The organism is Chryseobacterium sp. CS2K3, assembly GCF_059515185.1.
Genome location: NZ_JCAKRW010000001.1, coordinates 1 through 57,671 on the forward strand (window position 1 = coordinate 1; position 57,671 = coordinate 57,671).

At 34.7% G+C, this 57,671-nt stretch carries 51 protein-coding genes and 1 riboswitch (1 of these 52 running past the window's edge); of the genes, 14 read left to right on the plus strand and 37 right to left on the minus strand.

Features of this window, described 5'->3' with window-relative positions:
- Nucleotides 1–1,048: 1,048 nt before the first annotated feature.
- The 3 genes from cysS to folE form a co-directional block, all read right to left on the minus strand.
- Nucleotides 1,049–2,515: a cysteine--tRNA ligase gene (cysS, locus tag AC5YGG_RS00005; protein WP_496142407.1), complete on the minus strand. Its 1,467-nt coding sequence runs from the start codon at nucleotides 2,513–2,515 to the stop codon at nucleotides 1,049–1,051.
- Nucleotides 2,516–2,639: 124 nt separating this feature from the next.
- Entirely contained in the window at nucleotides 2,640–3,071 is a 432-nt protein-coding gene (locus tag AC5YGG_RS00010) for a DinB family protein (RefSeq protein WP_496142408.1), read from the minus strand.
- A 7-nt stretch (nucleotides 3,072–3,078) separates the two neighbouring features.
- Entirely contained in the window at nucleotides 3,079–3,744 is a 666-nt protein-coding gene (gene folE / locus AC5YGG_RS00015) for a GTP cyclohydrolase I FolE (RefSeq protein WP_065395967.1), read from the minus strand.
- A 100-nt stretch (nucleotides 3,745–3,844) separates the two neighbouring features.
- On the opposite strand from folE, the gene AC5YGG_RS00020 reads away from it, so the two are divergent.
- Both AC5YGG_RS00020 and AC5YGG_RS00025 read left to right on the plus strand, forming a co-directional pair.
- The gene (locus AC5YGG_RS00020) at nucleotides 3,845–4,996 is read left to right on the plus strand and encodes a hypothetical protein (protein ID WP_496142409.1); all 1,152 of its coding nucleotides are present in this window, start codon (nucleotides 3,845–3,847) and stop codon (nucleotides 4,994–4,996) included.
- A gap of 80 nt (nucleotides 4,997–5,076) precedes the next feature.
- Entirely contained in the window at nucleotides 5,077–5,784 is a 708-nt protein-coding gene (locus AC5YGG_RS00025) for a hypothetical protein (protein ID WP_496142410.1), read from the plus strand.
- Nucleotides 5,785–5,834: 50 nt separating this feature from the next.
- Here the strand turns inward: AC5YGG_RS00025 and metF are convergent, their stop codons facing one another.
- From metF to AC5YGG_RS00065, 8 genes are all read right to left on the minus strand, one after another.
- Complete coding sequence (metF, locus tag AC5YGG_RS00030) at nucleotides 5,835–6,794, minus strand: methylenetetrahydrofolate reductase [NAD(P)H] (protein ID WP_496142411.1); 960 nt, start codon at nucleotides 6,792–6,794, stop codon at nucleotides 5,835–5,837.
- Between the two features lie 44 nt (nucleotides 6,795–6,838).
- Nucleotides 6,839–8,005, minus strand: a complete 1,167-nt coding sequence (locus tag AC5YGG_RS00035; RefSeq protein WP_496142412.1) for a hypothetical protein — start codon at nucleotides 8,003–8,005, stop codon at nucleotides 6,839–6,841.
- Nucleotides 8,006–8,013: 8 nt separating this feature from the next.
- The gene (metH, locus tag AC5YGG_RS00040; protein WP_496142413.1) at nucleotides 8,014–10,674 is read right to left on the minus strand and encodes a methionine synthase; all 2,661 of its coding nucleotides are present in this window, start codon (nucleotides 10,672–10,674) and stop codon (nucleotides 8,014–8,016) included.
- 5 nt (nucleotides 10,675–10,679) lie between these two features.
- Nucleotides 10,680–11,771: a fatty acid desaturase family protein gene (locus AC5YGG_RS00045; RefSeq protein WP_496142414.1), complete on the minus strand. Its 1,092-nt coding sequence runs from the start codon at nucleotides 11,769–11,771 to the stop codon at nucleotides 10,680–10,682.
- Nucleotides 11,772–11,854: 83 nt separating this feature from the next.
- Nucleotides 11,855–12,865, minus strand: coding sequence for a homocysteine S-methyltransferase family protein (locus AC5YGG_RS00050; protein ID WP_065395960.1), 1,011 nt, complete (start codon nucleotides 12,863–12,865; stop codon nucleotides 11,855–11,857).
- A gap of 86 nt (nucleotides 12,866–12,951) precedes the next feature.
- A complete protein-coding gene (locus AC5YGG_RS00055; RefSeq protein WP_496142415.1) occupies nucleotides 12,952–14,112 on the minus strand; it encodes an O-succinylhomoserine sulfhydrylase in 1,161 nt (386 codons plus the stop codon).
- 125 nt (nucleotides 14,113–14,237) lie between these two features.
- Nucleotides 14,238–15,776: an ACT domain-containing protein gene (locus AC5YGG_RS00060; protein WP_496142416.1), complete on the minus strand. Its 1,539-nt coding sequence runs from the start codon at nucleotides 15,774–15,776 to the stop codon at nucleotides 14,238–14,240.
- A gap of 4 nt (nucleotides 15,777–15,780) precedes the next feature.
- Entirely contained in the window at nucleotides 15,781–16,719 is a 939-nt protein-coding gene (locus AC5YGG_RS00065; RefSeq protein ID WP_496142417.1) for an alpha/beta fold hydrolase, read from the minus strand.
- A 60-nt stretch (nucleotides 16,720–16,779) separates the two neighbouring features.
- Nucleotides 16,780–16,888: riboswitch (SAM riboswitch) on the minus strand.
- A gap of 188 nt (nucleotides 16,889–17,076) precedes the next feature.
- Between AC5YGG_RS00065 and AC5YGG_RS00070 the strand changes: the two genes are divergently transcribed.
- A complete protein-coding gene (locus tag AC5YGG_RS00070; protein WP_496142418.1) occupies nucleotides 17,077–19,692 on the plus strand; it encodes an MGH1-like glycoside hydrolase domain-containing protein in 2,616 nt (871 codons plus the stop codon).
- A 262-nt stretch (nucleotides 19,693–19,954) separates the two neighbouring features.
- On the opposite strand, the gene AC5YGG_RS00075 is transcribed toward AC5YGG_RS00070, so the two are convergent.
- From AC5YGG_RS00075 to AC5YGG_RS00105, 7 genes are all read right to left on the minus strand, one after another.
- Nucleotides 19,955–20,374 carry an OsmC family protein gene (locus AC5YGG_RS00075; RefSeq protein ID WP_496142419.1) on the minus strand — a complete coding sequence of 140 codons (420 nt, stop codon included), beginning with the start codon at nucleotides 20,372–20,374 and terminating at the stop codon, nucleotides 19,955–19,957.
- A 24-nt stretch (nucleotides 20,375–20,398) separates the two neighbouring features.
- Nucleotides 20,399–21,721, minus strand: coding sequence for a DUF58 domain-containing protein (locus AC5YGG_RS00080; RefSeq protein ID WP_496142420.1), 1,323 nt, complete (start codon nucleotides 21,719–21,721; stop codon nucleotides 20,399–20,401).
- Nucleotides 21,722–21,904: 183 nt separating this feature from the next.
- A complete protein-coding gene (locus AC5YGG_RS00085) occupies nucleotides 21,905–22,936 on the minus strand; it encodes an AAA family ATPase (protein ID WP_496142421.1) in 1,032 nt (343 codons plus the stop codon).
- Nucleotides 22,937–23,043: 107 nt separating this feature from the next.
- Nucleotides 23,044–24,201 (minus strand): DUF4350 family protein, encoded by a 1,158-nt coding sequence (locus AC5YGG_RS00090; protein WP_496142422.1) that lies wholly within the window; start codon nucleotides 24,199–24,201, stop codon nucleotides 23,044–23,046.
- A gap of 11 nt (nucleotides 24,202–24,212) precedes the next feature.
- Entirely contained in the window at nucleotides 24,213–25,001 is a 789-nt protein-coding gene (locus AC5YGG_RS00095; protein WP_496142423.1) for a DUF4129 domain-containing protein, read from the minus strand.
- Complete coding sequence (locus tag AC5YGG_RS00100; protein WP_496142424.1) at nucleotides 24,994–25,956, minus strand: DUF4013 domain-containing protein; 963 nt, start codon at nucleotides 25,954–25,956, stop codon at nucleotides 24,994–24,996. Before AC5YGG_RS00100 ends, AC5YGG_RS00095 begins: the two co-directional genes overlap by 8 nt.
- Nucleotides 25,940–26,923: a stage II sporulation protein M gene (locus tag AC5YGG_RS00105; RefSeq protein ID WP_496142425.1), complete on the minus strand. Its 984-nt coding sequence runs from the start codon at nucleotides 26,921–26,923 to the stop codon at nucleotides 25,940–25,942. Before AC5YGG_RS00105 ends, AC5YGG_RS00100 begins: the two co-directional genes overlap by 17 nt.
- A gap of 28 nt (nucleotides 26,924–26,951) precedes the next feature.
- Between AC5YGG_RS00105 and AC5YGG_RS00110 the strand changes: the two genes are divergently transcribed.
- Nucleotides 26,952–27,701, plus strand: a complete 750-nt coding sequence (locus tag AC5YGG_RS00110; protein ID WP_496142426.1) for an RDD family protein — start codon at nucleotides 26,952–26,954, stop codon at nucleotides 27,699–27,701.
- A gap of 57 nt (nucleotides 27,702–27,758) precedes the next feature.
- Nucleotides 27,759–28,049 (plus strand): GNAT family N-acetyltransferase, encoded by a 291-nt coding sequence (locus AC5YGG_RS00115; RefSeq protein WP_185288855.1) that lies wholly within the window; start codon nucleotides 27,759–27,761, stop codon nucleotides 28,047–28,049.
- Here AC5YGG_RS00115 and AC5YGG_RS00120 read toward each other — a convergent pair.
- The 5 genes from AC5YGG_RS00120 to smpB all read right to left on the minus strand — a co-directional run bounded on the left by AC5YGG_RS00120 (nucleotide 28,038) and on the right by smpB (nucleotide 32,872).
- Complete coding sequence (locus AC5YGG_RS00120; RefSeq protein WP_496142427.1) at nucleotides 28,038–29,009, minus strand: glycosyltransferase family protein; 972 nt, start codon at nucleotides 29,007–29,009, stop codon at nucleotides 28,038–28,040. The genes AC5YGG_RS00115 and AC5YGG_RS00120 overlap by 12 nt on opposite strands.
- Complete coding sequence (locus tag AC5YGG_RS00125) at nucleotides 29,009–29,833, minus strand: UDP-2,3-diacylglucosamine diphosphatase (protein ID WP_496142428.1); 825 nt, start codon at nucleotides 29,831–29,833, stop codon at nucleotides 29,009–29,011. The genes AC5YGG_RS00120 and AC5YGG_RS00125 overlap by 1 nt, the downstream gene beginning before the upstream one ends.
- 156 nt (nucleotides 29,834–29,989) lie before the next feature.
- The gene (locus AC5YGG_RS00130; protein ID WP_496142429.1) at nucleotides 29,990–30,730 is read right to left on the minus strand and encodes a YebC/PmpR family DNA-binding transcriptional regulator; all 741 of its coding nucleotides are present in this window, start codon (nucleotides 30,728–30,730) and stop codon (nucleotides 29,990–29,992) included.
- A 94-nt stretch (nucleotides 30,731–30,824) separates the two neighbouring features.
- Nucleotides 30,825–32,336, minus strand: coding sequence for an OmpA family protein (locus AC5YGG_RS00135; RefSeq protein ID WP_496142430.1), 1,512 nt, complete (start codon nucleotides 32,334–32,336; stop codon nucleotides 30,825–30,827).
- A gap of 77 nt (nucleotides 32,337–32,413) precedes the next feature.
- Nucleotides 32,414–32,872 (minus strand): SsrA-binding protein SmpB, encoded by a 459-nt coding sequence (gene smpB, locus AC5YGG_RS00140; RefSeq protein WP_047427948.1) that lies wholly within the window; start codon nucleotides 32,870–32,872, stop codon nucleotides 32,414–32,416.
- A 121-nt stretch (nucleotides 32,873–32,993) separates the two neighbouring features.
- On the opposite strand from smpB, the gene AC5YGG_RS00145 reads away from it, so the two are divergent.
- Nucleotides 32,994–34,616 carry an ABC-F family ATP-binding cassette domain-containing protein gene (locus tag AC5YGG_RS00145; RefSeq protein ID WP_496142431.1) on the plus strand — a complete coding sequence of 541 codons (1,623 nt, stop codon included), beginning with the start codon at nucleotides 32,994–32,996 and terminating at the stop codon, nucleotides 34,614–34,616.
- A 76-nt stretch (nucleotides 34,617–34,692) separates the two neighbouring features.
- On the opposite strand, the gene AC5YGG_RS00150 is transcribed toward AC5YGG_RS00145, so the two are convergent.
- Nucleotides 34,693–35,505 (minus strand): M48 family metallopeptidase, encoded by an 813-nt coding sequence (locus AC5YGG_RS00150; protein ID WP_496142432.1) that lies wholly within the window; start codon nucleotides 35,503–35,505, stop codon nucleotides 34,693–34,695.
- Nucleotides 35,506–35,614: 109 nt separating this feature from the next.
- Here AC5YGG_RS00150 and recJ point away from each other — a divergent pair, with 109 nt between their 5' ends.
- The 6 genes from recJ (at nucleotide 35,615) to AC5YGG_RS00180 (ending at nucleotide 44,187) form a co-directional block, all read left to right on the plus strand.
- Nucleotides 35,615–37,327 carry a single-stranded-DNA-specific exonuclease RecJ gene (recJ, locus tag AC5YGG_RS00155; RefSeq protein ID WP_496142433.1) on the plus strand — a complete coding sequence of 571 codons (1,713 nt, stop codon included), beginning with the start codon at nucleotides 35,615–35,617 and terminating at the stop codon, nucleotides 37,325–37,327.
- A 95-nt stretch (nucleotides 37,328–37,422) separates the two neighbouring features.
- Nucleotides 37,423–38,007 (plus strand): nicotinate (nicotinamide) nucleotide adenylyltransferase, encoded by a 585-nt coding sequence (gene nadD, locus AC5YGG_RS00160; protein WP_496142434.1) that lies wholly within the window; start codon nucleotides 37,423–37,425, stop codon nucleotides 38,005–38,007.
- Between the two features lie 84 nt (nucleotides 38,008–38,091).
- Nucleotides 38,092–38,430 (plus strand): DUF3817 domain-containing protein, encoded by a 339-nt coding sequence (locus tag AC5YGG_RS00165; RefSeq protein ID WP_496142435.1) that lies wholly within the window; start codon nucleotides 38,092–38,094, stop codon nucleotides 38,428–38,430.
- A gap of 242 nt (nucleotides 38,431–38,672) precedes the next feature.
- Nucleotides 38,673–40,952 carry a TonB-dependent receptor domain-containing protein gene (locus tag AC5YGG_RS00170; protein WP_496142436.1) on the plus strand — a complete coding sequence of 760 codons (2,280 nt, stop codon included), beginning with the start codon at nucleotides 38,673–38,675 and terminating at the stop codon, nucleotides 40,950–40,952.
- Nucleotides 40,953–40,995: 43 nt separating this feature from the next.
- Nucleotides 40,996–43,254 (plus strand): TonB-dependent receptor domain-containing protein, encoded by a 2,259-nt coding sequence (locus AC5YGG_RS00175; RefSeq protein ID WP_496142437.1) that lies wholly within the window; start codon nucleotides 40,996–40,998, stop codon nucleotides 43,252–43,254.
- Between the two features lie 111 nt (nucleotides 43,255–43,365).
- A complete protein-coding gene (locus tag AC5YGG_RS00180; protein ID WP_496142438.1) occupies nucleotides 43,366–44,187 on the plus strand; it encodes an alpha/beta hydrolase fold domain-containing protein in 822 nt (273 codons plus the stop codon).
- Nucleotides 44,188–44,196: 9 nt separating this feature from the next.
- On the opposite strand, the gene AC5YGG_RS00185 is transcribed toward AC5YGG_RS00180, so the two are convergent.
- From AC5YGG_RS00185 to AC5YGG_RS00225, 9 genes are read right to left on the minus strand one after another with little or no spacing between them, the layout of a single operon-like run.
- Complete coding sequence (locus tag AC5YGG_RS00185; RefSeq protein ID WP_496142439.1) at nucleotides 44,197–45,213, minus strand: hypothetical protein; 1,017 nt, start codon at nucleotides 45,211–45,213, stop codon at nucleotides 44,197–44,199.
- A gap of 7 nt (nucleotides 45,214–45,220) precedes the next feature.
- Entirely contained in the window at nucleotides 45,221–46,810 is a 1,590-nt protein-coding gene (locus AC5YGG_RS00190) for an NAD(P)/FAD-dependent oxidoreductase (protein ID WP_496142440.1), read from the minus strand.
- Entirely contained in the window at nucleotides 46,785–48,299 is a 1,515-nt protein-coding gene (locus tag AC5YGG_RS00195; RefSeq protein WP_496142441.1) for a polyamine aminopropyltransferase, read from the minus strand. Before AC5YGG_RS00195 ends, AC5YGG_RS00190 begins: the two co-directional genes overlap by 26 nt.
- Nucleotides 48,292–48,507: a DUF350 domain-containing protein gene (locus AC5YGG_RS00200; RefSeq protein ID WP_065396003.1), complete on the minus strand. Its 216-nt coding sequence runs from the start codon at nucleotides 48,505–48,507 to the stop codon at nucleotides 48,292–48,294. Before AC5YGG_RS00200 ends, AC5YGG_RS00195 begins: the two co-directional genes overlap by 8 nt.
- Before the next feature lie 13 nt (nucleotides 48,508–48,520).
- Complete coding sequence (locus AC5YGG_RS00205; RefSeq protein ID WP_083190140.1) at nucleotides 48,521–48,712, minus strand: hypothetical protein; 192 nt, start codon at nucleotides 48,710–48,712, stop codon at nucleotides 48,521–48,523.
- Between the two features lie 4 nt (nucleotides 48,713–48,716).
- Nucleotides 48,717–50,141 carry a DUF4178 domain-containing protein gene (locus AC5YGG_RS00210; protein WP_496142442.1) on the minus strand — a complete coding sequence of 475 codons (1,425 nt, stop codon included), beginning with the start codon at nucleotides 50,139–50,141 and terminating at the stop codon, nucleotides 48,717–48,719.
- Between the two features lie 43 nt (nucleotides 50,142–50,184).
- The gene (locus AC5YGG_RS00215) at nucleotides 50,185–50,544 is read right to left on the minus strand and encodes an S-adenosylmethionine decarboxylase family protein (protein WP_496142443.1); all 360 of its coding nucleotides are present in this window, start codon (nucleotides 50,542–50,544) and stop codon (nucleotides 50,185–50,187) included.
- A gap of 20 nt (nucleotides 50,545–50,564) precedes the next feature.
- Entirely contained in the window at nucleotides 50,565–51,488 is a 924-nt protein-coding gene (gene ctlX, locus AC5YGG_RS00220; protein ID WP_496142444.1) for a citrulline utilization hydrolase CtlX, read from the minus strand.
- Nucleotides 51,489–51,547: 59 nt separating this feature from the next.
- Nucleotides 51,548–52,462, minus strand: coding sequence for a dimethylarginine dimethylaminohydrolase family protein (locus AC5YGG_RS00225; protein WP_496142445.1), 915 nt, complete (start codon nucleotides 52,460–52,462; stop codon nucleotides 51,548–51,550).
- Nucleotides 52,463–52,751: 289 nt separating this feature from the next.
- Here AC5YGG_RS00225 and AC5YGG_RS00230 point away from each other — a divergent pair, with 289 nt between their 5' ends.
- Complete coding sequence (locus AC5YGG_RS00230) at nucleotides 52,752–52,916, plus strand: hypothetical protein (RefSeq protein ID WP_496142446.1); 165 nt, start codon at nucleotides 52,752–52,754, stop codon at nucleotides 52,914–52,916.
- 100 nt (nucleotides 52,917–53,016) lie between these two features.
- Here AC5YGG_RS00230 and AC5YGG_RS00235 read toward each other — a convergent pair whose 3' ends face one another.
- The gene (locus AC5YGG_RS00235; RefSeq protein ID WP_034694713.1) at nucleotides 53,017–54,303 is read right to left on the minus strand and encodes a citrate synthase; all 1,287 of its coding nucleotides are present in this window, start codon (nucleotides 54,301–54,303) and stop codon (nucleotides 53,017–53,019) included.
- A gap of 81 nt (nucleotides 54,304–54,384) precedes the next feature.
- Nucleotides 54,385–55,677, minus strand: coding sequence for a phosphopyruvate hydratase (gene eno / locus AC5YGG_RS00240; RefSeq protein ID WP_160139492.1), 1,293 nt, complete (start codon nucleotides 55,675–55,677; stop codon nucleotides 54,385–54,387).
- Nucleotides 55,678–55,957: 280 nt separating this feature from the next.
- On the opposite strand from eno, the gene AC5YGG_RS00245 reads away from it, so the two are divergent.
- Complete coding sequence (locus tag AC5YGG_RS00245) at nucleotides 55,958–56,392, plus strand: hypothetical protein (protein WP_496142447.1); 435 nt, start codon at nucleotides 55,958–55,960, stop codon at nucleotides 56,390–56,392.
- A 176-nt stretch (nucleotides 56,393–56,568) separates the two neighbouring features.
- On the opposite strand, the gene rplQ is transcribed toward AC5YGG_RS00245, so the two are convergent.
- Both rplQ and AC5YGG_RS00255 read right to left on the minus strand, forming a co-directional pair.
- The gene (rplQ, locus tag AC5YGG_RS00250; protein WP_496142448.1) at nucleotides 56,569–57,090 is read right to left on the minus strand and encodes a 50S ribosomal protein L17; all 522 of its coding nucleotides are present in this window, start codon (nucleotides 57,088–57,090) and stop codon (nucleotides 56,569–56,571) included.
- A 6-nt stretch (nucleotides 57,091–57,096) separates the two neighbouring features.
- A protein-coding gene (locus tag AC5YGG_RS00255) for a DNA-directed RNA polymerase subunit alpha (protein ID WP_027371705.1) crosses the window boundary here: on the minus strand, nucleotides 57,097–57,671 show its 3' portion. It continues 421 nt past the right edge of the window; the window shows 575 of its 996 coding nt (coding positions 422–996); the start codon falls outside the window, past its right edge — the gene reads right to left on this strand; its stop codon occupies nucleotides 57,097–57,099.

Here is a 57,671-nt window from a genome sequence, read left to right on the forward strand (position 1 = left end):
TTTGATAAAAAATTTAAAGTTTTTTTCGCTTATCTCTTTTTGAAGTAATAATGTCTCTGCTTATCTAAAAGCTCTTCTGCGCTACTGATCTACTCTCGTTTTCAGTGGGGCAAAGATAACAACTTTTAACAAAGCAAAACAAACTTATTTAACATAAATTTCATCTTGAATTCATATTCAGCCTTAAACAACTGGTTTGTAGTGGGAAAAATTTTAAACATTTGTTTGAGGGATGGGAGCTGGAGAGCGTGGAAGAGTTTTATAGGGAAAATAGATATGATAGAGCAATGTTGGGATCTTGTTGCTTAGTTGCTGGTTCTTGGTTGCGGGGTATTAAGTTGCAGGTTGCTCGTTCTTAAGTCTTATTCTCAAAAAACGTCAATAGTAAGGTTAGGCTAAAGCCGGGGGAAGGGAGAATATTTGTTTGAGCGGGCTAAAGCCCACTCCTATTAATATGTTTGTGAATGGTAGATAGAATATGGAAATTTAGAAAGTAGAAGAACTTGGATTATATTATAAACTTGGATTATATTATAAAATAGAATAGCTATCCTTTTATATGTAGCTATCCTTATATAATATATAAAGATAACAAGTGGAAAGCTTTGTTGAGATCCCTACGGGATGACAAAGATTGTATAATGAAGACAAGTTCAAAAAGTGGCGCACACTATTACCTATTACCTATTACCTATTACCTATTACCTATTACCTATTACCTATAGTAACCTCTTCCCTAGCCCCGATAGAAACGGTTACCCCACAGCAGGAGATGGGAAGTTCGAGGGGTGAGCGTTGGAAGGTAAAGGTGCGAGGAGTATGAGTGGATAGCGGGATTAGCTTCTAGATACTTTTAAGAGAATAAAGGAAATTAAAGGGGCAAAAAATAATGACTTGGGGGTAAAATGTAAATATAGGGAACTGAAAAAGTGAAAATTGTGATTCCTCCATATTATAAATAAAGTATTTTTGAATTTGGATAAAAAAATCCGTAAGGTCCTGAAATATGGAAACCTTACGGAATATTTGTAAAACTGATGTTTATATTTTAGCTCAGAACGTATGATGTTCCATCTCGTCCATCCTTTAATTCTATGCCTTCTGCTAACAGTTTATCTCTGATTTGATCTGAAAGGTCAAAGTTTTTAGATTTTCTTGCCTGATTTCTAAGCTCAATTAAAACTTTTAAGGTCTGATCAAGCTTTTCATTATTATTTTCCTCTACTGTTTGTAATCCTAAGACGTCAAATATGAAAGCATTCAATGTAGATTTTAAATCTTCAAGATCCTGTGTTGAGATCGTTTCTTTACCATCATTTAAAGCGAAAATATATTTTACAGCTTCAAATAAATGAGCGATCAAAATTGGGGAGTTGAAATCATCCGTTAAGGCATCATAAGATTTAGTCTTCCATTCTTCAAGATTGAAACCTGACTGTTTTTCATCGTTAGGAGTAATAGAATTAAGCACTTTTACGGCTTCCATTAATCTGATAAACCCTTTTTCACTTGCAATCATTGCGTCATTAGAAATATCTAATACACTTCTGTAGTGTGCCTGCAAGAAACAGAAACGTACAATTGATGGGTGGAATGGCTTTTCAAAGAAATCATTCTCTCCTGTTACCAATTGCATTGGAAGAATATAGTTCCCTGTAGATTTACTCATACGTTGAGAATTCATCGTCAGCATATTAGCATGCATCCAGTAATGTACCGGAGCTGCTCCATTGCACGCTTTTCCTTGAGCAATTTCACATTCGTGATGTGGGAATTTCAAGTCCATTCCTCCGCCGTGAATGTCAAAAGTTTCACCTAAATATTTAGTACTCATAGCAGTACATTCAAGGTGCCATCCTGGGAAACCTTCTCCCCAAGGCGAATTCCATCTCATGATGTGCGCTGGAGATGCTTTTTTCCAAAGAGCAAAATCCTGTGGATTCTTCTTTTCTCCTTGTCCATCAAGATCACGGGTATTGGCAAAAAGTTCTTCTATATTGCGTTTTGAAAGTTCACCATAGTTCAATCCTCTTTTATTGTATTCCAATACATCGAAGTATACTGAACCGTTACTTTCGTAAGCGAAACCTGTATCTATTAATTTTTGAGTCAGCTCAATCTGTTCTACGATATGTCCAGTAGCTGTAGGTTCAATATTGGGAGGAAGCAAATTGAACATATCTAATACTTTATGAAAATCTACAGTGTATTTTTGTACGATTTCCATAGGTTCCAGCTTTTCCAGTCTGGTTTGCTTTACGAATCTGTCATTGTCTACATTTCCGTCATCGGTAAGGTGTCCTGCGTCTGTAATATTTCTTACATATCTTACTTTATACCCTAAATGCGTTAAGGTACGGTAAATAAAATCAAAGGAAAGAAAAGTTCTGACGTTTCCTAAATGTACATTGCTATACACGGTAGGTCCGCAGACATACATTCCGACATTTCCTTCTAAAATAGGTTTGAATATTTCTTTCTCCGCTGTAAGGGAGTTATATATTTTTAATTGCATTTATTTTTTGGTTAAAAGATTCAATAGTTTTAAGATTCAAAAATTAGTTAAAATAAAATTCTGTCACAACAGATAATTGTTGTGATGAAAATTTTATTGGCAACTTTTTTAAATTTTATCATAATTAAATCGCTTTTAAATGATGCTGTAAATGATCAATGTAATCCTTAATGATGAATTCAAGAGTAAATCTTTGAAGTTCTGTCTTGGTAGTATCACAAGTCCTTTGCAATAGTTCATCGGGAATATTTTCTACAACATGAACAATCTGATAATTCAATGCTTTCCAAAGATTAATCAATTCGGAAACCGAAACATTTTGATAGTTCTGAGCCTTTACCCAAAGGTTTTGATCATATACGATATTCTCGTTCTCTTTATATTGAGTAATAACAAATCTACGGATATTTGTAAAAGCGCTATCACAAAGATGTCCTATAATTTCTTTTTTTGACCATTTCTGTGGATTAACTTTATGTTCCCACTCTTCTTCAGATATCGATTGAAATCTTTGAAGCTCATTATCAATAATATTTTTAAGGATTTGGTAGTTCATTTTAATATTAATCTAATTTCGCATGGCTTCCCACATAATGTAAGAATTCCTGCCTTGTGATAGGGTTTGTTCTGAAAATACCACTTAACTCTGCTGTAATGGTAGAACTTGCCGTATCTTTAATTCCTCTACAATTGACGCAAAGGTGTTTTGCATCGATAATACAGGCAACATCTTTTGTTCCCAAAGCTTCTTTCAAGGCATCTACAATCTGCATTGTCAATCTTTCCTGAACTTGTGGTCTTTTAGCATAATAGTCTACAATTCTGTTAATTTTTGAAAGACCAATCACTTCTCCGTTCGAAATATAAGCAACGTGTGCTCTTCCTATAATCGGTAAAAAGTGGTGTTCACAGAAAGAATATACTGTGATATCTTTTTCCACCAGCATCTGGCGGTATTTATATTTATTAGAAAATGTAGAGATTCCTGGTTTATTTTCCGGCAGAAGTCCCCCGAAAATTTCGTTCACATACATTTTGGCAACACGCTTTGGAGAATCTTTCAGGGAATCATCTGTCATATCCAATCCTAGTGTTTCCATTATTTCTCCAAAAAGCTCAGTAATTTTTTCAATTTTTTCCTGTGGCGATTTATCAAAAGCATCTTCCCTTATAGGCGTATGTTCTTTTCCAGTGAAAATATCATCGTCGTTATCAGTAAAATCAACCATTTTTATTTAATTTGCAGCAAAAATACGGATAATATCGTTTCATCTATATTCAATTTAAATGAAAAACATTATCTTTTATAACCTACTCTGATTAAAAAATATGATTATTGTTGAAGAAGTACAAAACAAAGAACATAGAAAGGAATTTCTGGAATTCCCTGCACAACTTTATCAACACGACAAAAATTATATCCGTCCATTAGATAAACATATTGAGGAAATTTTTGATCCTGAAAAAAATAAGTTCTTTAAGAATGGTGAATGCCAAAGGTTTTTATTTAAAAAGGATAATAAAATAGTAGGGAAAGTAGCGGTTTTTATTAATACTTGCTATGAGCAAAAGCAACCTACGGGAGGTTTGGGCTTTTTTGACTGTATCAATGACCAGGAAACTGCTAATTTTATTTTTGACCATTGTAAAAACTGGCTTCAGCAAAGAGGGATGGAAGCTATGGATGGTCCTATAAACTTCGGTGAACGAGATAAGTTCTGGGGACTGTTGATGGAAGGTTTTATAGAACCATTATATGGAATGAATTATAATTTCCCTTATTATAAAGACCTTTTTGAAAATTATGGTTTTCAGGTGTACTTTGAACAGCTATGTTTTACAAGACCTGTTTTTGCAGAAGTTTCCCGTATTTTCAAAATTGCTCACGAGAAAAACAGAAGAAATCCTGCTATTTCTGCCCAACCGATGAAAAAGAACAACCTGGCAAAGTTTGCGAAGGATTTTACAGAGGTATATAATAAAGCATGGGCAGCCCACGGAGAAGGAAAACAGCTAGAGGAAGCTAAGGTATTAAAGATGTTCAACACAATGAAGCCTATCATTAACGAACATATTTCGTGGTTTGTCTATGAAAATGAAAAGCCTATTGCTATGTGGATCAATCTTCCGGACCTCAACCAGTGGTTCAAATACTTCAACGGAAAGTTCGGTATTATTGAAAAGCTTAAATTTTTATTTTTAAAACGATTTAAAAAGAATGAGAAAATGGTTGGACTGGTTTTCGGAGTTGTTCCTGAGTGGCAAAGAAAAGGTATAGACGGCTATATGATCTGGGAAGGAACGCTACACTTGAGAAAACATACGGATTTTAAACTTACTGAACTTCAGTGGATTGGCGATTTCAACCCCAAAATGATCAAAATTGCAGAAACACTTGACACTACAGTCACCAGAAAACTAGCGACTTACAGATATTTATTTGATCGGAATAAAGAGTTTGAAAGACATCCTTTTTTGTAAATTTGACGCCTTTTTATCGCAATTATCCCTATTGAAATAATAATTTGTATTATTGCACAAAACTAAAATAAACCATATAAATGAGAAAAGTAATTATAATTATCTTTGTGATATCTTTCAGTATGTTTTATACACAAAATTACACACCTGATAAATTTCAAGCAAATTACTCAAGTACTCTATCTGTAAATAATCTTGGAGGAGATCATCCGGTATTTGGAGTTAAATCAGAAAATGCAGGAAGAGCACTGAAATATGAGGATATTATTGGATCACCTTATCACACTACAGAATTTCACCTTGCCAAAGTAGCAGATAATTATGATAAAGTAACTGTAAGATATAATAGCTATACCGATGAAGTAGAATATCAAAAGGACGGAAAGCCGCTTGTTTTACCAAAAGAAGAGCAATTTTCGAGAATTGAAGTTGCTTCTCCTAAAACTACAATGGTCTTATTAGAGACAAAGGATGAATTAAGTGGATATTTCTTCGAGCTTGTTAATGGAAATAATAAGCTTTATAAGAAAGTAAAAACTAAATTTAATGATGCTGTTCCTGCCGCTAATTCTTATGCTTCTGATAAAGCAGCCTTTTTCAAAACATTAGATCCTGTTTATTATATTAAAACACCAAACGGTTTTATCAGAAAGCCTAAAAAGGATAAAGATATCTTTGCCTTTTTCCCTGATAAAAAGGAATCAATCCAACAGTTTTTAAAATCTAATTCTATTAAACTGAATAAAGAAGAAGACCTGGTTAAGCTGGTCAACTTTTTAAATCAATAAAATAAAAGCCCTGCCGTTTAGGCAGGGTTTCTTCATTTTTGGTACTTTTATTAGAATAGCTCTCCAGCTACTTTTTTAATGTTATCACTTTTACCCATTGAGTAAAAATGTAGAACAGGAACTCCAAAATCCAAAAGTTCTCTGCATTGGGCAATAGCCCATTCTATTCCGATCTGTTTTACCGCTTCATTATTTTTTGCATTCTCTACTTCATTGATCAGCTCTTCCGGAAGATCTATTTTAAAGACCTGTGGTAATATTTTTAAATGTTTCTTGGTAGCAATCGGTTTGATTCCCGGAATAATCGGAACTGTTATTCCCATTTCCCTTGCTTTCTTAACGAATTCGATGTACTTTTTATTGTCAAAGAACATTTGAGTTACAATATAATCTGCTCCGGCATCTACTTTTTGCTTCAGCCACTTCAGATCATAATTCATAGAAGGCGCTTCCATGTGCTTTTCAGGATAGCCCGCTACTCCAATGCAGAATTTATTGAGTTCATCACAAACCTGTTCTTCATTATGTAAATACTTTCCTCTTCCCAGATCATTAATTTGATTCACAAGATCCATTGCACTGGCATGTCCTCCCTGGGTAGGTTCGAAATACTGATGTCCTTTCATGGCATCTCCTCGCAATGCCATTACATTATCGATACCCAGATACATACAGTCTACCAAAAGATATTCTGTTTCTTCTTTGGTAAATCCTCCACATAATAAGTGAGGAACGGTATCTACGTTATACTTATGCTGAATTGCAGCACAAATTCCCAAGGTTCCCGGGCGCATTCTCGTAATACGACGTTCCATCAATCCATTTCCTTTATCAAGATAGATGTATTCTTCTCTTGAGGTGGTAACATCAATGAATGGCGGTTTGAATTCCATTAGGGGATCTATATTCGTATAAAGATCTTCAATTCCAATTCCTTTTTGTGGCGGAACAACTTCTAAAGAGAATAATGTTTTTCCGTTTGCGTTTTTTATGTGATCTGTAATTTTCATTTATTAAATTTTTAAATTTTAATTTTCTATGCTTCCATTAAATATTAAAGCCAGTCAACAATGATCCTAATTGGGTTTGGATAGAAATATCTATAGATATTAAAACCTAAATAAGGCATTCCTCCCAACACAAAAAGGATACAAAGCGTTGGAAATGACAGCATTTCATAGGTTTTTATAATAAAACGGTCCTTCCCCAAGGAGAAATTCACTGAAGGTACTTTTCCTTGAAGTAAGAACATAGAAAATAACAAAATAGAGTTAGACAAAAAGAACCATCTTCCAAAATCAGAAGCTATAGCACAAAGGATAACAACCGGAATGATCTGAAGTAATGTCATACCCAGCAATACAAGAAAATTCTGACGGGAATACAGATAGGTTCCTGCTGTGATGAATAAAAAATTGATCCCAATAAGCAACCCTAGACCAATCATATTGTAGGATTCTTTAATTATTTCTGAGATTAGTCTTGGCTTACCGTCAAATAAACCTGAATTAAAATGTACATCTTGTAAATAGATACTGTAAGGCTTCCATGAATCATAAATAATCTGGATATTATTTGATAAGCCGTTAAATTTCAGAAATATCAGTAAAAATAAGATGATGGAAGGTGCTAAGGATAGACTAAAATTTAAAAGCTTCTGTACCACACTCCCCTTACCCACATAAAATAACTGAATGAATAAAAGCGGAAAAAATAAGAAAATAAATATTGATTCATGTGCCAGTATACCTAAAGATAAAACAATATTCAAAAGCCATTTAGACTTACCATTTATAAAAAGATATAACACTATATAGGCTATTAGAAGTACCTCAGTATCTTTTGAAATATGATATAGCTGGAAGTAAACAAAAGGGAATAAGAACAAAAATGGAGAAAAAATATAAAATAAAGATATTTTAGATCTATACACAATATTAATAACAATGCCCGACAGTGATACAAAAAATATAAAGTAAAGGACACGTAGAATATTGATAGGAGAAAACCCGGTACATGCTGTAATAGCATAAATAAGTTGCCCATCCAGTCCTCTTTTTATAAATCCGGAAGTATAGTTGATAAAATAATCTGAATTAAAAACAAATTTATCAAAAGAAGGGCTCAATAGAAAAGCCGCATTCTGAAAAAGCAATACAAACAGGATACAAATACTGAGAATATTGAGAATTATCGGCAATAGTTTAGTTATTATCTTCATGTCTATTTTTAATCTGCTAAATTTGGTGACAACCATTTTCTAGCTTCCTGGATGCTACAACTTCTCCTATCAGCATAATCTTTAAGTTGGTCTTCTGTAATTTTCCCTAATCCGAAATACTTGGCATGCGGGCTTCCGAAATAATATCCTGAAACGGATGCTGTAGGAAACATCGCTAAGCTTTCTGTAAGGAAAACGCCTGTATTCTCTTCTACTTTTAAAAGATCCCAGATGGTTTTCTTTTCCAGGTGATCAGGGCATGCGGGATAACCAGGAGCGGGACGTATTCCTTTATATTTTTCAGCAATCAGTTCTTCATTACTTAATTCTTCCTGAACGGCATATCCCCAATATTCGGTTCTTACTTTTTTGTGTAAAAATTCTGCATAAGCTTCTGCAAAACGGTCTGCAAGGGCTTTTACCATGATAGAATTGTAATCATCGTTAGCTTTTTCATATTCGCTTGACAGTTCGTCTGTTCCGAAACCTGTAGTTACACAAAAAGCGCCCATATAATCTGTTTTTCCAGTGCTTTTTGGAGCGATGAAATCACTTAGAGCGAAATAATCTTTTCCTTTTGACCTTTGAGCCTGCTGTCTTAGGGTTAAGAATTTAGCCTGTTCATTATTATTTTCATCAAAAATCAGAATATCATCCGTTTCATTGGAATTAGCTTTGAATATCCCAAATATTGCTTTTGCTGTTAATAATTTTTCATCCAGAATTCTATTGAGAATAACCTGAGCATCTTTGAACAGTTCTTTAGCCTGTACACCTACGACTTCATCTTCCAGAATATTCGGGTATTTTCCGTGAAGATCCCAGCTTCTGAAGAATGGTGACCAGTCGATGAAAGGTAATAATTCTCTTAAATCCTGATTTTCAATTACGGTAATTCCCAAATTATTCGGGGTAAAAATTTCTTCGTTCTCCCAATCTATTTTGAACTTATTTTCTCTTGCTTCTTCAATAGAAACATAGTCTTTATCGACTTGTCTGTTCAGGAATTTCTCTCTGAAATCTGAATAATCGTTCTTCAGTTCAGAAACATATTCTTTATTTCTGTCTCCCAACAGGGAACTTACTACATTTACAGCTCTTGAAGCATCATTTACGTGGACAACGGCATTTTTGTATTTTAAATCAATTTTCACTGCGGTATGTGCTTTTGAAGTCGTTGCACCACCGATCAGTAAAGGAAAATCTAAATTTTGTCTTTCTAATTCTGAAGCGATATACACCATCTCATCCAAACTCGGAGTGATTAATCCGCTTAGTCCGATTACGTCTACTTTTTCTTCAATAGCAGTCTGAATAATTTTTTCTGCAGGCACCATTACCCCAAGATCTACAATTTCGTAATTATTACAGCCTAATACTACACTTACGATGTTTTTACCAATATCATGAACGTCACCTTTTACCGTAGCCATCAGGATTTTTCCGTTAGCAGGTTTTGTACCGTCTTTTTCGGCTTCAATATAAGGTTGTAAATAGGCTACGGCTTTTTTCATTACCCTTGCAGATTTTACGACTTGTGGTAAGAACATTTTTCCGCTTCCGAATAAGTCTCCTACCACTCCCATTCCTGTCATTAGATTAATTTCAATGACATGAAGTGGTCTTGCTGCTGATTGTCTCGCTTCTTCTACATCTTCCTCGATAAAACGGTCAATTCCTTTTACCAATGCATAGGTAATTCTTTCCTGTAATGGATTATTTCTCCATTCAAGGTCTTCAGTCTTTTCTTTTTTGACTGATTTATGTTTTTCGGAATAATCAAGAAGTCTTTCTGTAGCATCTTCTCTCCTGTCAAGGATTACATCTTCTACAAGTTCCAGCAATTCCTTATTGATTTCATCATAAACTTCCAGCATTGCCGGATTTACAATTCCGATATTCATTCCTGCCTGAATTGCATGATAAAGGAATACCGAATGCATTGCTTCTCTTACCGTATCATTTCCACGGAAAGAGAATGAAACATTACTTACTCCTCCACTTACGGATGCATAAGGGAGATTTTGTCTTACCCAGCGTGTTGCTTCAATAAAATCGATGGCATTTCTTCTGTGCTCATCCATTCCTGTAGCAACCGGGAAAATATTTAAGTCGAAAATGATATCTTCTGCCGGAAAACCAACCTGATTTACCAAGATATTATATGATCGTGTTGAAATTTCTATTCTTCGTTCAAGATTGTCTGCCTGCCCTACCTCATCAAACGCCATTACGATTACTGCAGCTCCATATCTTTTGATAGCTTTAGCATGTTTGATAAATTCTTCTTCGCCTTCTTTTAAACTGATGGAGTTTACTACACATTTTCCCTGCGCCACTTGAAGACCTGCTTCCAGAATTTCCCATTTGGAAGAGTCTACCATGATTGGAATTCTTGCAATATCCGGTTCTGATGCAATTAAGTTCAGAAATTTGATCATGGATGCTTTACCGTCAATTAATCCGTCATCAAAATTGACATCCAGAATCTGTGCACCTCCTTCTACCTGATGGCGGGCAATGTCTAATGCTTCAGAGAATTTTTCCTCTTTGATTAGCCTTAAAAATTTTTTGGACCCGGCAACATTCGTTCTTTCACCAACATTGATGAAATTACTTTCCGGCGTTATGATAAGAGGTTCTAAACCTGATAATCTTAAATACTTCATCTATTTTATTCTTCTAAAATATAATAGGCATTATTTGCATTCTGCCTCAATAAATCCCTATGTTTCCCTAAAGCAGTTAACAATGGAAATCGTTTGTATGCCAAGTTATGTTCTTTAGCAAATTCTTCTATTTCTTCTGTGATCTCATTATAATACATATAACTGTAATTGGGAAAAAGATGATGAGCCACGTGGAAATTAAAGTTTCCTAATACATTTCTTACCAACCAATTATTTTCTTTTAAATCATTTGTTACTTCCAACTGGTGACGAAGCCAACTGAATGGAAGCCCATTATCTTTATTCAATCTTGGAAAAGCATTATCAGGAAGCGGATGTAAAGGCAATAAAACAAACAAAGCAAAAATGCTTGCTGAAATCACCTGTAAAAACCATGCTCCCAATGCCAGACCAACTGATACTTTAAAGAACATAACAGGAACCGCAATCTGATAAAAAAAGTAAAACAGTTTATAGCTTACCATTTTTACTTTCTCTACAACAGGTATTTTTCCCTGCGTCTTTAAGATCACTCTTTCTTTATCAAAGAAGTCTCTGAAATCTCTTATAAACATCCAATTGAACAAATACAACGGATATACTAAAAAGAAAAACCTGTGCTGATACTTCTGTATTCCTTTTGCCTTGATCCATGGAACTATTAGCAGTAAACCACTCTGCTCAATATCGGTGTCCCAACCATCTACATTCGGATAGGCATGGTGACTTGCAATATGTCTTTTCTTCCAGATATAGGAATTGGCTCCAATAAAATCAAAAATGTGTAAGACAAGATTATTCAGCTTTTTACTTTTGTAAATGTTATTATGGGCTGCCTCATGGATTAAATTCAAATAAATCAAAACCAGAGAGATTCCCATAAAAACAAAGCTCAGAATATAAACCCAATGTTTTTCAGCATTAAAAAGAGCAAAGAAATATAATCCGATATAGATCATCGGTAAAATCACCGCTTTAATCTTAATATAAACATCCCTGTTGTCAGGAAGGGTCTCTACCCGTTGGTTTACTCTCTTTCTCAATTCATTAAATAGCTTGGTATCGTCTGAATCTTTTAAGTAACTCGGCTTTTCCATTATATTAAATTTTGTGGTTTACTTAAAGATAATATTTATAACCCAGCCCTCATTATTGATTTTAATTAAAAAAATCTATCAAATCAGACAAATTCTTTCAATTTTCTTGGCTCATACTTTTCTACCAGTTCTGCAATGGCTTTAATATGTTCCGGAGTAGTTCCACAGCATCCTCCGATAATATTAATCAATCCTTTTTCTACATACTCCTTGATCTGTCTTGCCATATCTTCCGGCGTTTCATCATATTTACCAAAAGCATTTGGTAATCCGGCATTCGGATATGCTGAAACATAGAATTCTGAATTATGAGCTAAGGTTTCCAGATAGGGTGTTAGCTGGTCTGCTCCCAATGCACAGTTGAATCCAACACTTAATAAGTTCAAATGAGAAACGGAGATCAGGAAAGCATCCGCAGTTTGTCCGCTTAGTGTTCTTCCTGATGCATCTGTAATTGTTCCTGAAACCATGATCGGGATTTTAATTCCTCTTTCTTCCTGAAGTTCATCAATGGCAAATAAAGCAGCTTTGGCATTCAGGGTATCAAAGATGGTTTCTACCAACAGGATATCTGACCCTCCGTCTAATAATGCCTCACATTGTTGTTTATAAGCGACTCTCAGTTCTTCAAAAGTAATGGCTCTGTATCCGGGGTCATTCACATCTGGGCTTAAACTTGCTGTTCTGTTTGTGGGACCTATTGATCCTGCTACGAATCTTGGTTTATCGGGATTCTTTGCTGTGTATTCATCACAGGCTTTTCTCGCAATTTTTGCAGATTCATAGTTCAGTTCATAAACCAGTTCTTCCATGTGATAATCTGCCATTGCAATGGTAGTTCCGGAAAATGTATTGGTTTCAATAATATCTGCTCCTGCTTCCAGGTATTTTTTGTGAACTTCTTCAATGGCTTGAGGCTGTGTCAGGGAAAGAAGGTCATTATTTCCTTTTACCGGGTGTTCCCAGTCTTTAAAACGCTCGCCACGATAATCTTCTTCTTCAAACTTATAGCGCTGAAGCATAGTTCCCATTGCGCCGTCCAGGACGAGGATGCGTTCTTTGAGGGCTTTGTTTAGTGATTCTATATTTGTCATCTCTTTTATAGTTGTTGAGTGAGACTGATACTTGATAAGATTTCGTTCTATCTTGGGGGTAAATCGCCCCGTTGGGCTCTTTGTGATTAATCTAAGGCTTGCTTTAAGTCTGCGATGATATCGTCTACATTTTCTAAACCTACTGAGCAACGGACTAATCCTGCTGTAATTCCTACTTCGTTTCTTTCTTCATCTGATAGTTTAGAGTGTGTAGTAGATGCCGGATGTGTTACGATTGTTCTTGTATCACCAAGATTTGCAGAAAGTGAGCACATTTGTATCTTATCTAGGAAGTTTCTTCCGCCTTCTATTCCTCCTTTTATTTCAAAAGCGACAATATTTCCACCAAGCTTCATCTGCTTTTTAGCTACTTCATAGTTCGGATGGGATTTCAGGAACGGATATTTTACAAGTTCTACATTAGGATGGCTTTCTAAAAATTCGGCTACCTTCAAGGCATTTTCACAATGTTTTTCTACGCGGATCGCTAATGTTTCCAAACTTTTTGATAATACCCATGCATTAAAAGGAGACAATGCAGGTCCCGTATTTCTTGCAAAAAGATAGATTTCTCTGATCAGGTCTTCTCTTCCCACTGCAATTCCACCTAATACTCTTCCCTGTCCGTCAATCAGCTTCGTTGCGGAATGTACAACAACATCTGCACCATATTTAATTGGCTGTTGAAGATAAGGTGTTGCAAAACAGTTATCTACAATAAAAATTAAGTTATGTTTCTTCGCAATCTTTCCGAAAAACTCAAGGTCAAGAATCTCGATTGCCGGATTGGTAGGCGTTTCAAGGTATAAGATCTTTGTATTGGGTTTAATATATTGTTCTACATTCTCTGCGTCTTCGGCTTTGAAATAAGTTGTTTCAATATTCCATTTCGGGAAATATTTTGTGAATAAAGTGTGAGTAGATCCAAAAACTGACTGGCAGCTTACGATATGATCTCCGGCATTTAACAAAGCTGCAAATGTAGAATAGATGGCTGCCATTCCTGTTGCAAAGGCATATCCGGCTTCTGCACCTTCCATTTTAGCGATCTTTTCTGTGAATTCAGATACATTCGGGTTGGAGAAACGGCTGTATAAGTTTTTAGGTTTTTCTTCAGCAAAGCTTGCTCTCATATCTTCAGCATCCTGAAAAATAAAGCTGGAGGTAAGATACAAAGGGGTAGAATGCTCGTCAAACTGAGATCTTTCAGTCTGGGTTCTTATTGCTGATGTTTCGAAATTTTCCATATAGTTTTAATTTGTCAATTACCAATGTATCAATCTAACAGTGTAACAATGAGATTCTTCGCTTAGCTTAGAATGACAATGATAGCTATTGGTAAACTACTACATTGTTAGATTGTTACATTAATTTATTTTGTTTCACTTACTCTTAAAATATCACCGAATACTCCTCTTGCTGTCACTTGTGCTCCGGCTCCGGCTCCCATAATAACAATTGGGTTTTCACCATAGCTCTCTGTATAGATTTCAAAGATGGAATCGGATCCCTTCAATTGTCCTAAGGCTGAAGTTGCAGGAACAGAAATCAGTTTTACATCCAATTCACCTTTGTCTTTCTGCAAATCACCATGTAAATCACCTACGTATCTCAATACATTACCTGGTTCCTGACTTTCTTTTATCTTTTGGTATTCTTCGTCTAATTCTTCAAGTCTTGTAAGGAATTCTGATTTTGAAACTTCAAGTAAGCTTTCCGGAACAAGATTTTGAATATTGATATCTTCAAATTCATTGATAAGATCCAGTTCTCTCGCTAAAATCAATAATTTTCTTGCTACATCATTTCCTGATAAATCTTCTCTTGGATCCGGTTCTGTATATCCTTTCTCCAAAGCTTCATTGATGATTGTTGAAAATTTTTCATCTCTCAAAGAAAAATTATTGAAAACATAGCTTAAAGTTCCTGAGAAAACACCTTTTATTCTTGTAATATTTTCTCCTGAAAGGTGTAATAATTTGATGGTATCAATTAACGGAAGACCAGCTCCTACATTGGTTTCATACAGATAACGTCTGTTTTTTTTATTCAACGTGTATCTTAGTTTTCGGTATTCTTCGATTGGAAGAGTATTGAATATTTTATTGGAAGAAACCAGATCAAAACCATTTTCTGCCAGTGCCTGATAATTTTTAACAAAGTCCTTACTTGCTGTGTTATCTACAACGATAAGGTTCTCCAATTGATTTTCATTAGAAAAATTGATCAATTCCTGTACATTGGATGGACGTTCTGCTGTTAAAACCTCATCTGTCCAGTTATTATCAAAACCTTTTTTGTTGAAGGCAATTTTCTTTGAATTGGCTACAGCAACTACTTTTAAGTCTATCTTCTTACGTCTTTTGATCTCTTCAGAAGATTCAAGAACCTGCTGGATCAGTGTTTTTCCTACATTTCCGTGCCCAATAATGGCAAGATGAACGGTTTTAGGTTTTTTGAAAATTTCAGATTCAATGATATTTTTTGTTTTCTCGTCTTGTGAAGACGTCACTACAATATTCACTCTGTTTTCTCCTGCCACCTGATTTAAAAGCAATGGAAAAACATTGTTTCTCGCCAGTTCTGCGAATACTTTATTGGAATCTTCTGCAACAAAACCGATCACAGAAACATTGTTGATACTAAATATTTGAGATACTTTCCCTGATTTTCTTTCTTCTTCAAATTCATCAATAAGACAAGCTACGGCTTTCTCAGCATCATTTTCGTGAACCAAAATAGAGATTCCGTTTTCTATAGCCTGCTGAGAGATCACTCCCACACTGATACGCGCTAAAGTAAGCGCTTTAAAAATTCGTCCATCAATTCCGATTTCACCCAGGAAATCTTCTCCTTCAAATTTGATGATTGATCTGTTCTTCAAAAATTTTATTTCGTTAGCATTTTTCATTACTTTATAAAATGTTTTTTATGATATTATTTAATTGTTGATATTCCATTAGGAAGGCATCATGCCCGTGTATAGATTGGATCTCGTGATAAGAAACATCCTTCTTTTTCTCTTTTAATTTCTCAAAGCATATTCGGATTTCAGAAGCGGGAAAGAAAAGGTCTGTATCTACGGAGATCATGTGCATTCGTGCCTCTATTTTCTCCAATGCCTCTTCTTCAGTATTAATATTCATCAGTAGATGATTCATTAGCTTATAAGATTCTAAACTAAATCTTTCGTTTAATGCGTTACCATGATAAATCAACCAATCTTCTGATTCTAAGCGTTGTTTTTCCTTATTGTATTTATTTTGAAATCTGTCGTTAAGAGATTCGGGGGTTCTGTAGCAGAGCATAGCATGAATTCTTGCTTTCTGTAATGGCTGTTCTTTATCATTTAATAAGAATTTCTGAACCAGACATTGTGCATGCAGCCAGTCATGTGTTCTGTAATCACAGGCAATGGGAATAAAAATTTCTGCCAGCTTAGGTTGCTTTGCTAACATTTCCCAAGCAATTCCTCCTCCAAGTGAGCCTCCGATAATGGCGTATAAGTTTGTAATATGTAAATCTTCTAATCCTTTCAAAAATAGATTGGCTATATCTGAAGGGGTGAAGTTTTCATAGTCTTCAATTAAAAAATGATCGTATCCGTTTCCGGGAATGTTGAAACACAGAACTGTATACTTATTTGTATCAACGATCTGGTTTTCTCCTACCAATTGTTTCCACCAACCTTTGTCACCGGATACTGTTGAATTTCCGGTTAAAGCATGATTGATCAAAATAATGGGAGCTGTAAACAGGTCTTTCCCGAAAAGCTCATAGCTTAACGAGATATTGTATTCCTTTTGGGAATTGGTTTGATACGAAAGATTAATATAGTTTAGTTCTGTTTTCAATTCTATTATATTTTAATACAATTGAAAATGCCACAGGAAATGGCTGAAAAGAACTTCAGTAAGTTATCTGTCCAAAAATTACTTTGGTAGAACGTAGCACCTTCTTTGCTTGCGCAAAGGGTTGCTAAGGTTTCATAGGGTCTAATCCCTCAACCTTTCTTGATAACATTTTCAATATTTGAATGAACGAATGGTGCAAAGGTAGTTCTTTTCTTTTAAAATCAAAAAAAAATTAATTTAATATTTAAAAAAGCCCTTAAATACAAGTATTTCAGAGGCATATTAATTATTATTCAGATAAAAGGAATTGGAATTATTTTACAAAAAAACTAACTTCGTATTGAAAAATGATGACATATGATCGCCGAAAAGGAAAGATTACAAGATACCAAATGGAAAAACTGGGGACCTTACGTAAGTAACCGCCAATGGGGAAATGTACGTGAAGACTACAGTCCGGATGGAAATGCATGGAACTATACCAATCATAATAATGCGGAAAGCTACACGTACAGATGGGGCGAGGAAGGTATTGCCGGAATCTCAGACGTAAAACAACTTTTTTGTTTTGCTTTTTCGTTTTGGAACAAAAAGGATAGAATTGTAAAGGAACGTTTCTTTGGATTGAGCAATCCTCAGGGAAATCATGGAGAAGATATCAAGGAAATATTCTATTATCTGGATAACACTCCTACTCATAGCTATATGAAAATGGTTTATAAATATCCGATCAATGCGTTTCCTTATGATGAATTGGTTGCGGAAAACGGAAGACGCAGTAAGCAGGAACCTGAATATGAAATTTTTGATACAGGGATATTTGATAATGATGCTTATTTTGATATTTTCATAGAATACTGTAAAGCAGATCACAATGATATTCTGGCAAGGGTAACGGTTTGTAACCGAAGTCAGCAGGACGCACCTATTGTAGTTGCACCAACGGCATGGTTCAGAAATAACTGGAAATGGGGTTACAATACTTATAAAGCTGAAATGTTTGCTTCACATGACGGAAGTATTAATATCGAACACGACAGTATTTCTATCAAGAAGTTTTACTCAAGAAAAGATAATAATCAAAGGGTATTTTGTGAAAATGAAACCAATACTCCAAAGCTGTATGGCGCCCCTCAGGCAGAAAACACTTACTTTAAGGATGGTATCAATAATTTTATCATCCATCGTAGTAATACGGTAAATCCAGAAAAAAGAGGAACTAAAGCTTCTTTTTTAATTGATGAGGTAATTGGTGCCGGACAATCTGAAACTTTTGAATTCAGATTTTGCCCTGAAGCAACTGCTGAACCTTTTGAGAATTTTGATGAAATTTTTAATACCAGAAAAGATGAGGCTGAAGAATTTTACAATGAAGTTCAAAATGATACGACGAATGAAGATGAAAAGAACGTTCAGAGACAAGCTTTCGCTGGACTTCTTTGGAACAAACAGTTTTATCATTACAACATTGGAAAATGGTTGAAAGGTGATCCGAATTTTGAAGCTCCAAGAAACTTTAATGAATATGTGAGAAATACGGAATGGAATCATCTTCACAATAAAGATATTATTTCCATGCCTGATAAATGGGAATATCCATGGTATGCAACCTGGGATCTCGCTTTCCATTGTGTTCCTCTATCCATTATAGATGCAGAATTTGCTAAAGGACAGCTTTTACTTCTTACCAAGGAATGGTATATGCATCCTAACGGACAACTGCCAGCCTATGAGTGGAATATGAGCGATGTAAATCCGCCTGTCCATGCATGGTCTTGCTTCAGAGTTTTTAAGATTGATGAAAAAAATAATGGAAAACCGGATTTGCTATTCCTTGAAAAAGTTTTCCAGAAACTTCTTTTAAATTTTACATGGTGGGTAAACAGAAAGGATAAAAATGGCAAGAATATCTTTGGTGGTGGCTTTCTTGGGCTGGATAATATCGGAGCTTTTGACCGAAATATGGTTTTAGAGGATGGGCAGCACCTGGAACAAGCTGACGGAACGAGCTGGATGGCAATGTATGCTCTCAATATGATGAGAATTGCCATGGAACTTGCACAATATTATCAGGTATATGAAGATATGGCGATCAAATTCTTCGAGCATTATCTGTACATCGCTGAGGCTATGGAAAATCTGGGCGAAGGAACAAAAGGCTTATGGAATGAAGAAGATGGATTTTTCTATGATGTTCTTCAGCTTGGAAACGGAAACAGTGTTTCTTTACGATTAAGAAGTATTGTTGGATTGATTCCTCTTTTCGCTGTTGAAATTGTAGATCATCGTCTTTTGGAAAAGATGCCAAACTTCAAAACCAGAATGGATTGGATCTTAAAAAATAAGCCTGAACTGACAAAATTGGTTTCTCACTGGGATGAGGAAGGTCAGGGCAGAAAACACCTGATGAGTATTCTTCGTAAAAACAGACTCACAAAAGTTTTATCGAGAATGCTTGATGAAAAAGAGTTTTTAAGTTCTTACGGAATTCGGGCAATGTCTAAAGTCTATGAAGAAAATCCGTTTGTATTCTCGGTTCATGGCAATGAAAATGTAGTGTATTATACTCCTGCAGAAAGCGACAGCCGAATGTTTGGTGGAAATAGCAACTGGCGTGGACCCATTTGGTTTCCCATCAACTTTCTGATTGTGGAAAGTTTGCAGCGCTTCCATTATTACTATGGAAATAGTCTGAAAGTAGAATTCCCAACCGGAAGCGGAGAGAAGAAAAATCTGGATGAGGTAGCACAGAATATCAGCAAACGACTTTGTTCGATCTTCTTAAGGGATGAAAACGGACAACGTGCCTTTAATGGAGGAAATCCAAAGTTCAATTATGATGAACATTTTAAAGATTATATTACTTTCTTTGAATATTTCCATGGAGATAACGGACGTGGTGTGGGTGCTTCTCACCAAACGGGTTGGACGGCTACTGTGGCGAAATTGATAAAACCCAGACTTACCTTCTAATGAATAATAGCTAATAAATAATAAAAACCAGATGAAACATCTGGTTTTCTTTTTATATATTTTTTTTTGCCACGAATGCACTAATGAAATTATACTTGCATAATTTCACAAATAAAATCTATCAACCCTCTGCGTTTAATAATCCTTCACATAGACATAGTTTTTGGATATTAATAGTATTCTGCCGTTTAAATCAGCGCTTTAATAAAAATTTCGTGCATTCGTGGCAAAAAAAATGAGGCTCTCAAGCCTCACTATAGTTTTAAATTTTTTCTCCGTTAACGAATACTTCATATCCGATTTCTACATTCGGTTCTAATGTTTTTGATACGGAACAGTATTTTTCAAAAGATAATTCTGCTGCCTTTAAAGCTTTTTTAGGGTCAATTTCTCCCTCTAAAAGAAATTTTACTTTTATGGATTTAAAAGGTTTTGCATCATCTACCTGGACTCTCTCTCCTTCTACTTCTGCCTGAAAGCTTTTAATATCCTGACGTTGTTTCTTTAAAATGGATACCACGTCTATTCCGCTACATCCTGCAACTGCCATCAATACGCTCTCCATAGGAGAAACTCCTTTTGCACCCGGTTGAGAAGTATTGTCTAAAAGGATAGAGTTCCCTTGGGAATTTGTGCATTCAAATAAAAAATCGTCGTTTATTCTGTTAAGTGTTATTTTCATTATTGCTTATTACTTGATACAAAATTATAAAATTCCTCTGGCTTTTATCTCCAAATATTTATTGATAACGTCAATATTCAAATTCTCGGGAAGTGTATAAACGGTATAAATTCCATATTTCCGGAGTTCCTGAATGATAAGCTTCTTTTCAAACTCGAATTTTTCTGCGACAATTTCATCATAGATTTCCTGCATATTCTCAGGATTCTTGTTGATCATAGTCTGTAATTCTGAGTTTTTAAAGAATACTACAACCAACAGATGATTCTTGGCTATTCCCCGAAGATATTTCAACTGACGGTTTAATCCGTCCAATGTTTCAAAATTGGTAAAAAGCAGGATAAGGCTTCGTTGATTGATTGTATATTTTATATCCTGATACAATCTGTTAAAATCACTTTCAAAGAAATCTGTTTTGATATTATAAAGTGCTTCCGATATTTTTTTAAGCTGCCCGGATTTATTGTCTGCTGCAATTTTATTTTCTCCTTTCTTAGAGAATGTCATCATCCCGGCTCTGTCACCTTTTCGTAAAATAATGTGAGATAATGCCATAGTTGCATTAATGGAATAGTCTAAAAGGCTTAATCCATTGAAAGGCATTTTCATCGTTCTTCCTTTATCAATCAACATAAAAATACGCTGTGATTTTTCATCCTGAAACTGATTAACCATTAATCGGTTCGTCTTGGAAGTCGCTTTCCAATTGATGGTTCTGATATCGTCACCCGGAACATAGTCTTTGATCTGCTCAAATTCCATCGTGTGTCCTAGTTTTCTGATCTTTTTGATTCCTCCAAGCATAAATTCACTCTGCAATGCCATCAATTCATATTTTCTTAAATGAATAAAAGACGGATAAGATGGTAACATCGCATCTTTCTGAAATGTAAATCTTCTGGCAACAAATCCTAAAGGAGATGAAGCGTAAATATTTAAGTTTCCAAAATGATATTCTCCTCTTTCTTTGGGTTCCAACGAATACTGAAAGAAAGTATTAGCCCCAGCCTGGATCAATTTTTCAATCAGGAAATCTCTTTTCTGAAACTGAAAGGGTATTTCATCAATAACCTTAGTGGTAATCTTAAAACTGTAATTATTTTTAATATCAATCTTTACAAAGTTCTCATCACCATTGGATAATTTTTCAGGTAATATTCTTTGAGCCTGCAAAGCATTCTTTTGATTAAAAACAAGTAAATAATCTACCATAAAAGCAAGAAAACAGATCAACAGCACAATATGAGCCAACCACATTAATCCGGGAAAGAAAAATGCAAGAACATAGAGTATTCCCACTCCGATAAGTGTAAAGAAAAAGCGGGTATTGATGTATAAGTTTTTCATTATTTAAGTTGCAGGTTGCAGATTATAGGTTTTAGTTTCTGAAGGGTCTTATTTTTTGAAATTATAAATTGTATTTCCAGTTCTGCACAATTTCCTCTTGATATTTTAAAAATTGTAGATAGTATTTCGTACGTCAATTAAACTTTATACTCTATCTACTGCCTCCTATCTATTATCTGCAACCTATCTTGGTATTTCAATTCCTTCTAATATTTGACGGATAATTTCATCTGCTGTAAGCCCTTCCATCTCTCTTTCCGGAGAAACAATGACTCTGTGTCTTAGTACAGCATAACTAGCTTCTTTTATATCTTCAGGAGTTACAAAATCTCTACCTCTTAATGCTGCAAATGCCTTGGAAGCAGTAAGAAGCGCTAATGATGCTCTTGGTGAAGCTCCCAGATATAAGAATTGGTTTTCTCTTGTGTTGATAATAATCTTAGCGATATATTCCATCAATTGTGCTTCCACAATGATTTCCTTTACCAAATGCTGATAATTTTTCAACTGTTCTGCTGTGATTACCTTGTTGACAACTTCTGTTTTATCTTCTTTTTTGCTTTCGTGCTGGTTTTTAATAATTGCTATTTCCTGCTCAAGATTAGGATATCCTACATTGATTTTGAAAAGAAAACGATCCAGCTGAGCTTCCGGAAGTCTGTAAGTTCCTTCGTGTTCAATCGGGTTTTGTGTAGCCACTACCAGGAAAGGTTCTTCCATGATATAACGGTTGCCATCCATAGTAATCTGTCTTTCCTCCATTACCTCAAATAACGCTGCCTGAGTTTTTGCCGGTGATCTGTTGATCTCGTCAATCAATATAAAATTGGAGAAAATAGGTCCTTTTTTAAATTCAAATTCTGAATTCTTCATGCTGAATACTGACGTTCCCAAGATATCGGAAGGCATAAGATCCGGCGTAAACTGAATTCTGCTGAATCCTACATCTATTGTTTTTGCCAATAATTTTGCCGTAATCGTTTTTGCTACTCCGGGAACTCCTTCAATAAGAACGTGTCCATTGGAAAGTAAGGCTGCAAGAAGATGCTCGATCATGCTTTCCTGTCCTACGATTACTTTACCTATTTCTGTTTTTACTTTATCAAGGCTTGCACGAAGCTCAATCATATCAATTCTCGACTGAAACTGATCTTCGTTTTTATTTAAGTTTATAGAAGTTTGATTTTCTGTGTTTGGGTTATCAAGGTTTTCCATAATAAAATTTAATTTATCATCTAACAATATAGCAATGTAACAATTATATTCATTAAGAATAGTATTTGATTATCATTGGTAAACTGTTACATTATAATATTGTTATATTATTTAAGTATTTCATCAAGAAGCTTATTAATTCTTGACAGATCTTCCTTCATCACACTGGCATAAGGATCCTGAGCTTTATTAATAAGACTGATTGCTTCATTGATCATTTCTATTGTTTTTCCTGTCTTTAACTGAAGTTTTTTGGCAAATTCTTCATCTAAATTTTTCGTATCAATCAACAGGTCTATTCTTACCTTATTCAGGAAGTATTGTGCCTTCTTCGCCATCATATCATGAAAATCTCCTTCCTGAAGATAAAGATTTCCTATACTTTTCACAAAATCCAGTGAGGTATTTCGTAAAGGCTCTATCACAGGAACGATTCTCTGCTTTCTTTTAGCATTAAAGAAAATAAAAAGAAGAAGACCGCCTAAGAATAGCCACCATGCATATTTCAAGGCTGGATTCCCCAATATAAACCTCATAAAAAAGCTTGATGTATTGGATTTATTTTCGATAAACCAAAGCGTTTCTCTATCCTGAAGATAAGAAAAAATATCCTGAGCATATTTTACATTCCCAGGTTTTAAAAGGTAATAATTAGTAAGAAAAAGAGGCTCGCTATGCACATAAATTGTCCCTTTTCCGAATTTTATCTTGATAAAGTTTGCCTGATCTACATTCTGTTTTTCCACCGTTTTTCCAAGAATCTCTACCCCCGGCTTGATGAATGAAAAACCTCTTCCTGAAGGGAATTTATCTAATTTAATAAAATCATTCAGGTATTTCTTATCAGTAAACTTCAATACATTCTGTTCTTCAAAAGATATATCTGAAGCATAGAAACCTATACTATCTGAAATATTTCTTGGTATTCGGCTTATAATCAGCATGGCATCTGAACCCTTGGACACCTCATCCATTATTTTCTTCCATGATTCCCCGTCTATCTCTTTCTCAATAACAAGAATGTTATGATTTCCTTTTTTGTGCTGATTATAATATTCGTAGGGAGCCTGATCGATTTTTTTCAGATTATTCTTGAAAAGATCGTTCGCTTCGTTATTAAAAACAAATAACCCGAATGGTGACTTCGCATTAATATCAAAATTCTTACGCCAGTCTGTAGTTTCTTTTTTGTTAACTTCAAGCAACGCCAAAATAACCATCACAATGATGAAAATTACAGCATATATTTTGAAAGTTTTATTCATGGTTAATTTCGTTATGGTTTAAATGCCTGATATTGGTTTTTAAATTTCTGATAGCTCTGCTCATCAATACTGAATTCTCCATACCAGACATATTCAAAGATATAAGACAATTCTGAAAATCCTTTTTTAAGATCCTGAACTTTCAGCTCAGCTACATAATCTTTATTTGTTTTTTCGGGATTCCAGTTAATTAGTTTTTTATCGCTTAACTTTTTTAGAGCAAATAAGAACTGGTACCGCACTGCCGAACGATAATCTCCAGCATGTTCAAACTTGGCAATGCTTTCAGGAAAATTAATTTCGTGGATATTTTCATGCAATTCTTCTACATTAAGATCCAGCTTTTTATTCTTTTTACCGAAGATAAAGTTCCCGTCTTTTCCAAGGATATATTTAATGATAAAATAAAGAAGAAATCCTACCAGAATAATAGCAAATAAACGGACAAGCGCTACTGTAAATTCTGAAGATTTAGCAAAAACCGTCTCGCCAAAAATACTTCTCAGAATCTTATCTACTTTCCTCATCAGCTTTTGCCAAAAGGATTCTCTGGGTTTTGATACAGAATAATCAAATTCATTTCCTTTATATCTTGACGGAACATTTTCTTTAAAATGCTTTGGATAAGCAGTGTTTTCGGTTACCGGCTTCTTCATCAGTACAGAATCTGCCCGCAGCATATTGTGATAATGCTCAGTACTCAATGAGTCTCCCAGATAATCATCCACAGGAGCAACATCCTGACCCTGCGCAAAGCCAAATGACAATAAAAATAGTATGAAAAAAAGAATTTTATTCATTAATGCCAATAGTATCTATTTCTTCTAATTCTACTTTCTGATGAAGATCTGTTCGGCTGTCATAATACATTAACCCTCCATTGATGTACATCAGATTTGAAAGGAAAAACGAAATAAGAATTGATATTCCGTAAAATATTGAAAATATGATTCCAAACATCCCTGTAAAAGGGTTTTCTTCAAATCCTCGGTCTGAAGGAGAAGTAAGAAGTGATCCATACATGAAAAACATCGGAACAATCGTAAAAATGGACGTTGCAATATACATAATGATAAACATTACAAATGCTGCGCCCCAGTATTTCCAATACGGAGATTTTTCACTTCCGTTGGGGTACGAAAACTGTGCTCTTATGGAATAACTTAAACTTTCTAAGAATCCTCTTTTTGAATTGAAATAATCATACATCAGGAATGTCGTGACATTGAATATAGTAGGATATAGAAGCAGGATAAGAAAAATCCCGATGAAAATCAAGATAAGAGCATAGGAAAAGCCTATGACAAATAATGCTATAGGGGTCACTATAAATATCATCCCCAAACAAAGCTTTGCAATTCTTCCGGCATTCTGCTTAAAATCTGTCAGAATCTCATCAGCCTTTACTTTCCTGGCACCCTGAGCAATTCTTTTCATATAAAACACAGGATAAAGGTAATTCACAATCGCCAAAACAATAAAAAGCAATAGCCCCAGAACCCCTACTCCAATCAGTAATCCTGCATTATTTGAAAAGTATTCTTCAAAATAAAAACTGCCGCCATCAATATTTCCTCCAAAAAAATATACAAAAAACTCTTTGTACCCAAATATGAAAATTGTTATCATTAAAATCAATAGCAAACCATTGATCAAGGCATAATTCGTTAAATAATTCTTTCCGTATAACTTGAAGAAGTTGAAACTGTCACTAATGAAAGTCCCAAATTCTCTTTTTTTATAAAATTGTATCATTGATCTGTTTATTAGTTTTTTTGTTGACAATAGACGGATACACAAAGTAGTAGAATCCGATCACTGCAAGTGAACCGAAAATAATCAACAGATTAAGAAACAAAGGCATTTTCAAAGCATGTCTTGTTACATATCCTTCAATAATTCCGGCACATATTGTAAATGGAATGGTACTTAAAAATATTTTAAAGGAATCCTGAAATCCTTTTTTAAAGGAATTAAATCTTGAAAAAGTTCTCGGAAATAAAATAGAAGCACCTAGAATCAATCCGCACATTGCTTCTACTACCATTGCAAAAATTTCAAAGACTCCATGAAGCCAAATACCTCTTGCACTATCTTTCAGTGCTCCGTAATCGTAGAAAAAATATTGGAAAGATCCCAACATTACACTATTTGATAATAAAGCAAACAAAGTTCCTACCCCACCAGCAATTCCGTAAATATAGAGCTTTGCCCCCACCTTAATATTATTGAAAATAATTCCTATAGTCGTTCCCCAGGTTGTCCCGCTTTGATAAACACCAACGGCATTGTTGTTTTTTATATTCTCAATAGTTTCATTTACATAGCTTTCACCCAGAATAATATTGGCAAAATCCTTATCATAAACTGCAGAAATCACACCTATGGATGTGAACAGGATAAAGAAAAGAAAAGCATACAACAAATATCTTCGGTACTGATACACCAGTAAAGGGACCTCTGTTTTAAAGAAATAAACCAGTCTGTTCTCTTCTACTCGTTTCGTTTTATAGATCTTCTGGAAAATCTGGGAAGATAGGTGATTCAGATAAACCGTAGTATTACTTTTAGGATAGTAAGTTTGAGCAAAAGAAAGATCATTGATCAGGTTAATATACAACGAAGACAGGTCGTCAGGATTTTTTTTAATTTTCCCATCGATAACCTGTTCTATTCCCAACCATTTTTCTTTATTTTGTTTAATGAAATAAACTTCTCTCATAATTGTAAAGGCTAAAATAATAAAAATTATGTCTCAAATTGCGATAAATACTTCACAAAATGTAAATATTAACTTTACTATTGCCAGTGTAGGAGAAAGAATGCTTGCATTTATTATTGATCTTCTGATAAGGGTTGCTTACGTGGTGATTGTTCTTTATATGTTTTTCAATATTCTGGATTTGGGATATATTATGAACGGGCTGGATACCTGGTCTGTAATGGCAGTTTATTTAATTCTTACCTTTCCCGCTTATATTTACTCAGTAGTGCTGGAAAGCTTAATGGAAGGACAGACTCCCGGTAAAAAACTGCTGAAAATACGTGTTGTAAAGATTGACGGCTATCAGGCAAGCTTCGGGGATTATTTGATACGATGGGTATTCAGACTGGTTGATGTGTCTTTTGCCGGAGCCGTAGGTTTAATTTCAATGATCGTTTCCAAAAACAATCAACGTTTAGGAGACATCGCTTCCGGTACAGCAGTGATTTCTCTAAAAAACAATATTAACATTTCCCATACTATTCTTGAAAACATTCATGAAGATTATATTCCGTCATTTCCACAAGTTATAGCCCTTAGTGACAATGATATGAGAATTATTAAGGATAATTATACAAAGGCTGTAAGAGCAGATGACCGACAGATCATCAACAAATTATCCAATAAGATCAAAAGCATCCTTAAACTGGAAATAGATCCTACCAAAATGACTGAAAAACAGTTTATCAATGTCATTATTAAGGATTACAACTATTACACAGGAAAAGATAATTAGGAGAAAGTGGGCTGCCACCGGTGTAATTTTTGTACATTTAACATTAAAGTCTGAATTATGAAATTTGAAAATAATAAATCCGGAAACGGAGGCGTTCTTACCCTTAATAACGAAGTAAAAGAAGTAGGAAGACTTACCTATACTATTTTTCCCGAAGATCACAAACTGATTATTTCCTTTGTCCTTGTTCACCCTGAATTTGAAGGCAGAGGAATGGGAAAATATTTAGTAGAAGAAGCTATAAAATTTGCCAGAGAAAACAATTGGAAGGTTTACCCTCATTGTTCCTATGCAAGAGCTGTCATGATGAGAATGAATGATGTGGAAGATATTTTCTTAAAGAATTAAAACTTCATTCACCAGAATATTTTCAATATCATCAGGGTAATCCACATCCAGGTGATGATCAGACGCTACCCATTCCATAATTTCCTGTAAATTTAAAACTTTGGAATTGGGAATCCCCATCTTATCCAAAGCACAAGCATTGCATTCCTGCTCATATTGGTTATGGATTGGAATTACAAATAATTTTTTTCCTAAAAAAAGAGCTTCAGCCGGACTTTCAAAACCTGCATTACACAAAATACCCTCGCAGCCTTCAAAGTATTTTAGATACTGAATTTCGTCGATTGGAAATACTTCTACATTTTTTACTTTAACCTGAACCTTACTGTATTTTGAAAACACTTTCCATTCTACAGGAATCTTTCTTAAAATCTTAATAATATTTTCATCCGCAAAACTTGGAAGATAAACAAGATAATACCCTTTTTTATAAGGATTTAAATTCCTGATTTTTCTACGAATAACCGGCTTCTTAATCTGAGGATGGTAATTTTCAAAATGAAATCCTATTTTTCTTTCACTCGGAACATAATATTTTAATATTAATTCTCCCAGAAAATCTTTCTTTTCTGGTTTAGGCGTTTCGGGAAAACTCATTGATGCCTGATGGCTAAGCTCAATCATTGGTAACTTTTTCAACTTCGATGCCCAGCCCGTTAATGGCTCATAATCATTGATGATAAGATCATATTGTGAAAGTTCCAGATTCCTTATTGTTTTTGCAGCATCAATAAAACTGTTTTCTGTAAATGTTTTACGATAGGATAAACCGCCTGTTTTATTGTAGAGAAGAGAAATTCCTTTATATTGAAAGTTAACGTCAAAATCAGCCTTTAATTGCGACTGATGTCCACTAATTAATGTATCAACTGAAGCATACTTTTTAAGTAGAGGTATAATCTCCTGTGCACGGGCTACATGTCCGTTACCAGTTCCCTGAAATGCATACAAAATTTTCATTAGGAAAAATTAGTTACGATTTTCAACAGTGCAGAATTATCCATTTCATGAATTTCCTCTGACTCATCGTCGTTTAGTAAATGTTTATGATCATCATAGTAAAAAATTTTCCATTCCTTATTATTGTATTCCAATGCAGATAAGTTTTCTATCCAGTCTCCGGAATTAAGATAAGTACATGATCCCTTTTTGTTGATAACCTCCCGAATTTGTGGCTGATGAATATGTCCACAGATGACATAATCATATTGATTGTCTATAGCCAGTTCTGAAGCAGTAAGTTCGAAATCGCCGATATATTTTACTGCCTTCTTCACATTGTTTTTAATTTTCTTTGAAAATGAATATTTTTCTTTACCCATTTTCTCCAAAAACCAATTAACAACATTATTAATGATGATTAAGAGGTCATAACCTTTACCACCAAGCTTGGCAATCCATTTAGAATGCTGAACCGAGGCATCGAAAACATCACCATGAAAGATCCAGGTCTTCTTTTCATCAATCGTCAGACAGATTTTATTACAGACTTTAAGCTTTCCCAATTCAAAGTCCGTAAATTTCCGGAACATCTCGTCATGGTTACCTGTAATATAATAAACGTCTGTATTTTTTGTAGCAAATGAAAGGATTTTTCTAATCACCTTCAAATGAGGTTTAGGGAAGTAAGACTTTTTGAATTGCCAGATATCAATAATATCACCATTCAACACTAATGTTTTAGGTTGGATGGAATTGAGGTATCTCAGCAATTCCTTAGCCTTACATCCATAAGTTCCCAAATGAACATCCGATATGACAACTAATTCAACGTTTCTTTTCATGCGTATATTTCCGATTTAAAATTTTTCGGACAAAATGCCTGAATATTTTTCCTAATAAAGAATAATATTAAAACATTTCTTACATTTCTTACATTTCTTACATTTTTACAAAGAAACTAATTGAAAGTTAACTGTATATGAATGCTATATTATTTTTTATAAAGAGTTCATCAGCTCTTCTGTGATTTCCATATTGTGGTAAACATTCTGAACATCATCATCGTCCTCAAAACGTTCAAGCATTTTCATATTTGCTTTGAATTGCTCTTCAGTAACTTCTTTTGTATTGTTCGGAATTCTTTGTAATTCTGCACTTTTTGCTTCAATTCCAAGTTCATCCAACTTATGGGATAAAGAACCAAAGTCTTCAAATGCTGTAGTAATCATTACTTCTTCCTCATCTTTTTCCACATCTTCTGCTCCCCCCTCGATCATTTCCATTTCAAAATCGTCCCAATCCATTTTTACCTGAGTCAAATCAATCGTGAAAATTCCTTTTCTGTCAAAGATAAATGCCAGTTCACCATTTTTACCAAGGTTACCATCAAACTTATTGAAAACAGCTCTTACATTGGCTACAGTTCTTGTAGTATTATTTGTAGTACATTCTACAAAAAAAGCAACACCACCTTGTCCGTACCCTTCATAAGTAACTTCTTCATAGTTTTCCGCGTCTGCCCCACTAGCTTTTTTAATTGCTCTTTCTACGTTATCCTTAGGCATGTTTGCCCCTTTTGCATTCTGGATACATCTTCTCAATGCTGGATTAGATTCAGGATCTGTTCCACCGGCTTTTACCGCTAACGCGATATCTTTACCTATTTTAGAAAATGTTTTAGCCATTTTATCCCATCTGGCCATTTTAGAAGCTTTTCTATATTCAAATGCTCTTCCCATTTTATTTTTTTAATTTTCGACAAAATTACTTAAAAGTCAACAAAAAAAAAATACCTCCAAAAAATTGGAGGTATTCATTATTTAGAAAAATTAATTATTTTTTCTTTTTAGCAGCAGCTTTTTTCTTAGCTGGAGCTTTTTTAGTAGCTTTTTTAGTAGCTTTTTTTGCTGGAGCAACATCAGATTTTTGATATTTGTTCCATTCACTGTCATCACCAATGTATCTAACAGTTACTTTTCTATCAGCTTGTCTTTCAGCATCAGATGCAGATTCTGCAACTTTAGCATTTTGCTCACCAATACCTACTGATTTTAATGCGTTAACATCTACACCTCTAGCGTCTAAAGCAGCAACTACAGAAGCAGCTCTTTCTTTAGATAATTTCAAGTTGTAAGCATCACTTCCTTTTTTATCAGTTTCTCCAACTAATAAGAATCTACCACCATCTTTCTTAATGATTTCAGAAGCAGTATCTAGAGCTCCTTTAGATTCAGGCTTGATTGTAGCTTTGTTGAAATCAAAGTATACACTCTTAAGGTTCTTTTCAACATCAGTAGCTGTAACTTCTTTTGGCTTAGGACATCCGTTGTATTCTGGAAGACCTGGAACAGTAGGACAAGCATCATCTTTATCTAAGATACCGTCACCGTCTGTATCTGGCCAAGGACAACCGTTGTTTTCAGCAGGACCTGCTACTGTAGGACAAGCATCATCTTTGTCGATAACACCATCACCATCTGTATCTGGCCAAGGACAACCGTTGTTTTCAACTGGACCAGCTACGTCTGGACATTGATCGTCTTTATCTGGAACTCCATCTCCGTCAGTATCTGGACATCCTTGGAATTCTGGTAATCCTGGAGTATCAGGACAAAGGTCATCTTTATCTAAGATACCATCCTTATCTCTATCTCTGTTTCCGAATCTGAATAAGATAGATGCAGAAGCTTGCCAGAAGTTAGCAACAGTAGAATGATCCCCTGGAGTTGATACATAATCTCCTTGAATACCAAGACCGAAGTTTTTAGTTACCCAGAAGTTAGCACCAGCACCTGTAGATACTGCAAAGTGGTTAGCTTTTCCAGCCTCGTTACCATCTTTTCCGTTAGCAACGCTATAATCTAATACATTACCATTAGCATCTAGCCCGTTTGCAGGGAAAGATTGTCCTGTGTAGTCATGTCTTAAATAGTTAGCACCAACTCTTAAATATGGATCAAACCAAGATTCTTCGTTCCATAAAAGACCTGCTGCTTTAGCCTGGAAACCAATACCTGTCATTAGGAAAAATTCTTTCCCCATGTTGAATCTTTTGTTTTCAACATTTCCAACAGAAGTCTGCCAGTCAATAACTAAACCTTTACCAATGTTTCTAGCAACTGTTAACTTAGATAATGGAGGTGTAATAGAATAGTTGTTCACATTGAACACATTCTTAGTCAAATTGTTAGCAGAGAACGTATTACTGAACTTAGATCTTGCTGCTACGTGGTTTTCTGCATGAGCACCAACTCCGATTAACCACGGATTGTTGGTAGTCTGAGCGAAAACAGTAGAGGCAACAGTAAGCGCCAATGCTGAAATTCCTAATTTTAGATTTTTCATAGAATTAAATGATTAAATAATTGATAATGCAAAATAAATATAATTTTTCTTTATATACAAAGTTTTTCAAATGATTTTTAACTTTTCTTTAATATTCTGTCCAGGTTCCGTTTATTTTCTCTATCTTTTATCGCCTCTCTTTTATCGAAAAGCTTTTTCCCTCTACCAAGCGCTATCAGCACCTTTGCTTTACCTCGATCAGTGATATATAATTTTAAAGGTATAATCGTGTTCCCTGCATCTTTTAACTTTTTTTCAAGTTTTTGCAATTCTTTTTTGTGCAAGAGCAATTTCCGTTCCCTTTTTGTTTTATGGTTGTAAAAAGTTCCCAATTTATACTCATCAATCATCATATTAATGATGTATAATTCCCCATCAATAAACTGACAGAAGGATTCAGTGATAGATGCTTTGGAAGATCGTAAAGATTTTATTTCTGTACCCGTCAAAACCATTCCCGCTTCATACTCTTCAAGAATTTCATACTCAAAGCGAGCTCTTTTATTTAATATATTAACTGTTTTTTCAATCTTCATCATTTTAAAATTTCGTTAATGAAATATATAAAAAATACGATACATTTAAAAACTTGACTATTATAATATTACGAAATACCCAAATTCTTTTTGTATTTTTGCGCCAAATTTACAAAACTATATGTTAACAGTATCTAACTTATCTTTACAATTCGGGAAAAGAGTTCTTTTTGACGAGGTAAATATTATGTTTACCAAAGGAAACTGCTACGGGATTATCGGAGCAAACGGTGCGGGAAAGTCTACATTCCTTAAAATATTAACAGGAAAGCAGGATCCTACAACTGGACACGTATCTTTGGAACCAGGAAAAAGAATGTCAGTTTTGGAGCAGGATCACTTTGCATATGATCAGTATACTGTTCTTGAAGCTGTATTAAGAGGTAACAAAAAATTATTTGAAATAAAGGAGGAAATGGATGCGTTATACGCAAAAGAAGATTTCTCCGATGAAGATGGAATTAAAGCAGGAGAGCTGGGTGTAATCTATGATGAAATGGGTGGATGGACTGCTGAGTCCGATGCACAAACCATGCTTTCTAACGTAGGAATCAGTGATGATATGCACTGGCAGATGATGAGTGAACTTGAGAACAAAGACAAAGTAAAGGTTCTTTTGGCTCAGGCACTTTTCGGTAATCCTGATGTTTTGATTCTGGATGAGCCTACCAACGACCTTGATATTGATACAATCTCTTGGTTAGAGGATTTCCTTGCTGATTATGAAAATACAGTAATCGTGGTATCTCACGACCGTCACTTCTTAGATACGGTTTGTACGCACATTGGTGACTTAGATTATTCTAAGCTTAACCTTTATACAGGGAACTACTCTTTCTGGTACCAGGCATCTCAATTAGCTACAAGACAAAGAGCTCAGGCTAACAAGAAAGCTGAAGAAAAGAAAAAAGAACTTCAGGACTTCATTGCTCGATTCAGTTCTAACGTTGCTAAGGCTAAACAGGCTACTGCAAGAAAGAAAATGATCGACAAATTAAACATTGACGATATTAAACCTTCTTCAAGAAGATATCCAGCAATCATTTTCGAAATGGAAAGAGAAGCGGGAGATCAGATTCTTGATGTAAAAGGTCTTGAGAAGACTAAAGATGGAGAATTATTATTCTCTAATATTGACTTAAATCTTAAAAAAGGAGATAAAGTAGCAGTACTTTCAAAAAACTCTTTAGCTATTACTGAATTTTTTGAAATTTTGGCTGGAAATGTTGAAGCTGACAAAGGAACAGTTGCTTGGGGAGTTACTACAAACCAGTCTCATATGCCTTTAGACAATACTAATTTCTTCCAGGAAGATCTAAGCCTTGTTGACTGGCTAAGACAGTTTACGAAGAATGATGAAGAGCGTCACGAGGAATTCGTAAGAGGATTCTTAGGAAGAATGCTATTCTCAGGTGATGAAGCGTTAAAATCTTGTAAAGTACTTTCTGGGGGTGAAAAAATGAGATGTATGTTCAGTAGAATGATGCTTCAGAAAGCAAACGTTCTATTATTAGACGAACCTACTAACCACCTAGACCTTGAAAGTATCACGACATTGAACAACTCATTGTCTAACTTTAAAGGTAATCTTTTACTGGCGTCTCATGACCACGAAATGTTGTCAACAGTCTGTAACAGAATCATCGAGTTGACTCCAAACGGAATCATCGACAGAGAAATGACTTATGACGAATACCTTGCTGACAAAAAAGTAAAGGAATTAAGAGAAAAAATGTATTCTTAATCTGATTACATGATCATATAAAAATACCTCAAAGCGATGCTTTGAGGTATTTTCGTTTAAACAATAAATAAAATAATTATTTTGTAAGTTTCGTTGTCGGAATAGCTACGGTTCCCGGGTCTTTCCATAACCCATCTTTCTCAGCTTTCTTCTTAATTGCCTGAGCTCTTTTTTCGCTATCAGGGTGAGAATTAAACATTTTTTCAAAACCTGTTTGCGTACTTCCCTGTGACAATAAAGCTAATTTCTTAAAAGCTGTATAAGCTCCTACTACATCATATTTATTAGCTTTCATAAAATCATATGAGTATGTATCAGCTTCAGATTCCTGTTTTTTGCTGTGAGAAGCGTCTAAGAATGCATTAGCCATCTTCCCAACCTGACTGTCATTAAGAGTAGCTACCGCGTTAGAAGCAGATGATGCTGCATCCAAAGCTGCTGCTTTAAGATAAGCAGATTTCATAGCATCTTTCGTATCTTCATTTTTAACGTGACCAATCTCGTGACCAATTACAGCAAGTAATTCATTATCTGTCATGATATCCATCAGAGAAGAAAATACACGTACACTTCCGTCTGCACAAGCAAAAGCATTGATATCTTTCACTTTATAAACCTTGTAGTTTAAATTCAGCCCGTCTTGTGATTTGTGCTTTCCAAACAGTTTGTTCAATCTTACGGTATAAGGATCTTTCGGTCCTGCTACAGGATTATTTTTATCCATCCAATCTACTGATTCTTTGGATAATTTAATAGCATCTTCGTTTGTAAAAGTTAAAGCTTTTGCACCATTAGAAACTATTCCTACAGCTTTACCGAGATTAATTTTCTGTGCACTGATAGAATTCATTGCGCCTAAAAATGCCAGGCATACGATAATTTTTTTCATAGTCATTTAAATTTGGAGCACGAAGATAGCCATTTTTTAACAATTATTAAGTCAAAACTTCATTCTCGATCCGTTCCAAATGCTATTTTTTTTCCTTATTTTTGTGAACATGAGTCAAAAATGGATTTACAAGCCCGAACCCGATGAGGAAGTTGTGGACGGACTAAGTTCGTCACTTGGTTTTGGTACTTTTGAATCTAAACTTCTCGTTCTAAGGGGAATTGACAATTATCAGAAGGCGAGAGAATTTTTCAAACCAAACCTTAACGATATACACAGTCCGTTTTTAATGGCAGATATGCAAAAAGCTGTAGAGCGTATTGCGACTGCAATTGAAAATGGAGAAAAAATATTGGTATATGGAGACTATGATGTGGACGGAACCACAGCAGTTGCCTTAATGTACCTTTACCTCAGCAAAATTGTTGAGAAAAAATACCTTGATTATTATATTCCGGACAGAAATTCTGAAGGATATGGAATTTCTACAGAGGGAATTGATTTTGCCAAAGAGAATGGTTTTTCATTAATCATTGCTTTAGATTGTGGAATCAAGGCTTTGGATATGATTAACTATGCAAGTAATCTGGGAATAGATTTTATTATCTGTGATCATCACCTTCCGGGTGAGGAAATTCCAAATGCTGCTGCAGTTCTGGATCCTAAAAGAAGTGACTGCAGATATCCTTTCAAAGAACTTTCCGGCTGTGGTGTAGGCTTTAAGCTTTGCCAGGGTCTTAATACAATTTATAAACTTCCGGAAGCAGAATTATTTGAACTGACGGATCTTCTTGCTATTTCTATTGCTGCGGATATTGTTTCAATGACCGGAGAAAACAGAGTGCTGGCAAAAATGGGATTGAAAACGCTTAGAAAGACAAGAAATCTTGGGTTAAGATTATTGATCCCTGAGGATAAACTTTCTCATTTTGAAATTTCTAATATTGTTTTTGAAATTGCACCCAAAATAAATGCTGCTGGACGAATCTCTCATGGTAAAGCTGCGGTAGAGCTTATGGTTTCTGATAATCTGAAACATGCCCATCAGATTGTAGACGACATCATGAACCTCAACGATGAAAGACGTGAGCTGGATATGAACTCTACTCTTTCCGCATTGAATCAAATTATAGAATCTCAACAGGAAACCAAGCATACTACAATTGTCTATCATCCTGAATGGAATAAAGGAGTAATCGGGATTGTAGCTTCAAGACTTATTGAAACTTATTATAAGCCTACTCTGGTTTTCACTGATGGAAATAATGGAGAAATGGTAGCTTCTGCAAGATCGGTTTCTGATTTTGACGTTCACGAAGCGCTTGATTTATGTTCTGAATACTTCCTGAAATTCGGTGGACATCATGCTGCTGCCGGACTATCAATGGAAAAAGAAAAGTTTGCTGCTTTCAAAGAAAAGTTTGAAAGAATTGTTTCTGAAAAAATTAAGGAGCATCAAAAAGAACCTTCTATCACGATTGATTCTGAAATTAAAATTGATGATATCAACAGAGAGTTTATCAATTTTCACAGAAAACTTGCACCATTTGGTCCGCATAATATGAAGCCTATTTTTACATTGACCAATCAAAAGCTTTCAGGATATGTAAAGACTATGGGAAAGGACAATAACCATCTTAAGTTTTATATTAAGCAGGAATCTACAGGACGAAACATTGAATGTGTAGGGTTCAAACTTGGGCAGTTTGTAGAGGATTTTAAAAATAAAAACTTTGATCTTGCTTTTACCCTTGAAGAAAATCATTGGAAAGGCAATGTTACTCATTATCTTAATATAAAGGATGTACAATTTAGAGATTAATAGATTACAGGTAAAAACCAAAAATCTTAATTTCCTGCAAGCCTGAAATCATCTAACTTTTACCTGCGATAAGTTATTAGCTTCTACTTTACAAAATGAAAAAAATCGGTCTCTTTTTCGGATCTTTTAATCCAATACATATTGGACATCTTATTTTAGCAAATTATATTCTTGAAAATTCGGATATGGATGAATTGTGGTTTGTGGTAAGTCCACAAAACCCTTTTAAGGATAAAAAATCGCTTTTGAAAGATCATAACCGGCTTGATATGGTGCAGCTTGCTGTAAAGAATTATCCGAATATGAGAGCTTCCAATGTAGAATTTTCCCTTCCTAAGCCGAGCTACACGATTGATACGCTCACTTATCTTCATGAAAAATATCCTGACTATTCATTCAGTCTGATCATGGGTGAGGATAATCTGGATAGCCTTCACAAATGGAAAAATTTTGAAACTCTGATTAAAAATCATCATATCATTGTCTACCCACGGGTATTTGAAGGTGAAAAGAAAGATTCTGAGTATTTGCAACATGAGAATATTTCTATGATTAAAGCTCCGGTAATAGAACTTTCGGCTACGGAAATCCGAAATATGATCAGGGATGGTAAAAATGTAAGACCCATGTTACCGCCTGAAGTTTTTGAATATTTGGATGGAAGTAACTTTTATAAGTAATTTTGCAAAACCAAAAATAGAGATTAAAAACTGAAAGTTAGAGAAAGACTCTTACTTTCTGATTCTCAACTTATTTCTATAAAAATGAACTTCATCGAAAAATTCTTTTCAAAATACTCTCAGGAAAAACTCATCAAATGGTTTAAACAGATTTGTCTTGCGGAAGCCATTTCATGTGTTTTATTGTATTGTGTTGCAATGATCTGGATTCGTTATGATGAAAATCTTTATTCCATTATTTTCATTAGTGTCATTGGTAGTTTACACGGGTTATTTTTTACACTTTATCTTTTACTTTGCATTCCTGCAAGAAAAATTTACAATTGGGATGATGAAGATTTTGTTTTTGCTTTATTAGCTGCGTTTTTCCCTTTTGCTACGGTATGGGTAGATAAAAAACTGGCTCAATTCGATAGAGAATAATTTATTTTTTTCATAAAATTTCAACTTTTGCTGTAACAAAATTATTGTTACAGTTGTCTTATTATACAGAAAGGTCAAGCAATCAATATTTTAATGTAAATTTTTAGTAATTGAAAATCAACTAATTACAATTAATTAAAAATATTTTTAAGTACTTTGTATTGCATGATACTATATTTATTATATATCTTTGTAATGTTAAATAACAAACCATACCAACTATTAACTAAAATATAATAATCATGAAAACTCAAATTCTCATTGCAGCTCTATTTTTCACAGGACTTGTAACTGCACAGCAGAAAAAAGATAGTTTGAAGGTAAATTCCATTGAGACTGTCAATATCAAGAAGCAGGTTTTCAAAAAACAAGGTGATCGTCTTGTATATGATGTTGCCGCCTCTCCCATTGCTAAAGGAACAAATACTTTTAATCTTCTGAAGCAAACACCAATGATTTCCAGTATTGATGGAAAAACACTAAAGATTCTTGGGAAGTCTGATGCGGTAATTTATATCAATAATAAAAAGACGAATATGGATTCTGAGGCATTAATTGAAATGCTGAAGTCTACTCCATCAGAAGATATCCAGAAGATTGAGGTAATTACTGTTCCGGGCAGTGAGTTTCAGGTAGAATCTAAAGAAGGAGTCATTAACATTGTGATGAAAAAGAATAAAAATAATGGGTATAATGGGACGATGAAAATGCAGAATGAGCAGGCTTATTATAACAATCCTTCTGCAGGAGCTTCTTTCAATTTCAGACAGGGAAAATGGTCCGGAAATTCTAATTTCAGAATGGGAAGCTGGACAGACAGACAGAAGTATACTCTTTCCAACGGGGACTCTACTTTCAGAAATGAGTCTTATGGATATAATGATGATCCGAATAAAAATTTTGGCGGCGGGTTTAATGTTGATTACGAGATCAGTAAAAATCAAAGTCTCGGGCTTTCATACAATATGAGATATAACAAGAGTTTCAATTCTATTCTGGATATGACTAATTATCAAAACGGAATATTGATGGATAGAACGGTTAATAATGAAGATGCACAAACCAGAAATCACTCTTTTAATTTAAATTATGAATTAAAAACGGATTCATTAGGAAGCAAGCTTACATCGAATGTTTCTTATCTATGGTTTAACAGAGACAAAGTAAGTTTCAATGAGAGCTTTCCTTTGTATATAGATAAAAATAAGAAGGAAGAGGAGCAACCAAAATATTCTGCTTTGCGACAATCTGTTCCGCAAATCATCAATAACTATGCAGCGAACATAGATTATCTGAAAAAAACATCTAAAGGTGCTACATGGTTAATGGGAATAAGCTATAATCATACGAATACCGATAATGATACAAGACAGGACAGACTGGAGAATGATGAGTTTGTAATGGATACAAAACAGACCAATCATTTCATTTATAAAGAAAATATTTTAGGTCTTTACATCAACTATGAAAGAAAGCTGACTGAAAAGTTATCCGGAAAGGTAGGTGCCAGATATGAAATGACAAGAAGTAACGGGGATATCCTTGGAAAAACATCTTTTGAAAGAAATTACAATAATATTCTTCCTTACCTGAATTTAAATTACGCGATCAATTCGGATCATAATCTAAGCTATACTTTCTCCAGCAGAGTGAGAAGACCAAGATTCTGGGAACTGAATCCTTCCAGAACTTATTTTACACCAAGCAATTATACTCAGAATAATCCTTTTGTATTGGCTGCCAAGTTCTATAATCAGGAGCTTAATTATATGTATAAAAATGCATTTTATGCCAACCTGAGTTTTAATATGGTGGAAGATGCCGCAGCTTCTGATCTGCTTCCTTTACAAGGGACTTTAACGAAGCCTAAAAGAGATGAGAACGGAAAGATCATGTATGATGAGCTGGGAAATATGATCATGGAGACAACAAGGTTTTTAAGATACATCAGAACTAATTATGGTAAAAACAGAGAGCTTAGCTTAACGCTTGGAATGAACAAATCATGGTTCAAAGATATCTGGACTACCAACTATTCTGTCAATCTTGGATATGTTACTTACTCCGGAGGAGTTTGGGAAGATCCGACTTCTCAGCTGGGAGAATATGAAACCGAGGAACTTGAACCTTATATTGTTGATGTTAAAAACTATAATATGTCTGCTACCATCAACAACACTATTCGTCTTTCTTCGAAAAAGGATTGGTTCCTGGGGGTAAATTATTTCTTCGGAAGTAAGGTAGCAATGGAAGGCGGAACAATTGGTGTAAGACAGAGTGTAGATATCAGTCTGAAGAAAATTATAGGTGACTGGACGATTCTTGCGGAAGCTAATGACCTGTTCAACCAAGGGTATTACAGAGTAAACGGAATACAGCCCAACGGAAAGTATAATAATATTACGAATTTCAATTATCCAAGATTAATAAGCATTGGCGTTACTTATAATTTCGGAAATCAGAAACTTAAAAAAGCAAGGGAAATGAAATCAGCGAACGATGCTGTAAAATCAAGAACCTAATCTATAAAACTTACTTCACTTAACCACTCTTAAAGCAAACAACATGAAACGTATTCTTTTGTCAATAGCTGTCATCTTCGGAACCTGCGCTTTTGCTCAGGAAAAGAAATCTGACACGACAAAAACCAAAAATATTGAGGGTATTACGATCACCAAACAGGTATTCAAAAAACAAAGTGACCGTCTGGTTTATGATGTTTCGGCTTCTCCTGTTGCGAAAGGAAATACTACGTTTGATCTATTGAAACAGACTCCGTTATTATCTTCAACAGATGATAAAACATTGAAAATTGCGGGGAAAAACAATGTTCTCATTTTTATCAACGGAAGAAAATCCAATATGGATGCTGAATCTTTGGCACAATTCCTGAAAAACACTCCGGCAGAGAATATTCAGAAAATTGAAGTGATCACAGTTCCCGGAAGTGAATATCAAGTGGAATCTTCAGACGGAATCATCAATATCGTTTTAAAGAAAAAGATGAGTGATGGTCTTAACGGAAATATGAGGTTTTCAAATACCCAAGCTAAATACAACGGGAGCCAGGCAAGCTTTTCAGCTAATTACAGAAAGGACAAGCTGGGAATAAGTGCCAGCCTTAGTGGTGGTGAGAATATTGAGGCTCAAACTTACACTCTGAAAAACAGCAGCGACAAAGCATCCAATGAATCAACCGGTGATATTGATGATCCTAATAAAAATATTGGTGGTTATCTGAATATTGATTACCAGCTAAATGATAACAGCAACTTAGCATTATCTTGGAACACCTGGGCAAATAAAAGCTACAACTCTACTGTAAATCTATTTAATACAATCGTCAATAAAGAAGGAACTTTTTACAATTGGTCTAAAAATAAAGAGGATTCCAGATCTTATAATAATTCCCTGAATTTGAATTATGAGCTAAAAACAGATTCTTTAGGCAGTAAATTGAACGTAAATGCAGCTTATCTGAATTATAAAAGATTTCAGTTTACAGACAACAATACTTTTGAGTCTGATGTCAACCGAACTGTAAAAGATAAATCTATTCAGCTGTTTCAGGAACTCCCTCAGGTTATCAACAATTTTTCAGGAATGGTAGATTATATTCAGAAATTTAAAAATGACCTTACAATTTCTGTGGGAGGAAACTATAATAAAACTAAAACTGATAATGATACCAAAAATACCACCTATTTTTATGATTCTATAACGACAATTGAGCGTAAGCCTAACCATTTTATCTATGATGAGAACATTTATGGATTTTATCTGACCGCTGAAAAGAAGTTTTCAGATAAATTTTCCGGAAAAGTGGGTGCAAGATATGAGATTACCAACAGTTTAGGAACTTCGGACAACCCGCCTGCAGGGGTAGAAGATCTTAAAAGAATTGAAAGAAACTACAATAATTTTCTTCCTTATTTGAGTCTTAATTATTCTATTAATGATAAAAACAATATCTCCTACTCTTTTTCAAGCAGAATGAGAAGACCAAGTTTCTGGGAGATCAACCCTGTAAAGAATAAGCTTACAGATAATAATTATACTCAGAACAATCCCTTTGTAAAGGCTTCTACAAATTATAATCAAGAGTTGATGTACATGTATAAGAATTCATATTTTGTGGTTTTAAATCATTCATATATTAAGGATGTTATTACTCAGGTTCCTTTGCAGGGATATCCTAAACACCCTAATGGAGAGGTAGGAAAAAATCTTGCTTTACGATATATCAGAACGAATTTTGGAGATAAGCAGGAAATGTCTGCAATGATTGGAATCCAAAAATCATTCTTCAAACAGTACTGGACTACCAATTTCAGCATTGGAGCTCAACATAACAGAAATAACGGAAGCCTGGATATGGACCCTACTACAGGTGATCGATTTGTAGATGAGGAAGGAAAGCCTCTTATTTACAATAATACGATAAATTCTACCAGTCTTTTGATTCAGACGAACAATACCATCCGTCTTGATAAAGCAAAATCATGGTTCCTAGGAGTGAATTTCTTTTACATCGATAAGCAACAGGTAGAACTGGGTCAGATCCGTAGTTTAGCAAGTCTTGATATAAGCATTAAGAAAAACTGGAACGACTGGACCTTTGCTCTGAATGCCAATGATATTTTAAAAACCAATATTGTAGAAATCGATGATTATCAGACCAATGGAAATTACAATTATATCCACCAGAACCGATATCAAAGAAACGTGACTTTAAGTCTTACTTATACCTTCGGGAATAAAAAACTTAAAAAAGTAAGGGACATCGAAGGTGCTTCTGATTCTATCAAAAGCAGAACAAGATAGAAACTATCTTTCTTCATATTCAAATTATTTTGTATCCAAACCTGTTGATTTATTGGCAGGTTTTTTATCTTTAATTGTATGAAAAAAAGTTTAGTCCACATTATAACCGTCATGCTCATTTTTCTTTTCACAGCATGTAAAAAGAAGAAAATAACGATTGGCAATAGTATCAACTTTAATAAAGAGGAAAATATTTCTTACGGAAGCAATGAAGATCAAACGCTTGATTTGTATGTTCCGGATGTAAAATCTCAAAAACAAAGAGATGTCTTCATTATTATTCATGGTGGAGGCTGGCATGGTGGAAATAAGTCTCAACTTACATTCTTCACACTTTCTATGATGGAAAAATTTCCTGATCATATTTTTGTCAATATGAATTACAGACTAGCTTCTACCCGGCAATATGGTATTCCCAATCAAACAAATGATATACAAGAAGTAATTTCTCTATTGAAGAAAAAGCTTACTTACACTCCCAAACTGATTCTTTTAGGAAATAGTGCCGGTGGGCATTTGTCGATGCTTTACTCTCATCATTTTGATCATGATAAAAATGTAAAAGCTGTTATTAATATTGTAGGTCCGGCAGATCTTTCCGATTCTGGATTTAAAAAATATAATGAATATTCTTTTGTAGAAAAACATTTGATTGATCCTAAAATATTACCTATCGGTACATCAACAATTGAATTTGCAAGTCCAGTTCATTGGATTACAACAAAATCATCTCCTACGCTTTCCTACTACGGGACGTCAGATAATGTAATTCCTCTAAGCCAGAATAAAATTTTAGATTCGGTATTTACTAAAAATAATATTATCCATGAATCTTATGAATTTAACGGAGGTCATTTGGATTGGGATAAAAAGCCAAATAATATTTTTCTTATGAATAAAATTGAGTCATTTCTAAAGAGAATTGATCAATAAAAGATCCTTTCAGTGAGGTTTTCTCCAGATAAATCCATCCAAAAGATAATGAGTAAGCTGTGGAACTACCAGTAAAGGGACTAAAAACTGTAATAAATGCTCTGAGACAGTAAAATCTAGTGAAAAGTGTTCATTCCAGACAAGGGTTTCCCATAAAAATTCTTCCAAAAGGGCAAAGCATAAAATAATACCTACAAACAGGAAGATTCCTGAAAAGGATTTAAAGATTTTCATCCAATTTAATTGATGATTGCCTTTCTGTTCTATTTCACGGATATAGACTAAGGCTATATAAGGAATTCCGTGGGAAACAACATTCAGGAAAGTGAAAAGCAGGTCATTATTAAAATATATAATTCCAAAATACCAGGAAAGGAATGTTCCTGAAATGAGAGCTGTTTTAGGAATATTAAATGACTTGGTCTTAAAAGTTCCTACAATTGTCTTAGTAACCCAAGCCGCAAGAATAATCACATACAGAACAGTAATAAAACTAACATAATCCGGAAGGTTTTTAAACCATTCAAATTCATTATCCACAAACCAGGTAAAAGCTCGCGGGGTTTTAAACCAATATAACATCGGATAAATGGTAGCAGCATAAACGGCAACCTCATCTATTCTCTTGCTCCAATTATTAGGTTCAAAACGTGCATAAATTCTCATAAAACCGTACTGTTGACGTATAAAATGAAAAACAGCAATCAAAGCCAGGACAGACCAAAACGTCAGGCTTCCAAACTGAAATAAAGCAATTCCCAATACCCAACTTATAACAGGAATTCCAAAGTATAATAACTTTCGTTTCTGCACTTCTGCCTTCACAAAATAAGTCTTAAACAAAGTGGAATATACATGAGCTACATCTACAAAAACAATGAGCAGCAGCCATGTATAAAAGGAATAATGATCTTCCAATCCCTGAATCTGTTTCTGAAACAAAAAAATAATCAGCAATACCAAAAATGGAGGAGATAGAATAAACCACCAATCTGTTTTTGCATTATGTATCCAAGGTTGTTTCATATACGTTTTACATCATTTCTCGGGCTGTTCTGAGCCCCTGATAAAAAGCTTCTTCAAAAATAGAAATTCCTGAAAGATCTGAGTGAGCAAAGAAAATTTTTCCTTCAATAGATTCTTTAGCACCTTTCGTTTTTTCTCCAAAAATCTGATCAGGAATGGGAGCAATCATCGCGTGTCCTATCTTATGGAACTGCATTTCAAGAATAAAGTCTTCAATCAGTGGATGCGCTTTTTTCAGATCATCCAAAACTAAAGTTTTCAGTTCTGCTTCTTTCATGGAATACAACTTCTTCCTTGCCTTTCTACAATCACTGGTAGAAAAGCTTCTGTAATAAGTAATTACTTTCTCACCCATAATCTGGTTAAGGTTTTGATGCTGATCATAAATATACCCTAAACCTGACGATCCATAAATGACATTATCCCACGCCAGTTCTTCATCTCCGCCAAATTCATTCTTTAAGGTTACAGTTGTTAAAAGCCACGGAACATATTGAAAAGAAGCTGCTTTTTTATGATTTAAAATTCGTTCATTCACAAATTGTGGCGTTGCAAGTAAAACCTTCTCTGCAATGATTTTCTTTGTCTTCTTCGCGGTATTATCAAAACTTAATACCTCAACTTTATCATTAATCTTTACATCAAACACCAAATGTCCGGATAATTTCTTGTCTTCCGTATATTTTTCGAAATGCTTTGTTAATCTTGCGTTTCCTTCCGCCCAAGTGAAAACCTGATCTTTATATTTCTTACTCCAGTTGTTTTTCCTTCCTGCAAAATAATGAATCCCAGCCCAAGCTGAAACGTAATCAATTCCTAATCCGTAATCATCTCTACAGGAATAGTCCAGCAGCCAAAGCAGCTCCTCAGACTTATAATCGTGTTCTTTCAACCAGTTTTTAAAAAGAATCTTTTCCAGCTTTATTGCTTCATCTTCCTTACTGGAATCATGAACAGGAATCGCAAACCAATAATTTCCAAGAACATCTTTCTTCTGACGCATTTCGTCCATCAATTTAAAGAAACGATTAAACTCTTTCTGAATTTCAGCTGTAATTCCTTTCTGAGGAACGATGTCGTTCTGCCACGAGTTTTTATAAAAAAGTCTTTCCTGCTGTGGAAAAGTCATCTGATATTCATCCAGAATAGGTTCTTCGGTCTCATCGGTTCCCTGGCAGATTCCGCATTCTGTTAGAAATTCGATGATTTCCGTATTTTCTTTATTGGGTAAAGGTAAATAATGAGCTCCCAAAGGAAATTTTGAAAACTTATTTTGTCCGTTTGAGGAATTTCCTCCTATATGGTTTTCCATTTCCAGCAGAAGATAATCTTTCTCATTATTCTGATTAAAAAACCTGCATGCAGAAAGTCCGGAGATTCCACCACCTACAATAAGATACTTTGTGTGGATAACTTCTGAAAATTGTGGAAAATCCTTAGCCCATAGTTTATGCCCCAAAACATGATCGGTTCCGGTTATTTTCAGCAACAGAGACTTCACCTTCTTTCCGCAGTATTGCAGAAAAGGAAGTATCATGCCACCTAATAGTAATGTTTTCAGGAAATCTTTCCTACTGTACTTTTCCCCACTCTTCATCGAAATAACGAACTAATATCTGATTATCCAGACGATTAACTTCAACATCATTGACTTTCATATCTTTATTAAAGTAAGATAATTGTGAGAAATCGTAGTCATAATACTTTAGATTAGGAATTCTCCTGTAAATCTTATTATTGGCAGGCTCAAATGAAGCCATTGAAAATCCCCATTCTCCAAATGATGGTACATAGGTATGGTATGCTGATGTAAAAGGGAAAATCTGGTTCATTGTTTTTTCTATACACCAAAAAGATTTTGGAGCAAAGTAAGGCGATGTCGTTTGAACTACAATTTTAGTTTCCGGAGTTGTCAGTCTTTCAAGTTCTTTGTAAAATTGTAATGAGTATAGTTTTCCTAAGCTGTAGTTGGAAGGATCCGGAAAGTCTATAATAATGACATCATATTTTTTCTTGTTCTCCTTGACCCAGATATAAGCATCTTTGTTGATAACGTCCACCTTGGAGTTTGATAATGAACTTTGATTCAGCTTTCGCATTGTTTCATTTGTTTTAAAAAAATCTGTCATTTCTCCGTCAAGATCTACGAGCTTTATTTTTTTTACTTCTTTATACTTCAAAACTTCACGAACGGCAAAACCATCGCCGCCGCCCAAGATCAGAACATTATCAATATTCTTAGCCATTGACATCGCAGGATGTACCAATGCTTCATGATAACGGTATTCATCGGTAGAAGAAAACTGTAAGTTGTTATTTAAATATAATCTGAATTCCCTGTTATTTCTCGTCAAAACAATTCTTTGATAAGGAGAGCTCTTCGTGTAAACAATATTTTCGCCATATAGCTTTTCCTCAGAATAAGAAAGTATGGTATCCGAAAAGATAAACAGAACGAGAAGAAAAACAAAGGCTCCGATAGATTTTATCTTTAAAAATATTGGCTTTGACAATTCCTTTTTAAGATAAAAACACAGAAAGATTGCAATTGAAACATTGATCAATCCAAAGAATAAAGGTGTTTTTACAATTCCAAGATGTGGAATAAGCACCAATGGAAATAAGATTGAAGCTAAAAGTGCCCCGATATAGTCAAAAGCAAAAACATTTGATACCAGATCTTTGAATCCGATTCTGTCTTTAAGAATGTTCATCAATAAAGGAATTTCCACTCCCACCAAGCATCCGGTAAAGAAGACAAAGAGATAAAGAACTGCCTCAAAATGAGCCAGCGTATTGAATAATATAAATAATACCACGGAACTTATTCCACCTACAATTCCTACCAGAATTTCAATTTCCACGAACTTATCAATAAGGTTTCCCTTGATGAATTTTGCCAGGTAGGAACCTACTCCCATAGAAAACAGGTAAACGCCAATGATAAAGGAAAACTGTTTGACAGAGTCTCCCAAAAGATAACTTGCCAATGCACCCGCCACCAGTTCATAGATCAATCCACATGTCGCAATGACAAAAACAGAAAACAGTAAAAGTAGCTCAAGAGGAATCCTCTTCTTATCCATGAATTGCAGCGCTTATAATCATTGAAATACCGATGATAAATGCCCCGAAAACGATAGCCAAAGCAATATTTTTATTCTGAGCGATCTCATGCCATGTTTTTTCCGGCGTTAATTTTTCAATGATGAAATAACAGATCAGTAAAATAGCAATTCCTAAGAATGAGTACAAAACTGAATTGAATATAGGTATTAGATTAATATTGTCCATAGTTTTAATTTTTTTATTTATGATAGTATCTGTAAAATCCTGCTCTGGAATGGCTTCTTGTGGTACCGTCCCGATAGTTTTCTGTTTTTGCACAATCACAGAATTGATTTCCTGTAAATGTCAGATAAACGAACCATCCTAAGAAAAATCCTCCGATGGCAAAGAGCATCCAGTTGTCTCTGATGTAATTAATTAATCTTTCCATCGCTTTAATTAGTAGAATAAGGTGAATTTGAACTATTGTTCCATTTACTGCTTTCAAAAATACTTTTAGCGATATAACTTGCTACGGTAAACAAAGCCAGAATGAAGATCACGATACCAAAATTCCAAAAGGAAACCGGTAACCAGGTAGCTTTTATATTAACACTTAAGTTTTTCTCACCATTGGCTGTATAATCATAACTAAGAGGCATATTCACAAGTATGGAATCCATTTTACTCATTTCTTTTTCAGTATTCTGAAGCCCTGTTCTCGATATGATTTCATTTTTCAAAGACTCTTTATCTGTAAAAGTTTCAACACTTTTATCTTTATCATTTTTAAGAAAGAAAGTTCCTGTTGTATTTTGAATAACAGAGAAATCTCCATTTTCAGGTCTGTATCCCGACTGGAACGGATTTTTACTTCCGCCTTCCTTTTCTGCTGATACAATAAAATGATAGGTTCCCTGAGGAATACCACACATATTGAAATTTTCGTTCTGGCTTCCCTCGCTCCAGCTTTCTCCATCTTCAAAACCTGAGTAACGTTCAATATCTTTGGTAGCATAAATCACTTCATTGGTTTTTTCATTCACTAGCCCAAGTCCTACATTTGCCCAAGAATTATCCACATCAGAGAAAAGATTTACTTTTAGCGGAGCAGAACCTCCTGAGAGATTAAAGCTTTTGCTCACCAGTTCTTTGTCATTCACATCTTCAAAAGCTATTGTCTGCTCAAATACGGTCTGGTTAGTTCTGGATGTAACGGTATAAAGCTGAAGTAAGCATATCAATAAAGCTGTAATTGCCATGATATTGATGCATTGCTTGACATTATAATAAAAAGGCTGTACAATCCCTATTCCTGTATAGAACGGCATACCTGTAATTCCAAAAGCTCTTTTTATTACAGATTTTGAAATATGATTTCCTTTGAAAAACTGAAATTCATTTCCGTATTGCTCACAGGAAACCATTTCTGTCCCGTTTACATATTCTTTATAGGTAGCTAATCCAAGCGAAAGCTTATCTTCAAAAAAGCCGGATGCAGCATGAACGGTACATGGAGTTGTTTCGTACCATCTATAGTTTTTTCCTCCAACTTCAACATAATATTGATATTCTGTCAATTTAAAGTCTCCCTCACGAAGAAGAATCCAATGCCCGTCACTTTCGCTTAGATAAATATTATTACCCGTACGATCTTTCAAGGTATATTCCCGCCAAAAGGTATCTAAACCGTATTTTTTGATGACAATATTGATCACCCAATATTCTGTACCGTAAAGTATGCCTTTACGCCCTATTTCCAATACAACATTTTCTACAGGTTCTTTGATCTTCTTTTTCTTAACAGAGATTCCTTCTGATGAAATGAGATTTTTACAATGACTGCAGATAAATTCTTCAATGGCAAAATTAATTGCCATCTGATTGTTATTGGTTTTACAAATGGGACAAATGTGATCCATTTTATCTGTAAATTTTGTGTTTCTGAATGGTATTAGCTTTAAAATATTGAACTACTTCATCAGCAATCTGCTCTACTTTTGCTGTATTGTCTTGAGTATAATTACAAAGAAATACATCAAAGGTAAGCTCTTTAAACTCCGGCCATGTATGGATGCAAAGATGTGATTCTTTAAGGCAAACCGCCGAAGTAAAACTTTGATTCTCAAAAATATGATTGGTAATCCCTACGATTTCCACTTCTTTAGTTTCCAGCATCTTCTCTGTAAATGCAAGGAAACTGTTGCTGTCTATTAACAAATCTTCTGACTCCGTTTCCAAAGTCAGAAGAATATGTAAACCTTTATTTGATAATGGGTTCAATTAATTTTTTCGTAAATATATTATTTTTTCGGAAGAAATACTTCGGCAAGCATACATCTTGCACTTCCACCTCCATTTACTTCAATAGTATTAAGGTCTGAATAAATAATTTCGCAGTATTTTTCAATAGCTGAAACCTGTTCTGATGTTAAAGACTGATAAGCAGTTTGGCTCATTACCAGAAACTTTTTACCTTCTTTATTTTGAACCTGAAGCATATTTCCTGCGAACTGCTGCATTTGTTCTTCTGAGATTTCAACGATTTCCTTACCTGAATTTTTAATCGTTTCTATTACTTTTTCTCTTTCCAGTTCATCATCGATACAGTCAAGACAAATAACTACAAATTGATCAGCGACACACATCATTACGTTGGTATGATAAATTGGAAGCCTCTCCGTACCTACTGTCTGATAAGAATGGAAAACGATAGGTGTAAAACCATATTTCTCACAGAATTCTCTGAATAAATTCTCGTCAAGCCTTAAAGAAACAGAACCATAAGCAATCTTATTATCGTGGTCGAAAATCATACTTCCGGTTCCTTCAAGGAAATGTCCCTGTGTTTCCGGGAAAGACCAGTCATCTATTTCAGTAATATCAAATCCCTGAGCTTTGATGCTTTCAAGAATATCGTCTCTTCTTTCCACTCTTCTGTTGGAAGCGAACATAGGATATAAAACTACTTTTCCGTCTTTATGGAAGCTTACCCAGTTATTTGGAAAAATTGAATCCGGAGTATGAGGATCTAATGTATCTTTAATAGTGATTACATTAACTCCTTTTTCTCTAAGTTTTCCAACGAAAGTATTGAATTCAGCTAATGCTTTTGACTGAATATCAGAACCTGTCTGTTCTACCTGAAAATAATTATTTTTTGCAGTTTCTGCATTATAACCGAATGCAATCGGTTCTATCATTAATACTGTATCTGTTGTTTGCATTTTTTTGAATTAAAAATTAAAGATTTAAACCTCTCCTACACTACCACTCTACAACCCTATCACTCTCTTACAAGCGGCATTGTAGAACATCTCAGCAAGCCTCCCATTTTAGAGATCTCTCTGTAAGGAATTTCTTCAACAGTCATTCCCCATTCGTTTCTTAAGTAATTGTTCATTCTGGTAAATGCTTTGTCCGAGACTACTATATCAGGAGATATAGAGAAGATATTCGGGAACATTTCAAACATTTCTTCATCATTGATGTGGAAACAATTTTCTTCTCCGAAAATATCAATAATTAAACGGTAATCACTTTCGTCTACAAATCCGTTTTTGTAAATAATACATTTGTCTTCTCCTACTGGATTGAATGTACAATCTAAATGAAGAATTCCTTCAAACGGAACTTTATCATTTTTTTTCAGTTCAAGATCAATAATTCTTTTCTTGGGAAAGTATTCTTTTAAGATTTCGATGGCATACTCATTGGTTCTTGCCGTCTTATAGTTTCTGTAATCTTCACTGAAGCAGGTTCCGATGAAAATAAAATCATTCCATACGATAACATCTCCACCTTCGATATGTGCTGTTTCCGGAAGGTTAATAATTTTTCTCCATGCTACTTTTTCAAAAACGCTTTTGTACGCTTCCTGCTCATCTGCTCTGTCTGCGATCACATTTGAAATGATCATCTTATCATCAATTACAAACGCTACATCTCTTGAGAATACCTGATTATAATCCTCAATGATACTTGGACGCAACACTTCAACGTCATACTTTTTTAAAACAGCTTCAAAAGCGTTCATTTCATTAACGATATCCTCTTCTTTGGGATAAATATTATGTTCGATTGAGTAATATGACTTTGCGTCATAACTTTCCTCTAGTGTGGGAACCGGTCCCAATGAATTAGGCTGACCTAGTACTACAGACTTCAGCCTACCCGTTTCGTTTTTAATGTTTAGTCTCATAAAGATTTATGCAATACTACAAATATAAGTAAAGGTCTCTACCTATAAAACTTTTGCTTTGTTTTATATATTAATTTTAATGGCTTTAGTAGACCTTCGTTAGAAAATTTTCCCCTTTATCACGCCATCTACAGTACTGAGTATATACAAATAACTACAACCTACTATATTTCATCTATATAAGTACAACAAAACAGATATTTTTATAATTTAAATTCCTATCTTAGTGATATAATTTTCGCGAAATTATATCTTTAAAACTTAACTATTAACATCAAAAATCAAAATCATGACTAAAAACAATTCAGTGCTGAAAAACGCACAAAAACTTGGAAGAGATCAACAGAAGTCTGTAATGGGCGGTGCTCCTATTTCAACAGCAAGAAGATGTTGTGAATGGGACCAAAATGGAAAATGCTATATCTGGACATGTGATAGATGCCAGTGTCCATAAAAACAATAACCTGCTTTTTAAGCAGGTTTTATTTTATAATACTGTAAAAATAAAAAATCCCAAAGCAAGCTTTGGGATTTTGATATGGTAAAAGCAAATATTATCTGCTTGCAATATCGATATAGTTTCTTTCCTGAGCACCTTGGTAAACCTGTCTTGGTCTTCCGATTGGATCTCCTTTCAATCTCATTTCTTTCCACTGAGAAATCCATCCTGGAAGTCTTCCTAATGCAAACATTACTGTAAACATTTCAGTAGGAATTCCCAGAGCTCTGTAGATGATACCTGAATAGAAATCTACATTTGGATATAGTTTTCTTTCTACGAAGTACTCATCTTCAAGTGCTACTCTTTCTAACTGCATTGCAATATCAAGAGCTTTATCCTGGATACCTAATGCTTTAAGGATATCATCAGCAGCTTTCTTGATGATTTTTGCTCTTGGATCGAAGTTTTTGTATACTCTGTGTCCGAATCCCATTAGACGGAAGCTATCTCCTTTGTCTTTAGCTTTAGCCACATATTTAGATACATCACCACCATCTTTCTCGATAAGCTCAAGCATTTCGATTACAGCCTGGTTAGCACCACCGTGAAGTGGTCCCCAAAGTGCAGATACCCCAGCAGAGATAGAAGCAAAAAGACCTGTATGAGCAGAACCTACCATTCTTACAGTAGAAGTAGAACAGTTTTGTTCGTGGTCAGCATGAAGGATTAATAATTTATCTAATGCATTTACAACTACCGGATCGATTTCGAAATCAGCATTTGGTAATCTGAATGCCATTTTATAGAAGTTCTCTACATAGTTTAGGTTGTTATCCCCGTGGTTTAATGGTAAACCTTGAGTTTTTCTGTAAGTCCAAGCACAAAGGTGAGAGAACTTAGCGATCATTAGCTCAGCAGCGTGATCCATTTCTTCTTTAGAGTTTACGTTAACGGCTTTCGGGTTGAAAGCTGTCAAAGCAGAAGTCATAGAAGAAAGAACTCCCATAGGGTGAGCAGAACGAGGAAAAACATCAATGATCTTTTTCATTTCGTCTGCGATGAAGTTATATTTTTTAATGTTGTTGTCGAAAGAAGTAAATTGATCCTGAGTAGGTAATTCTCCATGTAATAAAAGATACATTACTTCTGTGAAGTTAGATTTCTCAGCAATTTGCTCGATAGGATAACCTCTGTAGAATAATTCTCCTTTATCTCCGTCTAAGTAAGTGATGTCGCTAATAGTAGCTCCTGTATTTTTGTAACCTAAATCCAGAGTGATCAAACCTGTCTGGTCTCTTAATTTTGAAATATCAATCCCTCTGTCTCCGATAGTACTATCCACGATTGGATATTCATATGAATTACCGTCGTAATTCAATATTACTTTGTTGTCTGACATTATTTATTTTTTTTTAAATATACTACTTTCCATAAAATACGGCAAACAAAAATTATCGCTTGCCGTTATTTATAAATTCGATTATCTTTTAATTTTGAATGCTTCTAATCCAGGGAAAATTGCAGTTTCACCAAGTGCTTCTTCAATTCTCAATAGTTGGTTATATTTCGCCATTCTGTCTGATCTTGAAGCAGAACCAGTTTTGATTTGTCCGCAGTTCATTGCTACTGCTAAATCAGCAATAGTAGAATCTTCTGTTTCTCCTGATCTGTGAGACATTACTGAAGTGAACTTGTTGTTCTGAGCCATTTGTACAGCAGCCATTGTTTCAGAAAGAGAACCAATTTGGTTTACTTTTACAAGGATTGAGTTGGCAATACCTTCTTTTACTCCTCTTGATAATCTGTCCACATTTGTTACAAATAAATCATCACCCACCAACTGTACTCTGTCACCGATTTTATCAGTCAGCATTTTCCATCCTTCCCAGTCATCTTCCTGCATACCGTCTTCGATAGAAATGATTGGATATTTAGCAGCTAATTCAGCAAGGTAAGAAACCTGCTCTTCTCTTGATCTGTGAGCTCCTTTATCACCTTCGAATTTTCTATAATCGTAAGTTCCGTCTTTGTAGAATTCTGAAGCCGCACAGTCTAATGCCAACATGATGTCATCACCAGGCTTATATCCTGCTTTTTCGATAGCCTGAAGTAGAGTATCCAAAGCATCTTCAGTTCCGTTGAAAGTTGGAGCAAAACCACCTTCATCCCCTACAGCTGTAGAAAGACCTCTTCCTTTAAGGATAGATTTCAGGTTGTGGAAAATTTCAGTTCCTTTTCTTAATGCATGAGAGAAAGAATCTGCTTTTACCGGCATGATCATAAATTCCTGGAATGCGATAGGCGCATCAGAGTGTGAACCACCGTTGATTACATTCATCATTGGAACAGGAAGAGTATTTGCATTTACACCACCTACATATTTATATAGAGGCATTCCCAATTCTGCAGCTGCAGCTCTTGCTACTGCTAAAGAAACACCAAGAATTGCATTAGCACCTAGATTTCCTTTGTTAGGAGTTCCATCAAGATCAATCATGATCTGATCGATATAGTTTTGTTCAAAAACCGGCTGTCCAACTAAATTCTCTGCAATTACTTCTTTTACATTTTCAACAGCTTTCAAAACTCCTTTTCCCTGGTATTCTGAACCTCCGTCACGTAATTCTACAGCCTCATGTTCTCCTGTAGATGCTCCTGAAGGAACAGCTGCACGACCCATAGCACCGTTTTCTGTAAATACATCCACTTCAATGGTAGGATTACCTCTGGAATCTAAAATTTGTCTTGCTTCTATGTAAGAAATTGCACTCATTTTTTATTTTTTTTAGTTTAGACAAATTTAATCAAAAATAAACTTTTGGGTGGTATTTCGGGACGATCTTTTACCACAAAATCTGAGTTAAATTTTAGTTAATTTTATAAATTCTAGCTGGTTTAAAATTTGAAATAAAAAAAAACAGAGTTCGCATACTTTTACGTAATTTTCAGAGTTAAAATCGAAGCTATTGGTTTGCTTTTTGATTGGATTAAAATCATTAAGATCTTCATTAGCGGAAGAAAAGAATATATTCTACACATAAAAAATAACCATTATGAAAAAAGGACTTTTAATAGCAGTTTCGGCATCTGCATTACTTCTTACAAGCTGCAAGAAAAGTGAAAGCGGAAACAAAAGCGTAATCAAAACAGACAGTTCAGAAACATTAGTTACAGATAACAATGGAAAAATTGATTCAGTAACGCAAAGTTCATCAACAATAGATGTGAACGGACAAAAAACTGAAAAAACGGATTTTGTATATAAAGCAACTGACGGAACATTAGTAAAAGTAATATTTAAGAATGATCCGAAAGAAAGTACAGTAGCTATTACCAGCAACAAGAAAACATTTACTCTTCCTAAAACTGAAACCAAAGGAGAAGAAACCATCTATAAGAAGGATGATATGACAGCAAGAGTAAAAGGAGACAGCTTACATCTCGAGCAGGGTAATAATATTATTGAACTGAAAAGAACAAAAATATAGAATAAAAAACGTCCAATGATTTGGACGTTTTTTTATAACATTTGTGAATTCAAGATAAGCTGAAGGATATTTACGATTGAATGCTTGATGGCGTTAATTTCCAAAAAAACGTAATAAAAAGACATAAAAAAACCATCCGGATTCCGGATGGTTTTCTATTTATATCTGAATGAATATTATTCTTCAGTTTTTTCTTCAGTAGTATCAGCTTTAGCTTCTTCTACTTTCTCTTCTACTGCAGGAGCATCAGCAACTACTGCTTCAGCTTTTTTAGGTGCAGCAGTTGATCTTCTGCTTCTTCTTGTAGTCTTTTTCTCTTCAGCATTAGGGTTGTAAAGCTCGTTGAAATCTACTAATTCGATAAGAGCAGTATCAGCAGCATCACCTGGTCTGAATCCTGTCTTGATGATTCTTGTATAACCACCGTTTCTTTCAGCGATTTTAGGAGCTACAGTTCTGAATAATTCAGCAACCGCAAATTTATTTTGAAGGTAAGAGAATACTACTCTTCTATTGTGTGTAGTATCTTCTTTTGCTTTTGTTAATAGAGGCTCAACATATACTCTTAAAGCTTTAGCTTTAGCTACAGTAGTGTTGATTCTTTTATGCTCAATTAGAGAACAAGCCATATTAGAAAGTAAAGCACTTCTGTGAGAAGCTGTTCTTCCTAAGTGATTGAATTTTTTACCGTGTCTCATTATTAATTATTTATCAGCGTCTAACTTATATTTTGCAACGTCGAAACCGAAGTTAAGACCTTTTGAATGCACTAATTCTTCTAGTTCTGTCAAAGATTTTTTACCAAAATTTCTGAATTTCATCAAATCAGACTTACTGTAAGAAACTAATTCTCCAAGAGTTTCTACTTCAGCTGCTTTTAGACAGTTAAGGGCTCTTACAGAAAGATCCATATCTGCTAATTTAGACTTAAGTAATTGTCTTGTATGAAGAGTTTCTTCATCATATTGGATAGATGCTTTTACAGCTTCAGTTTCAAGAGTGATTCTCTCATCAGAGAACAACATGAAGTGATAAATTAATATCTTAGAAGCTTCTGTTAAAGCATTCTGAGGGCTGATAGACCCGTCAGTTTCTATATCTAATACAAGTTTTTCGTAGTCTGTTTTTTGCTCTACACGATAATTTTCAATGCTGTATTGTACTTTCTTGATCGGCGTGAAAATAGAGTCAATAGCAATAGTACCTACAGGTGCATTGTTTGACTTATTCTGTTCTGAAGGAACATATCCTCTACCTTTTTCAATATTGAAAGTAATTT

Coding starts and splice junctions, on each gene's coding strand:
- cysS (WP_496142407.1), bottom strand. CDS start 2,515: ATGCAATTAAAAATATATAACTCCCTTACAGCGGAGAAAGAAATATTC.
- AC5YGG_RS00010 (WP_496142408.1), bottom strand. CDS start 3,071: ATGAACTACCAAATCCTTAAAAATATTATTGATAATGAGCTTCAAAGA.
- folE (WP_065395967.1), bottom strand. CDS start 3,744: ATGGTTGATTTTACTGATAACGACGATGATATTTTCACTGGAAAAGAA.
- AC5YGG_RS00020 (WP_496142409.1), top strand. CDS start 3,845: ATGATTATTGTTGAAGAAGTACAAAACAAAGAACATAGAAAGGAATTT.
- AC5YGG_RS00025 (WP_496142410.1), top strand. CDS start 5,077: ATGAGAAAAGTAATTATAATTATCTTTGTGATATCTTTCAGTATGTTT.
- metF (WP_496142411.1), bottom strand. CDS start 6,794: ATGAAAATTACAGATCACATAAAAAACGCAAACGGAAAAACATTATTC.
- AC5YGG_RS00035 (WP_496142412.1), bottom strand. CDS start 8,005: ATGAAGATAATAACTAAACTATTGCCGATAATTCTCAATATTCTCAGT.
- metH (WP_496142413.1), bottom strand. CDS start 10,674: ATGAAGTATTTAAGATTATCAGGTTTAGAACCTCTTATCATAACGCCG.
- AC5YGG_RS00045 (WP_496142414.1), bottom strand. CDS start 11,771: ATGGAAAAGCCGAGTTACTTAAAAGATTCAGACGATACCAAGCTATTT.
- AC5YGG_RS00050 (WP_065395960.1), bottom strand. CDS start 12,865: ATGACAAATATAGAATCACTAAACAAAGCCCTCAAAGAACGCATCCTC.
- AC5YGG_RS00055 (WP_496142415.1), bottom strand. CDS start 14,112: ATGGAAAATTTCGAAACATCAGCAATAAGAACCCAGACTGAAAGATCT.
- AC5YGG_RS00060 (WP_496142416.1), bottom strand. CDS start 15,776: ATGAAAAATGCTAACGAAATAAAATTTTTGAAGAACAGATCAATCATC.
- AC5YGG_RS00070 (WP_496142418.1), top strand. CDS start 17,077: ATGATCGCCGAAAAGGAAAGATTACAAGATACCAAATGGAAAAACTGG.
- AC5YGG_RS00075 (WP_496142419.1), bottom strand. CDS start 20,374: ATGAAAATAACACTTAACAGAATAAACGACGATTTTTTATTTGAATGC.
- AC5YGG_RS00080 (WP_496142420.1), bottom strand. CDS start 21,721: ATGAAAAACTTATACATCAATACCCGCTTTTTCTTTACACTTATCGGA.
- AC5YGG_RS00085 (WP_496142421.1), bottom strand. CDS start 22,936: ATGGAAAACCTTGATAACCCAAACACAGAAAATCAAACTTCTATAAAC.
- AC5YGG_RS00090 (WP_496142422.1), bottom strand. CDS start 24,201: ATGAATAAAACTTTCAAAATATATGCTGTAATTTTCATCATTGTGATG.
- AC5YGG_RS00095 (WP_496142423.1), bottom strand. CDS start 25,001: ATGAATAAAATTCTTTTTTTCATACTATTTTTATTGTCATTTGGCTTT.
- AC5YGG_RS00100 (WP_496142424.1), bottom strand. CDS start 25,956: ATGATACAATTTTATAAAAAAAGAGAATTTGGGACTTTCATTAGTGAC.
- AC5YGG_RS00105 (WP_496142425.1), bottom strand. CDS start 26,923: ATGAGAGAAGTTTATTTCATTAAACAAAATAAAGAAAAATGGTTGGGA.
- AC5YGG_RS00110 (WP_496142426.1), top strand. CDS start 26,952: ATGTCTCAAATTGCGATAAATACTTCACAAAATGTAAATATTAACTTT.
- AC5YGG_RS00115 (WP_185288855.1), top strand. CDS start 27,759: ATGAAATTTGAAAATAATAAATCCGGAAACGGAGGCGTTCTTACCCTT.
- AC5YGG_RS00120 (WP_496142427.1), bottom strand. CDS start 29,009: ATGAAAATTTTGTATGCATTTCAGGGAACTGGTAACGGACATGTAGCC.
- AC5YGG_RS00125 (WP_496142428.1), bottom strand. CDS start 29,833: ATGAAAAGAAACGTTGAATTAGTTGTCATATCGGATGTTCATTTGGGA.
- AC5YGG_RS00130 (WP_496142429.1), bottom strand. CDS start 30,730: ATGGGAAGAGCATTTGAATATAGAAAAGCTTCTAAAATGGCCAGATGG.
- AC5YGG_RS00135 (WP_496142430.1), bottom strand. CDS start 32,336: ATGAAAAATCTAAAATTAGGAATTTCAGCATTGGCGCTTACTGTTGCC.
- smpB (WP_047427948.1), bottom strand. CDS start 32,872: ATGAAGATTGAAAAAACAGTTAATATATTAAATAAAAGAGCTCGCTTT.
- AC5YGG_RS00145 (WP_496142431.1), top strand. CDS start 32,994: ATGTTAACAGTATCTAACTTATCTTTACAATTCGGGAAAAGAGTTCTT.
- AC5YGG_RS00150 (WP_496142432.1), bottom strand. CDS start 35,505: ATGAAAAAAATTATCGTATGCCTGGCATTTTTAGGCGCAATGAATTCT.
- recJ (WP_496142433.1), top strand. CDS start 35,615: ATGAGTCAAAAATGGATTTACAAGCCCGAACCCGATGAGGAAGTTGTG.
- nadD (WP_496142434.1), top strand. CDS start 37,423: ATGAAAAAAATCGGTCTCTTTTTCGGATCTTTTAATCCAATACATATT.
- AC5YGG_RS00165 (WP_496142435.1), top strand. CDS start 38,092: ATGAACTTCATCGAAAAATTCTTTTCAAAATACTCTCAGGAAAAACTC.
- AC5YGG_RS00170 (WP_496142436.1), top strand. CDS start 38,673: ATGAAAACTCAAATTCTCATTGCAGCTCTATTTTTCACAGGACTTGTA.
- AC5YGG_RS00175 (WP_496142437.1), top strand. CDS start 40,996: ATGAAACGTATTCTTTTGTCAATAGCTGTCATCTTCGGAACCTGCGCT.
- AC5YGG_RS00180 (WP_496142438.1), top strand. CDS start 43,366: ATGCTCATTTTTCTTTTCACAGCATGTAAAAAGAAGAAAATAACGATT.
- AC5YGG_RS00185 (WP_496142439.1), bottom strand. CDS start 45,213: ATGAAACAACCTTGGATACATAATGCAAAAACAGATTGGTGGTTTATT.
- AC5YGG_RS00190 (WP_496142440.1), bottom strand. CDS start 46,810: ATGAAGAGTGGGGAAAAGTACAGTAGGAAAGATTTCCTGAAAACATTA.
- AC5YGG_RS00195 (WP_496142441.1), bottom strand. CDS start 48,299: ATGGATAAGAAGAGGATTCCTCTTGAGCTACTTTTACTGTTTTCTGTT.
- AC5YGG_RS00200 (WP_065396003.1), bottom strand. CDS start 48,507: ATGGACAATATTAATCTAATACCTATATTCAATTCAGTTTTGTACTCA.
- AC5YGG_RS00205 (WP_083190140.1), bottom strand. CDS start 48,712: ATGGAAAGATTAATTAATTACATCAGAGACAACTGGATGCTCTTTGCC.
- AC5YGG_RS00210 (WP_496142442.1), bottom strand. CDS start 50,141: ATGGCAATTAATTTTGCCATTGAAGAATTTATCTGCAGTCATTGTAAA.
- ctlX (WP_496142444.1), bottom strand. CDS start 51,488: ATGCAAACAACAGATACAGTATTAATGATAGAACCGATTGCATTCGGT.
- AC5YGG_RS00225 (WP_496142445.1), bottom strand. CDS start 52,462: ATGAGACTAAACATTAAAAACGAAACGGGTAGGCTGAAGTCTGTAGTA.
- AC5YGG_RS00230 (WP_496142446.1), top strand. CDS start 52,752: ATGACTAAAAACAATTCAGTGCTGAAAAACGCACAAAAACTTGGAAGA.
- AC5YGG_RS00235 (WP_034694713.1), bottom strand. CDS start 54,303: ATGTCAGACAACAAAGTAATATTGAATTACGACGGTAATTCATATGAA.
- eno (WP_160139492.1), bottom strand. CDS start 55,677: ATGAGTGCAATTTCTTACATAGAAGCAAGACAAATTTTAGATTCCAGA.
- AC5YGG_RS00245 (WP_496142447.1), top strand. CDS start 55,958: ATGAAAAAAGGACTTTTAATAGCAGTTTCGGCATCTGCATTACTTCTT.
- rplQ (WP_496142448.1), bottom strand. CDS start 57,090: ATGAGACACGGTAAAAAATTCAATCACTTAGGAAGAACAGCTTCTCAC.